The organism is Peribacillus sp. NPDC097198 (assembly GCF_044762055.1).
In the GTDB taxonomy this organism is placed as follows: domain Bacteria; phylum Bacillota; class Bacilli; order Bacillales; family DSM-1321; genus Peribacillus.
In genome coordinates this window covers 285,940-343,610 of sequence record NZ_JBIWDO010000005.1, presented here as the reverse complement: position 1 = coordinate 343,610, position 57,671 = coordinate 285,940, and the positions used below count along the sequence as shown (strand labels likewise).

At 38.6% G+C, this 57,671-nt stretch carries 61 protein-coding genes and 2 pseudogenes (1 of these 63 running past the window's edge); 17 read left to right on the top strand and 46 right to left on the bottom strand.

The features are described from left to right. Positions 1-3: 3 nt before the first annotated feature. Together ACIQXQ_RS11755 and ACIQXQ_RS11750 are read right to left on the bottom strand one after the other, a co-directional pair. Positions 4-270, bottom strand: coding sequence for a PTS sugar transporter subunit IIB (locus ACIQXQ_RS11755; protein ID WP_402957611.1), 267 nt, complete (start codon positions 268-270; stop codon positions 4-6). Then, positions 267-2,333 carry a BglG family transcription antiterminator gene (locus tag ACIQXQ_RS11750; protein WP_402957609.1) on the bottom strand — a complete coding sequence of 689 codons (2,067 nt, stop codon included), beginning with the start codon at positions 2,331-2,333 and terminating at the stop codon, positions 267-269. Before ACIQXQ_RS11750 ends, ACIQXQ_RS11755 begins: the two co-directional genes overlap by 4 nt. Positions 2,334-2,645: 312 nt before the next feature. On the opposite strand from ACIQXQ_RS11750, the gene ACIQXQ_RS11745 reads away from it, so the two are divergent. The 3 genes from ACIQXQ_RS11745 (at position 2,646) to ACIQXQ_RS11735 (ending at position 3,952) form a co-directional block, all read left to right on the top strand. Next, the gene (locus tag ACIQXQ_RS11745; protein WP_402957607.1) at positions 2,646-2,960 is read left to right on the top strand and encodes an ArsR/SmtB family transcription factor; all 315 of its coding nucleotides are present in this window, start codon (positions 2,646-2,648) and stop codon (positions 2,958-2,960) included. Positions 2,961-3,039: 79 nt separating this feature from the next. Then, the gene (locus tag ACIQXQ_RS11740) at positions 3,040-3,468 is read left to right on the top strand and encodes a DMT family transporter (RefSeq protein ID WP_402957605.1); all 429 of its coding nucleotides are present in this window, start codon (positions 3,040-3,042) and stop codon (positions 3,466-3,468) included. 13 nt (positions 3,469-3,481) lie between these two features. Beyond that, a complete protein-coding gene (locus ACIQXQ_RS11735) occupies positions 3,482-3,952 on the top strand; it encodes a DMT family transporter (protein WP_402957603.1) in 471 nt (156 codons plus the stop codon). A gap of 224 nt (positions 3,953-4,176) precedes the next feature. On the opposite strand, the gene ACIQXQ_RS11730 is transcribed toward ACIQXQ_RS11735, so the two are convergent. The 14 genes from ACIQXQ_RS11730 to ACIQXQ_RS11665 all read right to left on the bottom strand — a co-directional run bounded on the left by ACIQXQ_RS11730 (position 4,177) and on the right by ACIQXQ_RS11665 (position 17,187). Beyond that, complete coding sequence (locus tag ACIQXQ_RS11730; protein ID WP_402957601.1) at positions 4,177-4,542, bottom strand: DUF4181 domain-containing protein; 366 nt, start codon at positions 4,540-4,542, stop codon at positions 4,177-4,179. A gap of 53 nt (positions 4,543-4,595) precedes the next feature. Next, positions 4,596-4,775, bottom strand: coding sequence for a DUF4083 family protein (locus ACIQXQ_RS11725; protein ID WP_402957599.1), 180 nt, complete (start codon positions 4,773-4,775; stop codon positions 4,596-4,598). 104 nt (positions 4,776-4,879) lie between these two features. Then, positions 4,880-5,377 carry a GNAT family N-acetyltransferase gene (locus ACIQXQ_RS11720; RefSeq protein ID WP_402957597.1) on the bottom strand — a complete coding sequence of 166 codons (498 nt, stop codon included), beginning with the start codon at positions 5,375-5,377 and terminating at the stop codon, positions 4,880-4,882. 923 nt (positions 5,378-6,300) lie between these two features. Next, positions 6,301-7,275, bottom strand: coding sequence for a C39 family peptidase (locus ACIQXQ_RS11715; protein ID WP_402957595.1), 975 nt, complete (start codon positions 7,273-7,275; stop codon positions 6,301-6,303). A 153-nt stretch (positions 7,276-7,428) separates the two neighbouring features. Then, positions 7,429-9,861 (bottom strand): heavy metal translocating P-type ATPase, encoded by a 2,433-nt coding sequence (locus tag ACIQXQ_RS11710; protein ID WP_402957593.1) that lies wholly within the window; start codon positions 9,859-9,861, stop codon positions 7,429-7,431. A 97-nt stretch (positions 9,862-9,958) separates the two neighbouring features. Continuing rightward, entirely contained in the window at positions 9,959-10,165 is a 207-nt protein-coding gene (gene copZ / locus ACIQXQ_RS11705) for a copper chaperone CopZ (RefSeq protein ID WP_402873508.1), read from the bottom strand. A 12-nt stretch (positions 10,166-10,177) separates the two neighbouring features. After that, positions 10,178-10,510 (bottom strand): metal-sensitive transcriptional regulator, encoded by a 333-nt coding sequence (locus ACIQXQ_RS11700; RefSeq protein WP_402873505.1) that lies wholly within the window; start codon positions 10,508-10,510, stop codon positions 10,178-10,180. A gap of 136 nt (positions 10,511-10,646) precedes the next feature. After that, positions 10,647-11,876, bottom strand: coding sequence for an MFS transporter (locus ACIQXQ_RS11695; protein ID WP_402957591.1), 1,230 nt, complete (start codon positions 11,874-11,876; stop codon positions 10,647-10,649). A 314-nt stretch (positions 11,877-12,190) separates the two neighbouring features. Continuing rightward, positions 12,191-12,616: a GNAT family N-acetyltransferase gene (locus ACIQXQ_RS11690; RefSeq protein ID WP_402957589.1), complete on the bottom strand. Its 426-nt coding sequence runs from the start codon at positions 12,614-12,616 to the stop codon at positions 12,191-12,193. A gap of 113 nt (positions 12,617-12,729) precedes the next feature. Next, on the bottom strand, positions 12,730-13,233 hold the full coding sequence (locus tag ACIQXQ_RS11685; RefSeq protein WP_402957586.1) for a hypothetical protein: 504 nt from the start codon (positions 13,231-13,233) through the stop codon (positions 12,730-12,732). A gap of 72 nt (positions 13,234-13,305) precedes the next feature. Continuing rightward, positions 13,306-13,482, bottom strand: a complete 177-nt coding sequence (locus tag ACIQXQ_RS11680) for a hypothetical protein (RefSeq protein ID WP_402957582.1) — start codon at positions 13,480-13,482, stop codon at positions 13,306-13,308. Between the two features lie 171 nt (positions 13,483-13,653). Next, positions 13,654-14,895, bottom strand: a complete 1,242-nt coding sequence (locus tag ACIQXQ_RS11675) for an MFS transporter (RefSeq protein ID WP_402957580.1) — start codon at positions 14,893-14,895, stop codon at positions 13,654-13,656. 46 nt (positions 14,896-14,941) lie between these two features. Beyond that, the gene (locus ACIQXQ_RS11670; RefSeq protein ID WP_402957578.1) at positions 14,942-15,790 is read right to left on the bottom strand and encodes an LpxL/LpxP family acyltransferase; all 849 of its coding nucleotides are present in this window, start codon (positions 15,788-15,790) and stop codon (positions 14,942-14,944) included. Beyond that, entirely contained in the window at positions 15,769-17,187 is a 1,419-nt protein-coding gene (locus ACIQXQ_RS11665) for a radical SAM protein (RefSeq protein WP_402957576.1), read from the bottom strand. The genes ACIQXQ_RS11670 and ACIQXQ_RS11665 overlap by 22 nt, the downstream gene beginning before the upstream one ends. Positions 17,188-17,900: 713 nt before the next feature. On the opposite strand from ACIQXQ_RS11665, the gene ACIQXQ_RS11660 reads away from it, so the two are divergent. From ACIQXQ_RS11660 to nagE, 3 genes are read left to right on the top strand one after another with little or no spacing between them, the layout of a single operon-like run. Further along, on the top strand, positions 17,901-18,398 hold the full coding sequence (locus ACIQXQ_RS11660) for a PTS sugar transporter subunit IIA (RefSeq protein WP_402957574.1): 498 nt from the start codon (positions 17,901-17,903) through the stop codon (positions 18,396-18,398). Positions 18,399-18,436: 38 nt separating this feature from the next. Beyond that, positions 18,437-19,276: a PRD domain-containing protein gene (locus ACIQXQ_RS11655; protein WP_402957572.1), complete on the top strand. Its 840-nt coding sequence runs from the start codon at positions 18,437-18,439 to the stop codon at positions 19,274-19,276. A 53-nt stretch (positions 19,277-19,329) separates the two neighbouring features. Next, positions 19,330-20,778, top strand: coding sequence for an N-acetylglucosamine-specific PTS transporter subunit IIBC (gene nagE / locus ACIQXQ_RS11650; protein WP_402957570.1), 1,449 nt, complete (start codon positions 19,330-19,332; stop codon positions 20,776-20,778). A gap of 84 nt (positions 20,779-20,862) precedes the next feature. On the opposite strand, the gene ACIQXQ_RS11645 is transcribed toward nagE, so the two are convergent. Next, positions 20,863-21,429: a cysteine hydrolase family protein gene (locus ACIQXQ_RS11645; RefSeq protein WP_402957568.1), complete on the bottom strand. Its 567-nt coding sequence runs from the start codon at positions 21,427-21,429 to the stop codon at positions 20,863-20,865. A 229-nt stretch (positions 21,430-21,658) separates the two neighbouring features. On the opposite strand from ACIQXQ_RS11645, the gene ACIQXQ_RS11640 reads away from it, so the two are divergent. After that, positions 21,659-23,050, top strand: coding sequence for a M28 family peptidase (locus ACIQXQ_RS11640; RefSeq protein WP_402957566.1), 1,392 nt, complete (start codon positions 21,659-21,661; stop codon positions 23,048-23,050). Between the two features lie 943 nt (positions 23,051-23,993). Here ACIQXQ_RS11640 and ACIQXQ_RS11635 read toward each other — a convergent pair. Then, on the bottom strand, positions 23,994-24,443 hold the full coding sequence (locus ACIQXQ_RS11635; RefSeq protein WP_402957564.1) for a hypothetical protein: 450 nt from the start codon (positions 24,441-24,443) through the stop codon (positions 23,994-23,996). A 194-nt stretch (positions 24,444-24,637) separates the two neighbouring features. Here ACIQXQ_RS11635 and ACIQXQ_RS11630 point away from each other — a divergent pair, with 194 nt between their 5' ends. The 3 genes from ACIQXQ_RS11630 to ACIQXQ_RS11620 are packed head-to-tail and all read left to right on the top strand — an operon-like array spanning position 24,638 to position 26,863. Then, positions 24,638-25,180 carry a sigma-70 family RNA polymerase sigma factor gene (locus ACIQXQ_RS11630; protein ID WP_402957562.1) on the top strand — a complete coding sequence of 181 codons (543 nt, stop codon included), beginning with the start codon at positions 24,638-24,640 and terminating at the stop codon, positions 25,178-25,180. Next, positions 25,170-25,589 carry a PadR family transcriptional regulator gene (locus tag ACIQXQ_RS11625; RefSeq protein WP_402957559.1) on the top strand — a complete coding sequence of 140 codons (420 nt, stop codon included), beginning with the start codon at positions 25,170-25,172 and terminating at the stop codon, positions 25,587-25,589. Before ACIQXQ_RS11630 ends, ACIQXQ_RS11625 begins: the two co-directional genes overlap by 11 nt. After that, the gene (locus ACIQXQ_RS11620) at positions 25,586-26,863 is read left to right on the top strand and encodes an FtsW/RodA/SpoVE family cell cycle protein (RefSeq protein ID WP_402957556.1); all 1,278 of its coding nucleotides are present in this window, start codon (positions 25,586-25,588) and stop codon (positions 26,861-26,863) included. The genes ACIQXQ_RS11625 and ACIQXQ_RS11620 overlap by 4 nt, the downstream gene beginning before the upstream one ends. 57 nt (positions 26,864-26,920) lie before the next feature. On the opposite strand, the gene ACIQXQ_RS11615 is transcribed toward ACIQXQ_RS11620, so the two are convergent. Next, positions 26,921-27,232: a hypothetical protein gene (locus tag ACIQXQ_RS11615; RefSeq protein ID WP_402957554.1), complete on the bottom strand. Its 312-nt coding sequence runs from the start codon at positions 27,230-27,232 to the stop codon at positions 26,921-26,923. A 151-nt stretch (positions 27,233-27,383) separates the two neighbouring features. Between ACIQXQ_RS11615 and ACIQXQ_RS11610 the strand changes: the two genes are divergently transcribed. Beyond that, on the top strand, positions 27,384-27,794 hold the full coding sequence (locus tag ACIQXQ_RS11610; protein WP_402957552.1) for a hypothetical protein: 411 nt from the start codon (positions 27,384-27,386) through the stop codon (positions 27,792-27,794). 649 nt (positions 27,795-28,443) lie between these two features. Here ACIQXQ_RS11610 and ACIQXQ_RS11605 read toward each other — a convergent pair. The 4 genes from ACIQXQ_RS11605 to ACIQXQ_RS11590 form a co-directional block, all read right to left on the bottom strand. Continuing rightward, positions 28,444-28,713 carry a CPCC family cysteine-rich protein gene (locus ACIQXQ_RS11605; protein WP_402957550.1) on the bottom strand — a complete coding sequence of 90 codons (270 nt, stop codon included), beginning with the start codon at positions 28,711-28,713 and terminating at the stop codon, positions 28,444-28,446. Positions 28,714-28,766: 53 nt separating this feature from the next. Next, positions 28,767-28,919, bottom strand: a complete 153-nt coding sequence (locus tag ACIQXQ_RS11600; protein WP_402957548.1) for a hypothetical protein — start codon at positions 28,917-28,919, stop codon at positions 28,767-28,769. Between the two features lie 105 nt (positions 28,920-29,024). Beyond that, positions 29,025-29,546, bottom strand: coding sequence for a GNAT family N-acetyltransferase (locus tag ACIQXQ_RS11595; RefSeq protein WP_402957546.1), 522 nt, complete (start codon positions 29,544-29,546; stop codon positions 29,025-29,027). A gap of 66 nt (positions 29,547-29,612) precedes the next feature. After that, on the bottom strand, positions 29,613-30,176 hold the full coding sequence (locus ACIQXQ_RS11590; protein WP_402957544.1) for a group-specific protein: 564 nt from the start codon (positions 30,174-30,176) through the stop codon (positions 29,613-29,615). 321 nt (positions 30,177-30,497) lie between these two features. Between ACIQXQ_RS11590 and ACIQXQ_RS11585 the strand changes: the two genes are divergently transcribed. Beyond that, on the top strand, positions 30,498-30,923 hold the full coding sequence (locus ACIQXQ_RS11585; RefSeq protein WP_402873451.1) for a type 1 periplasmic-binding domain-containing protein: 426 nt from the start codon (positions 30,498-30,500) through the stop codon (positions 30,921-30,923). 102 nt (positions 30,924-31,025) lie between these two features. Here ACIQXQ_RS11585 and ACIQXQ_RS11580 read toward each other — a convergent pair. The 9 genes and pseudogenes from ACIQXQ_RS11580 to ACIQXQ_RS11540 form a co-directional block, all read right to left on the bottom strand. Beyond that, positions 31,026-31,573 (bottom strand): annotated as a pseudogene (locus tag ACIQXQ_RS11580) (IS1595 family transposase); the annotation flags it as partial. 92 nt (positions 31,574-31,665) lie between these two features. After that, a complete protein-coding gene (locus ACIQXQ_RS11575) occupies positions 31,666-31,986 on the bottom strand; it encodes a hypothetical protein (RefSeq protein ID WP_402957542.1) in 321 nt (106 codons plus the stop codon). A 401-nt stretch (positions 31,987-32,387) separates the two neighbouring features. Then, positions 32,388-32,843 (bottom strand): GNAT family N-acetyltransferase, encoded by a 456-nt coding sequence (locus ACIQXQ_RS11570; RefSeq protein ID WP_402873445.1) that lies wholly within the window; start codon positions 32,841-32,843, stop codon positions 32,388-32,390. 252 nt (positions 32,844-33,095) lie between these two features. After that, positions 33,096-33,347, bottom strand: a complete 252-nt coding sequence (locus ACIQXQ_RS11565) for a hypothetical protein (RefSeq protein ID WP_402957540.1) — start codon at positions 33,345-33,347, stop codon at positions 33,096-33,098. Positions 33,348-33,883: 536 nt separating this feature from the next. Continuing rightward, positions 33,884-34,825 (bottom strand): aldo/keto reductase, encoded by a 942-nt coding sequence (locus ACIQXQ_RS11560; RefSeq protein WP_402957685.1) that lies wholly within the window; start codon positions 34,823-34,825, stop codon positions 33,884-33,886. Between the two features lie 560 nt (positions 34,826-35,385). Beyond that, positions 35,386-35,823, bottom strand: coding sequence for a GNAT family N-acetyltransferase (locus ACIQXQ_RS11555; RefSeq protein ID WP_402957538.1), 438 nt, complete (start codon positions 35,821-35,823; stop codon positions 35,386-35,388). A gap of 51 nt (positions 35,824-35,874) precedes the next feature. After that, positions 35,875-36,123, bottom strand: a pseudogene (locus ACIQXQ_RS11550) (IS1595 family transposase); the annotation flags it as partial. A 406-nt stretch (positions 36,124-36,529) separates the two neighbouring features. Continuing rightward, positions 36,530-37,384: an alpha/beta fold hydrolase gene (locus tag ACIQXQ_RS11545; protein ID WP_402957536.1), complete on the bottom strand. Its 855-nt coding sequence runs from the start codon at positions 37,382-37,384 to the stop codon at positions 36,530-36,532. Positions 37,385-37,791: 407 nt separating this feature from the next. After that, positions 37,792-38,559: an SDR family NAD(P)-dependent oxidoreductase gene (locus tag ACIQXQ_RS11540; protein ID WP_402957533.1), complete on the bottom strand. Its 768-nt coding sequence runs from the start codon at positions 38,557-38,559 to the stop codon at positions 37,792-37,794. A 191-nt stretch (positions 38,560-38,750) separates the two neighbouring features. Between ACIQXQ_RS11540 and ACIQXQ_RS11535 the strand changes: the two genes are divergently transcribed. Then, the gene (locus ACIQXQ_RS11535; RefSeq protein WP_402957531.1) at positions 38,751-39,344 is read left to right on the top strand and encodes a TetR/AcrR family transcriptional regulator; all 594 of its coding nucleotides are present in this window, start codon (positions 38,751-38,753) and stop codon (positions 39,342-39,344) included. Between the two features lie 226 nt (positions 39,345-39,570). Here the strand turns inward: ACIQXQ_RS11535 and ACIQXQ_RS11530 are convergent, their stop codons facing one another. After that, entirely contained in the window at positions 39,571-39,960 is a 390-nt protein-coding gene (locus ACIQXQ_RS11530) for a YhfM domain-containing protein (RefSeq protein WP_402957529.1), read from the bottom strand. A gap of 168 nt (positions 39,961-40,128) precedes the next feature. After that, complete coding sequence (locus ACIQXQ_RS11525; protein ID WP_402957527.1) at positions 40,129-40,341, bottom strand: hypothetical protein; 213 nt, start codon at positions 40,339-40,341, stop codon at positions 40,129-40,131. A 516-nt stretch (positions 40,342-40,857) separates the two neighbouring features. Between ACIQXQ_RS11525 and ACIQXQ_RS11520 the strand changes: the two genes are divergently transcribed. Continuing rightward, positions 40,858-41,868 (top strand): AraC family transcriptional regulator, encoded by a 1,011-nt coding sequence (locus tag ACIQXQ_RS11520; protein ID WP_402957525.1) that lies wholly within the window; start codon positions 40,858-40,860, stop codon positions 41,866-41,868. Positions 41,869-41,919: 51 nt separating this feature from the next. After that, on the top strand, positions 41,920-42,714 hold the full coding sequence (locus ACIQXQ_RS11515) for an SDR family NAD(P)-dependent oxidoreductase (protein ID WP_402957523.1): 795 nt from the start codon (positions 41,920-41,922) through the stop codon (positions 42,712-42,714). 126 nt (positions 42,715-42,840) lie between these two features. Here the strand turns inward: ACIQXQ_RS11515 and ACIQXQ_RS11510 are convergent, their stop codons facing one another. The 6 genes from ACIQXQ_RS11510 to ACIQXQ_RS11485 form a co-directional block, all read right to left on the bottom strand. Beyond that, on the bottom strand, positions 42,841-43,332 hold the full coding sequence (locus ACIQXQ_RS11510; RefSeq protein ID WP_402957521.1) for a DUF2975 domain-containing protein: 492 nt from the start codon (positions 43,330-43,332) through the stop codon (positions 42,841-42,843). A 177-nt stretch (positions 43,333-43,509) separates the two neighbouring features. Further along, positions 43,510-43,968, bottom strand: coding sequence for a GNAT family N-acetyltransferase (locus ACIQXQ_RS11505; RefSeq protein ID WP_402873426.1), 459 nt, complete (start codon positions 43,966-43,968; stop codon positions 43,510-43,512). Positions 43,969-44,563: 595 nt separating this feature from the next. Further along, positions 44,564-45,349, bottom strand: a complete 786-nt coding sequence (locus tag ACIQXQ_RS11500) for a DUF4839 domain-containing protein (RefSeq protein WP_402873423.1) — start codon at positions 45,347-45,349, stop codon at positions 44,564-44,566. Positions 45,350-45,778: 429 nt separating this feature from the next. Further along, a complete protein-coding gene (gucD, locus tag ACIQXQ_RS11495; RefSeq protein ID WP_402957519.1) occupies positions 45,779-47,245 on the bottom strand; it encodes an alpha-ketoglutaric semialdehyde dehydrogenase GucD in 1,467 nt (488 codons plus the stop codon). A 115-nt stretch (positions 47,246-47,360) separates the two neighbouring features. Then, positions 47,361-48,254 carry a fumarylacetoacetate hydrolase family protein gene (locus tag ACIQXQ_RS11490; RefSeq protein ID WP_402957517.1) on the bottom strand — a complete coding sequence of 298 codons (894 nt, stop codon included), beginning with the start codon at positions 48,252-48,254 and terminating at the stop codon, positions 47,361-47,363. Positions 48,255-48,327: 73 nt separating this feature from the next. Further along, the gene (locus tag ACIQXQ_RS11485) at positions 48,328-49,095 is read right to left on the bottom strand and encodes an IclR family transcriptional regulator (RefSeq protein ID WP_402957513.1); all 768 of its coding nucleotides are present in this window, start codon (positions 49,093-49,095) and stop codon (positions 48,328-48,330) included. 479 nt (positions 49,096-49,574) lie between these two features. On the opposite strand from ACIQXQ_RS11485, the gene ACIQXQ_RS11480 reads away from it, so the two are divergent. Beyond that, positions 49,575-51,563, top strand: a complete 1,989-nt coding sequence (locus ACIQXQ_RS11480; protein WP_402957511.1) for a YjhG/YagF family D-xylonate dehydratase — start codon at positions 49,575-49,577, stop codon at positions 51,561-51,563. A gap of 196 nt (positions 51,564-51,759) precedes the next feature. Continuing rightward, the gene (locus ACIQXQ_RS11475) at positions 51,760-53,202 is read left to right on the top strand and encodes a GntP family permease (RefSeq protein ID WP_402957509.1); all 1,443 of its coding nucleotides are present in this window, start codon (positions 51,760-51,762) and stop codon (positions 53,200-53,202) included. Positions 53,203-53,299: 97 nt separating this feature from the next. On the opposite strand, the gene ACIQXQ_RS11470 is transcribed toward ACIQXQ_RS11475, so the two are convergent. The 6 genes from ACIQXQ_RS11470 to ACIQXQ_RS11445 all read right to left on the bottom strand — a co-directional run. Next, entirely contained in the window at positions 53,300-53,815 is a 516-nt protein-coding gene (locus ACIQXQ_RS11470; protein WP_402957507.1) for a cupin domain-containing protein, read from the bottom strand. Between the two features lie 85 nt (positions 53,816-53,900). Continuing rightward, positions 53,901-54,758, bottom strand: coding sequence for a DUF6843 domain-containing protein (locus ACIQXQ_RS11465; RefSeq protein ID WP_402957505.1), 858 nt, complete (start codon positions 54,756-54,758; stop codon positions 53,901-53,903). 38 nt (positions 54,759-54,796) lie between these two features. After that, positions 54,797-55,303 (bottom strand): hypothetical protein, encoded by a 507-nt coding sequence (locus tag ACIQXQ_RS11460; RefSeq protein ID WP_402957503.1) that lies wholly within the window; start codon positions 55,301-55,303, stop codon positions 54,797-54,799. Between the two features lie 160 nt (positions 55,304-55,463). Beyond that, positions 55,464-56,231 (bottom strand): hypothetical protein, encoded by a 768-nt coding sequence (locus ACIQXQ_RS11455; RefSeq protein ID WP_402957501.1) that lies wholly within the window; start codon positions 56,229-56,231, stop codon positions 55,464-55,466. Next, complete coding sequence (locus ACIQXQ_RS11450) at positions 56,221-57,069, bottom strand: hypothetical protein (RefSeq protein ID WP_402957499.1); 849 nt, start codon at positions 57,067-57,069, stop codon at positions 56,221-56,223. The genes ACIQXQ_RS11455 and ACIQXQ_RS11450 overlap by 11 nt, the downstream gene beginning before the upstream one ends. A 1-nt stretch (position 57,070) precedes the next feature. Further along, a protein-coding gene (locus ACIQXQ_RS11445; protein ID WP_402957497.1) for a hypothetical protein crosses the window boundary here: on the bottom strand, positions 57,071-57,671 show its 3' portion. Its footprint extends 1,313 nt past the window's final position; 601 of the gene's 1,914 nt are visible here — the last part of the coding sequence; the start codon falls outside the window, past its right edge — the gene reads right to left on this strand; its stop codon occupies positions 57,071-57,073.

The following is a 57,671-nucleotide window of genomic DNA, read 5'->3' as shown; positions in this document are numbered from 1 at the left end:
TAGTTAGACAAGTGATTCCAATTTGGATGTAATTTCAGGAATGCTCATCATATTTTCCAATGTAACAATCGTACGGGTTCCATCATCCAGTTGGCCGACAATATCTGCTGCCCCTAGGAATATATCCGCTTGGACCGATTTAGCGGATGTGAGATCCGTATGGTCTACCTCAGCCGTTTTCCCCATTTGTGTTAAAGCCTTTTTCACATTCATCTCCATAATGAAACTACTGCCCAATCCATTCCCGCAAACTACCATGATTTTCTTCATTCTGTTTCCTCCTTAGAATATGTATGTACGTAATCCATAAGTATGGATGGATCCGTTGTCTCTAAAATCGCTTCAATATTAGCTCGTTCATTCAGTAATTGAGTCAGCTGAATTAATGCCCGTAAATGTGAATCGTTATCTACCGCAGCCAAAACAATGATCAACCTAACGGGTTTATCGGGTGCAAATTCCACCGGTTCATCCAATTTCAATAGACTCATAGATAATGAGCGAACACCTTGCTCAGGACGCGCATGAGGGATGGCCACGTCAGGCGTGATCACCACATAGGGACCATTCGTTTCGATTCCTTCAATCATTGCATCCACATATCTCTCTTCGACCGTTCCTAAATCAACAAGAGGCTGGGCTGCAACTCGAATCGCTTCTCTCCACTCTGTAACACGCGGCAGGATTTGAATCGTTTGTAGGTTGAGTAGTTCATCTAACACTGGTTTCTCCGCCTCCTTTAAGGAATATTTATTGACCTTGGGTGCATCTATGTACATCAGGGATTCAAGGGCCTTTTCAAGTTGATCAGGTTCATGGATGGTTGCATATTTTGAAATGACTTTTAACAGAGCGGAACCATCAACATTTTGTGTCGTATACCCATACAATTCCTGCATGACTTGCAGGCGCAGCTTATGTTTGTCCTGCCTCTCCAAAATGGGCGGGACCACAAATAACGGAACTTTGGTTCTCATATGTACCGTTGAAAAAACGAGATCGTACGCTAATGGATACTCGGACGCATTCCGAACAGATAATACATCCAAAAACAATATATCCGGAAATAATTCCTTCAATGTGTAGATGAGAATATTGCTGATGCCAATCCCATTCGGACAAACAACGATGGCTCTTTTGCGGTCATCCAAAGTAGTCCCTTGTCTTCGCAACCAGCCTCCAAAATAAATCGTAAAGTATGCCACTTCCTCTTCAGGTACCGGACGCCCAATCTCTTTCTCTAGTACCCATAATGATTTATTGGTCAGGTGATGCAGTTCAGGATAGACCTTTTGGACCTTTTCCGTCATCGGATTCATGGATGAAAGCCCGTATCTTAGACGATGATAGGCCGGTTTAAAATGAACGTACAATTGCTGGCATAGCTGGTCTTTATCATGTAAATGAACAAAGGCCAATTTTTCGAACTCTTTTACAATCTCCTGCAAAAGCGTTTCAATCACTTCATCCTCCTTGAGCGGAGATATATCCTTTGTCCGGTTCATGCTTAGCAGATGGAGGGTTACATATAAATTTTCCGTTTCGCTCCAAACCGATTCGAACGCATCGGTTTTCGTCATTTGCTCAACCGCTTTAAATTCATCTGTTGTCACAAAAGGTAGCCAACTCTGATTTACTTGCAATTCTTCCCCTTTTCCAATGAGCTGATCTGTACATAGAAATAAATAGGTCAATTCATGCAGCCGCTCATCCGTAAAGGTGATCCCCAATTCACGTTCAATCTGCTCCAGCTGATACCGGATGGATTGAATGTTTGGTTGTTGATTTCCCCAAATACACTCAATAATCAGATTATTATCCGGGCGATTAAGGACATCATGTACCAGTTGTTCAATCATGTATCGCTTGACTCTGCTTTCTCCCTTTATCACATAACCCTCTTGCTTGGAGTAGTGAATCTTAAGGTTAACTTCTTGCGCTTTCTCCTTGAGCTGCTTCAGATCCTTTAATACGGTATTACGTGATAGCCCCGTGATTGATTGAAAATGATAGACAGATAACGCTTCAGGACTAAGTAAAATCATGAGATAGAACAATTTCTCTCTATCTGTCTCAGAAAATACATAATTACGTTTGGTTAGTTTTACGTTCAATTCTTCCTCTTGAACTTTGTCAGGAAGGGAATATCCTAATTCTTTTTGATAGAGAATGGCTGGATACCCGTGATAGTGAAGCCAATCATTCACTTTGCCAAAAGCATATTGAATTTGTCTTCTCGTCAGACCAGTTTGCTCTTCAATATCTTTCATTTTTAAAATGGGTGAATGCTGTAATATTTTTATTAGGTTTGCGCTTCTTTCATCTAAAAACATCGGCTCTCCCTCTCCCTAATTCCACGATACCTTACTTTTCATTTGATATATATGGTTTCTCAGTCCGATTGTTGTCCACATGCCTGCACAAAAATATATTGTACAAATGATGTGCACCTTGGTTTTTGAATCAGTGTACCACATCTCGTTCCTTTTTTAGGAACAAAAATAAAACCTCGATCCTTAGGGATGAGGCTCGTTTCCTATTTTCGCTATATCACTTGTTCGTTAATGAAGGTACGCTTCATTACCTGTACTCTCTTTATTTCCTCAAGTTGACATATCGAGAAATCTAGATATATAATTACGTCCATGAATCCTATTGATGTATTCAAGGCGTTATCTAACGAAACAAGGCTTCACATCCTTAAGTGGTTAAAGGAACCAGAGAAGCACTTTCCAAAACAAGGCGCTCACCTACCAAAGGGGGTAAGTTATAAAGGTGGAGTATGTGTTGGGGATATTCAAGAAAAAGCCAAAGTTTCTCAATCTACGGTTTCTAGCTACTTAAACATGATGCAAAAAGCTGGGCTACTTGAATCGATTCGTCATGGACAATGGACATACTATAGGCGCAATGAAGAATTTATTCAACAATTAGCTAAGTATTTTAGAACGGAGATCTAATTTATCTTGATTTCTGTTTTCCACCTATTTATATCTATTTTTCTAGATATATAAATATATTAAAAAGGAGAAACTTTCTATGCGCTTTATATCTTATATACTAGCTCTGTTGGCTGGAGCAGCACTTAGCTTTGAAGGAGCTATCTATGCTGAATTGGGAAAAACAATTGGACAAATAGAAACAAGTTTTTATAACTTCTTCATGGGCTCCATTATCATGGGGCTATTGTGGCTATTTTTTGGAAAAGGACGGATTTCCTATACATTTGAAGCACCTAAATGGTCATTACTTGGTGGTGTCCTGGGTGTTGTTTATTTAACCTCCATTGTTATAAGTGTCCCATACGTCGGTGTTGGTATTACAATGGTTGCTGTCATCATCGGACAATTAGTCATGAGTATGGTGATTGAACATTTTGAGTGGCTAGGCAGTAAAAAGACTAGAATTAATAAAGAAAAGATACTGGCAGTTATTTCAATGATTATTGCACTTATATTAATCAACTAGGAGGTACACAATTATGGGGTTATTCATGATTTTATTTACATTTTTAGGCGGCATCACATTAAGCGCTCAATCATCTATAAATGGCACATTTAGTCGAAAAGCTGGAACCATTGAAACAACATTTTTGACCTTTCTCACTGGAACCATGTTTCTTACGATTTTCATCATATTTTTTGGCAGGGGAAATGTGCTTGCACTTCTAGAAGCACCAAAATGGCAGTTAAGTGCAGCATTTTTAGGCACCATGTATTTACTTCTGACTGTCATGGCCGTTCCTAGAATTGGGGTTATCGCAACCAATATTGCTGGAATAACGGGTCAACTTGTAATTGGTGTAATTATTGATCATTTTGGATGGTTCAATAGCTTAGTCATAGAATTAGATATGAAACGTGTCTTCGCATTACTATTTATGGTCATTTCCCTTTATTTTATCTATAAAGGGAATAAACGCTCGAGAGAAGAATCAAAAACAGCCTATTGATAGTCATACAGTAAATGCAATGATAGCAGCCAAATTGTTTACAGGCATGGTCTTAGGTGTTGCAATAGGTCTCATAAAAAAGTTTTTAAATTGTACTATGAAGAAGATTACTTGTTTTTTATTAAGAAAACAAATGATCTTCTTTATTTTTATTCGTTAAAGTAGCCTGCCCAGATATAAGAAAAAGGATTGCCGTAGTGACTTATTTCATAATATCTAGATGGTTAAATAAATTTATCTATTCCATACATGATAACTAAAGCAAATACTAGGTAAGTAAGTGTAATTACATATTGTTTGGAAGGTTTCAGGTACTTCCACTCCAGAAATGATTGAAAACCAATTAATACGTTCAAGAAAAGAACCCAATACCACTGAAGTATATTTTCGTACTCTAGTACCATGGGAAGTGCACATATAAAAATGAATAGGATGATACCTCTTCCCCATCGGTCAAGATTCTTACCAGGAGTTTCCGATATGCTTTCTTTCTTTTCTACACCAAGCCATTTCGTTAGATATTTATTTATAAAGTAGGCACCAATAAAAACAAGGAAGAAAACCACTAAAAATGACACGAAGAATCTCATAAAAACACAACCCTTTTCAATCCACTCAATCTATTATTCGATTGGCTCACACCTTACTCTCTTTTTTCCTTTTCAAGCAACTCGATGACTTTATCAAGTTTTTGTTCTATGGAATTGGAATGGCGAGATCTTCTAACGAGGGTCCAGACAAAAAAGCAAATGGCAAAAATCACCCCAAACAGTACAATAAACATAATGAGTTGAAATAGGATATCACCGACATTAACGCTCAAATAAATCCACCTTTTCCTTTTTTATCAATCATAACATATAATTTCATTGAATCTATGTATGCTGTTTTTGCCATGATCTCCTTCACTCCCGCCCTCCAAGCAGGTTATAAAAGTTTTGACATATAGTACTCATTATAGGATTTGCCTTGTATGACAAGTGAGTTTCTTTTCGTTCCTTCTATTTCAAAACCAAACTTCTTGTATAGTGCTACACCTGCCTCATTTTGAGTCACTGTCGTTAATTCCAATCGCGAAATATCGTGATGTGAAGCCCACTTAATCACATTTTGGAACAAACTAGTACCTATTCCTTTTCCTCTACACTCCTCTAAGATGCCGATAACAAGATAAGCTGAATGATTTGTTCTCTTCACGCTACCGCCAATGGCCATCAAATAACCGACCAGTTTCCCTTCGTCTTCTGCCACAAAAATGGTTGAATTTTGTTGTTTTTCGATCGCTTCTAATTGCTTTCGTTGTTTTTCAGGAGTCGCTTTTCTTTCTCCTGGTTCCATTAGCATAAATTCAGATGTATGTTCAACATCTTTTACTAGATTGATAAAGTCCCCGGCATCATCGACCCTTATTTCCCTTATTACCATACTAATAATCCCCTCTCATTTCCTAATAAATCATACTTGCTTGCTGTGGAAGCCTCCGAAAAAAACGGCACTTAATAATCCATACTCAATAATGAAGATAGGCCTACCGCATACCGATTCTTACGAGAAACGATTAATAAAACCATTTCTTAACAAGTTCCTATACCCTAATTTTAACATTTTTTATTTAGATTACATATCAACCATATACAAAGACGTTCATCCAACCTTCCATACATATAAAAAAGAAACCATAAAAATTTACGGTTTCTTCATCCTTGAATCCTATCTACTAGTTAGAAACATTAAATTGCTGCTAAACTTGGTACAAAAAAAGTTGCCTATGTCGACAGCCTGTGGATCTACAAAAACGCATTGAAAATTTCTTTAACAAAAAAAATCACTATAAATATCGCACCAATGATACAAAAAATTGACCAAATGATACTACTTATAAGCTTTATAATGCTAAAATCTTTTTTTTTACTTTTTCCCAACTCATTCAACTCATTTTCTATGTATTTAGCATGCTGTATAGGTATCCAAAAGATAGGGTGGAGTTAGAATAACCAACGAAATGTTATAATTAAACCTAAAATTCCACAGGAAAAGGTAATGAGCTTTATCCCGACTTCGTCAATAATCTTTGATAGTCTTTCAATCTTTTCAGAAATAATTTGCAAGTTTTTCGGCAATTTTTCAAGAAAGTCTACTAGCTTTTGATACATTTGATCCCCTTTTATTGTTATTTTATTTTTACGCTAAATAATTATACTACAATAGTATGGACATTTGTAGGGAAGTTACCAAAATAGAACAATGAATCGTTTCTTTCACTAAGACTAATGGAAACTCACAAATAGAATAACTAAAAAAGCGGCAACATCCATTGAACTGGATCTTGCCGCTTGGGTCGTATCTGCTTATTTCTTGTCTACGACAAGATAAGGTTGTAATTGGAATGGTTTTGGTGCGATGTTGCGATCATTCCATTGGCCAAACCAACGCTCTAATGGATAGAAGTAATAGCCATCTTGCGCGTGATCAGATGTATCATATGGGTCAGCGAAGATCAGTGTATCATCGCCAATGCCCGGTGTGCCGTTATTGTCATATCCGATAATCGATTGCCAATGGCCATCCCAGTCGCCCCATTCCACCATGATTGGACGATCGTTCTTCAAATGATTCGTCAGCCATTTCACGAAATAGCTATCTTTCGCATCTTCTACAAACGCTTCTGTCGTTTCACTGTTTTCGGAAGCATACAGGCTGTTCCACGTGAAGGTTGCTGGCAGGTTGCCCACGTTATTCTCCGTGACTTCTTTACTTGATTGAATCAAGTCTGTGGCATTGTATTCTTCGCGATAGCTTGATTCGACCACTTCAAATCCTTTTAAGTTCTTGAAAAAGTCATAGAGTTGGGAAACATTCGAACCATATTCCGGGAAGTTATTCGCGGTTCCTGGCAACGCGTCTTTAACATCCAAGTCCGTCATCGACTTCATTTGCTTCGCGATATCCATCTCTGTTAGATCCGTGTACCCAAAATGATTCGCGACCATTAAAGCCGTGGCAGGTCCACAAGACCATTCCGTCGTTTGTTGCATCGTTTGATAGTTTTCAATCAGAATTAACCGATCATCTGACTTCATATTATAGAAGTCAGGTGCTTTATAGTAACGAGAATCCGCATGGTCTCCCTTAGAAGCATAGGCATCCGCTCCACCCGTTTTATCGTAATCTTTTCCTTTGATGGTAGCTGCAGCATCCGTTTCAGCTGACACTTTTGTATCTACTTCCTTCGTAACTTCTGTTTCCTTTGAGTCCGTGTCTTCTGAGCACGCCGATAATAATAGCATGGAGGATGCTAAAGCTGCCGTTAGAATTCTTTTCATGTGTCCCCATCCTTTTCCTGTTTTTTTCACAAGATTTGATTATAGTGGATGGAATTGTCATCGTCAAGGAGTTTACTAGTTAACTAAATTCTCGCACAATCAAGAGCCTTGCTACACGTTATGGTAGCAAGGCTCTTTTTTCATTTAATTAGCTTACTTTTCTAGTTTGACCCTTTGGAGACGTAATGCATTCAAGACTACCGATACTGAACTGAATGCCATGGCAGCGCCTGCTACCCATGGTGCCAGAAGCCCCATGGCTGCAATTGGAATCCCAATCACATTATAGGCAAATGCCCAGAACAGATTCTGTTTAATATTACGCATCGTTTTGCGACTCATGAGTATGGCATCCGCTATACTGTTCAAGTCCCCCCGAATTAATGTAATGTCGGCGGCTTCCATGGCAACGTCCGTACCGGTTCCTATTGCCATGCCAATATCCGCTATGGCAAGGGCGGGTGCGTCATTGATGCCATCCCCTACCATGGCAACCTTCTTCCCTTGTTGCTGCAACATCTTCACTTCTTCCGCTTTCCCTTCTGGAAGCACTTCGGCAATGACGGCGTCAACGCCTACCTCTTTACCAATCGCCTGTGCGGTGCGCTCGTTATCGCCTGTCATCATCATAACTTTGATTCCCATACCTTGTAAGCGTGATATAGCTTCTTTGGATGTTTCCTTAATGGTATCGGCCACGGCCACTAGGCCTGCATACTGTCCGTTAATGGCCGCTAACATGGCTGTTTTCCCATCAGCTTCCAGTTTCTCCATCGTTGGAAGGATTGGTTGAATATCGATACCGTATTGTTTCATTAGTTTCCGCGTACCAACGAGGACACCTTGGCCTGAAACCGTTGCCTGTACCCCATGACCCGGTATCGCTTCAAAGAACTGGACATCGCCGAGTTCGATGCCTTTATCCTGAATGCCTTGCACGATTGCTTCTGCCAAGGGATGTTCGGATTGCTTTTCGGCAGCGCCAATCAATGATAGGAACTTCTTCTCATCCTGGTCAGTTGCCACATGAACATCCGTTAATACAGGTTTACCATGTGTGACGGTCCCTGTTTTATCCACAACCACCGTATCAATGCCTTGTGTCTGTTCTAAATGCTCGCCACCTTTAAATAAAATGCCGAATTCAGCTGCACGACCTGAACCCGCCATGATGGAAGTTGGCGTGGCTAATCCTAAAGCACATGGACAGGCAATCACAAGGACGGCAATCAACACTTCAAGTGCAGCCGTGAAATTCCCCGGATCCACCAGGATCAACCAGGCTAAGAACGTAAGAATGGCAATGCCGATGACAATCGGTACGAACACGCCTGAAATCTTATCTGCCAATCGTTGGATCGGCGCTTTTGTACCTTGCGCATCTTCTACTACCTTAATGATCTGGGCTAATGCCGTATCCCGGCCTACTTTTGTCGTTTTCATTTTAATGAAGCCATTTTTGTTGAGGGTGGAGCCATATAGCAGGTCACCACTAGCCTTATCCACCGGCAGGCTTTCACCCGTCAGCATGGATTCATCGACAGCCGTCGTTCCTTCGATTACCTCTCCATCGACTGGGATCTTCTCACCCGGTTTCACCAGGATAATATCACCCATCATCACTTCTTCTAGCGGGATTTCTTGTTCCACACCTTCTCGAATGACCATGGCTGTTTTCGCTTGCAGCCCCATTAATTTCTTGATGGCCTCGGATGACCGGCCTTTTGCTTTTGCCTCGAATAACTTACCTAACAGGATAAGGGTAATTAACACGGCACTTGTTTCAAAATATAGATGCGGACCATGATGCGCACCCATTGTAACGATGGCTTGGTATACACTGTAAAAATAAGCCGCTGACGTACCCATCACCACGAGTACATCCATATTGGCACTACCGTTACGAAGTGATTTATAAGCACCTACATAAAACTGTTTACCGATGATAAATTGGACAGGCGTTGCAAAGATCATTTGAACCCAGGGATTCATTAAAAAATCCGGTACATATAGAAAGGATGTAAAAGAAAAATGCCCAAACATTGTCCATAATAAAGGCAAGGATAGGATGGCAGAAATGATGAATTTCAGTTTCTGCTCTTTAATGGCCTTTTCACGGTAATCCACTTGTTCTTTTCCGTCTTGCTTTTGATGGGCACCATACCCAAGCTTTTCTACCTTTGCAATGATGTCCGCAGCCGTCACTTCAGATGGATTGAATTCCACCGTCGTTTTTTCAAGCGCTAAGTTGACGTTGGCAAATGATACACCATCCATTTTATTTAGGCCCTTTTCAATCCGCGTCGCACACGCTGCACACGTCATGCCCGTGATGGCGAATTCCTTTTTTTGCTTCACGACTCCAAACCCAAGCGCTTCAATCTTCTTTTCAAAGTCTTCTTCACTCAGTTTGGAAGGATCGTATGTTATCGTGGACTTTTCAAGGGCTAAATTGACCGAAGCTTGTTCGACCCCGTCCATTTTATTTAACCCTTTTTCAATGCGGTTCGCACACGCTGCACACGTCATCCCTGAAATTTGAAGATTGGATTCTTTCGCCGCTTTATCCTTAGATGCGGTTGCCATCTCATTCACCTCCACTATACCCAATAGGGGTATATTCTTTCGAAAGAATTAGAGTACCAGTGTGGCACTCTTCATCTTTTCATTATGGTACCCAAAATCATTCTACTTCGTAGCCTTGATCATCAATGGTTTCCTTGATGGTATCCAGGGTTACTTTTTCCTTATCATACGATACAGTAACTTGACCAGCTTCTAGCTGAACTTTTACTTGATCGACACCTTCTAATTTTCCTACACTACCTTCCACTGCTTTTACACAATGTCCGCAAGACATCCCGCTTACTTGTAAGGTTACATTTTCCATAGTATCTACTCCTTATTTTTTCATTAGTCTTTGGATTGTCACGAGGACTTCATCGAGTACTTCCAAATCCCCTTCTTGAATACGATCCACCACACACTCTTTCATATGTGTTTCAAGAAGCATCTTGGCCACACCATTTAAGGCGGATTGCGCAGCAGCTATCTGAGTAATCACGTCGTCACAGTATGTGTCTTTTTCGATTAACCCTTTTATGCCGCGAATTTGGCCTTCCACCCGATTCAGTCTTGTAACAAGATTTTTCTTTGTTGACTCGGAATGATGGCTTTTCCGCTCAGTTGTACTCGAACAACAAGTATCTGTTTCTTTATTCAGGTCGAATTCCATTTGTCGCCCCCTCACTCATATACCCCTATACCCTATATCAAAACCATATCATACCCCTCCACCCTATGTAAAGTTGGATGACATTTTACGAAAAAAAGCCAACAGAACTAAGTTGGCTTCATCAATCAATCAATCATCATTCTTCAAAGCTAGGTCCATCGATAGGGAGCGTTACTTGCTTTCTACAGATCATAAGGTACACGAATGAAATACATAAGGAAACCGAAGCGACCATAAATACAACGACGATGCTGTATCGCTGGCCCAGCATGCCCATCAAGAGAGTGGAGATCGCGAAAGTTAACATGATGAGAGAACTTTGGACGGCATATACCTTAGCCAAAAGCCTTTCCCTGACTACACGTTGGATGATCGTATGAATGGAAATCATCCGCAGTTCTTCGAATAGACCATAAGTGCCAATGAACAAAAGGGCAAGGAAGGGATTCACATTCACTCCAAATAAAAGGGTCAGCAGAAAGACCATGAACCCTCCACCCAACAGCACCTTCTGGATATTCTTATGAATGAAGGCGGACCGTCTATATGCAAGTATGCCCGCCAGAAATAATCCTAGTAATAAAGAGGCGTTGATATAGCCCCACCACTCCGTTCCTACTCCCAGCCGTTTATCTATAAACGGATAAAGAATCGAGGATACCCAGACCGGACTAGCAATCGAACCAAAAAACAGGGTGAAGTGAAGGGCACGTAATCTCTTATCTCCTGCGATCAACCTCCACCCTTCAAACATGGAAGCCCTTGTGCTCTCCTTCCCTTCACGTTCAGATCGTTGCTGTTCCTTGACCCTAACGAATGCCAGCAAGAAAGTGGATAGCCCATACAAACAGCACGTCAACAGGAACAGTCCGTGAGCATGCAAAAGTGCTGCCAAAATGCCACCTGCAGCCCATCCTCCCATCTGAATGAATGTCTGGATAGAAGACATGAGGCTATTTGCTTTTAATAAGGACTCTTCCGGAACAAGTTGAGGAATCAAGGCACTACTCGCTGGATTAGCGAACCCATCCAAAAACATGATGAAGAAAATAAGGATATACACCGCTTCCATTGAGTCTTTCGAGAAAAGCGATGATACATATAGGGTCAGCACAAGTAAGAGACACGTTTTAACGAACTGGGAATGAAATAAAATCTTTTTCAACGGGTATCGATCGATGAGCAGTGGTGCGAATAAACCTCCTACAAACCCACCAAGCATATTTATGACAGGAACCAACGAAACATAAAATAACGAATGGGTGACAGCGTAAACACTTGTTATCAGCGCAACAATATAAAAAACATCCCCAGCATTCGCTAACGATTGCCCTGCCACCAATACAGTAAATGATTTATTCTTCAATGCAAACAACCCCTCTTTATTCATTTTTCTAAGAGAATAAAGAGGTACTTACATGCGTTTCACTCCTTTGCAACCGGTTAGATCTACTTCATTTCACTTTGGATTTGTATCAATATGGAATACTAAGAAATCTAATAAGGAAGAGAGGGGTGTTTGCATTATTTGTAGTGGAAATATATGTATGAATATAACATGAAAATGTCTAGTTTAGAAGATGAAAATCCTAGGTTCTACAAGAAAAAGAGCTGCGAAAGCAACTCCCTTTTTTAAGTAAAGCATCCTTAGTTGAAAAACCTTAAAGCCCAAAGAAAGAATTACTTGATCATCTTAATAAAGTATTTTGGTGATTCAATGTAGCCTTGGCGGGAATAAAATCGATGTGCATCGATTCTTCTTGAATGACAATGAACCTCAAGTCTGTCACAGTTTCGCTTTTTATCTAACTCAGTACAAAATTCTTCAATCTCTTGTCCAATTCCCTTACCTCTACTTGTTAGATCTACTGCAAAATAACTGATTCTAGCAAAATCTCCTATTAACGCTATTTGGGGTATGTAATGCATGGAAATAAAAGCAATGACTCTTTCATTATCCTCATACACCAATAATTCCTCATCAGGATGTATGGTAAGCCTTTCTATTTTATCTTTAATGAAGGTCTCGGTATCTAAATAATCCAACTGGCCTAGTAAATCCGATATTGCCTTCCAATCTTTTATATTTGCTCTTCTGATCCCCACTTACCTTCACTCCCTAGGAAAATGTATATAGTATATTCATCACCTTTATTGAACTATCCTGCCCCATTAGCTCATAAGAAAAAAGAGCTGCGAAAGCAACTCTCTTTATGGTGTCAATCTTCCCACTCATAATCTGAATTAAATTCACCCGGCTCTATATCTGCTTTTTTATATGTAACGTGCTTTTCATTCGGCAACGTGACCGTTATTTCGGTATGATCTTTATTCAATTCTAGTGTCAGAAAAGATGTCTTGTTTGATTTCTTGTTAAATAGTATGCCGGTTAGTTTTGTTCCAGTAGATTCCGCTAACTGGAAATGCTTTATCGTCTTATCTTTCCCCGTTTTATTGAATTTTTCTACTAAGTATTTGGATCTTTTCTTGCCGTCGTAACCATCACTTTTAATCAGTATATAAGATTCATCGTTCATCCAGCCACCATATATATGATACTTGGGTGCTTCGTACGAGGGTACATCCTCTTTTTGTGTTGAATCTTGTACCTCTGTTTTCTGCTCTACATCTACCTTTTCATTTTTCATGGCTTGTTCGTTATCGCATGCAGCAAGACTCCCAATAACCAAAAGGCCTACGGAGATTTTTTTGGCAGTAAGCAAAAGCCAGACCTCCTAAAAGATGAACGTAAAATTTCGATTCTTCATAATAAATCCACCCGTTAGAGTTTTAAATCAACTTATTTCCTTATGACTTCTTTCATTTTGAAGATAAATCTTTTTAAGCGTTGTATTTATATTATTCAAAGCAATAAGAATAATCCCCAACATAACAAAGGTTACTATTTCCCCTGTAAACCAAGATACTATGCCTAAAACTCCAGCATAAAGAATGTATAACCAATTACTCATTTTCCATATCCTCCTAACTCTATATAAATAAACCTAACTAATTTTACCATATATATTTGGACGAATTTCTTTATTAGTTAATATAAGGAATTAGTAGTATTCTTAGGCAATCTTCCACGAATCGAAACATAGTAAAAAGCAATGAGGGAGTTCCCTCATTGCTCCGTTTCTTTACCCTAATGTTTGTTTTGTCATCATGACTTCTTGGCTTATTAATTTCTTTTGCTTGTTGATTCGATACCAGCCCATCACAACAGCTATGATCGATATAGAGCAAGAAATAGCAAGAACATAACTTCCATTGAGTTTTAAGAGAAATACACCAGCAATGAAAACCCCTATGGGTTGTGCCAATGTCGCTCCAGCTGTCAGAAAACCCATGGCACTGCCCATGATGTTTTGGGGAATAGCCTGCTGCAATTCAGTTTGGAAGATTATTGTGACGGGAGCCGCTAAAAGTCCGAATACTCCAAACAACACAATACTCATGATAGTGGAATCCACTACAAAACCGGCAATCGTGCCCACGACTCCAGATAAAACATACAATACGATCGACATTTCAAAATTCATTTGTTTGATTTTATACGTAATGGTTGCTCCCAGGAGAGTCCCGATCCCAATGGCTGTAAAGCAGAGTCCCAAAGCCGCTGAACCATTCACCTTAATTTCCGAGTATAAAGTGGGGAGTAAGACATCCATGATCATAACGAATGCCATATTCGTAAACACCGCTGCCGTGATAGCCGAAAAGATCCACTTCTGTCTTTTTAAAATCGAGAATGTTACCTTAATTGGTGTTTGTATACGATTGGTATCTTGATTATTGGCATCTTTCAGTACCGCCCTGTACCTAAGAATCACATAGCAAACAACAGATAGAAGAATCAGGATGATCGACGTTAGCATCGCCACCGTAAATCCCCCTATTACCAAAAGACCACCAGCAATTGCCGTACCTAATAAGTTTGCGATTTGGGTGATGGCCGTTATGACACTATTGACCGATTTTAATTCTTCTGGCGGAGTTAACAATGGGATTAACGTTCTTTCAAGCGGTGTTAATATGGCGGAGGCCACACCCATGAAAAGAAGAACCAGGCAATAAATCCAGTAACCGAAGCCACTTGGTACTACTTCCATTAGTCCAATCGCGAATAATGCACATAACGTGAATAAATGCCAAACGCTAGCCCATAACCCTAAGGATATTTTATTGAATCGATCAATGAGTATGCCGCTTACCGCTGCCAATAATATCCCGGGTATATAACGAAATGCCATTAATGAACTAAACACCAAGGGCGAATGAGTGATGTTAATAAAGAACCAAGCTAACGTGAGGAAGACAATACTGGATTGTAAAGATTGTATGCCAAGAGCCACAATAATGAGGTGTATGTTTCGCTTCACTCTTTTTCTCCTTATGATTTGTCATTGGATCATCTGGATTTTCAAGTTAATGATTGGTAACAGTATGTTCTTCTTTGACCAACATATCTTCTATAAGTTTCCAACCGAACCATTGTGTAGGGTCATTATAAACTAACTCTTCTATCCATTTAAATAAAGGTTCAATTATACTGCCCTTATTGGAATAGGTTAATAAAGGTCCCATTACTAATTCATATTTGTTTGAATTGCATTGAATGGCAACTGGCAGAACATTCGCATTGCATAGTCTACTCAAATGTTCAACTCCCAGGGGTACATGAACCTTTTCCCCTAATAACTCCAATTTATATAATTCCTTATCATTCGAAGAACTGATTTCCGGATAAATTAAAGGGTAATTGCCGATTTTAAATCCTTTTACTAATTTTCGAAGTATCCATATATCAGGAACAGGCAAGAAATTCACCTTATCATTCGGTAAAATTTTTTTTATGCTTTTTCCTACTTCATGCCCTTCAGATCCTCCAGTGGCTAAAATATATGAGCTATCACCAATTAATTGACTTAATATTGTAGGAACCAACATATGTACTCCGAAATGCGGAATGGCTAAAATACACGGAGCTTTCAGAGCATCTTCTAATTCATCTGGTATTGTTAAAAAGGAAGCGTCTAGACCATTTGATCTCAACAGACTTAATAAATTTGCCCAATGCATGGGCCTTTCCGCAAGGAATTTCTTAAAGTTATAAATTCTTCTTTCATCTTGTGAAACAAAAGAGGATAACAAGTTAGGAGTACTCCACTCCTCCGGCCGGGAGCAAAATTCTAAAAGATCCTCTTTATTCAGTGTTAATAATTCATCTATATTTTCCGCTAAGTCTTGAAAACCTAAATTTTTGATTTTTCCCATATTTCTTCACCTACCTTATAGCATTCTGGCATAGCACCGTAAGCATCGAATAAAGTTCTCTTTGCATAACATCTACAAGTTTGCATCCTACAATTACCATTAAAAATACAGCCCTGGCATGCTTTTAATTCCTCTATCTCCCATCCACCTCTATAAAAATCCCACTTTGTACTATTCCATATGGAAATTAAATCTGTCTCCTTTACATTCCCTATAATTTGAGATCGATCACCAATAGATTCCGTACATGGATAAACGCTTCCGTCTGCACCAATTGCTAGTAAAAACATACCTTGAGGGCCTACGTTAGCAGGTAAACTGAAAAGATTATCTGTGTTCTTTTTACCTGGATAATAATACGCTTGAAATTCAATTTTTATATTTGGAAATTCTTTTGCCACTTTTAACACTTCTTCTTCAAAATACTCGAGTTGTGAAAGGGTAAATAGAAAATTTTCCGGATTTCCACCAGCTCGACCTGAAACAGAAGCGGGGTGAAAACTGATTCCATTAGCACCATTGGCCGCACATGTTTCAATCACTTTTCTAACAACTCCGTTTTCAACACTTTCAGGAACTAAAACCGACTCTACAATCACATAGAAACGATCATTTGAAAATCTTTTTAAAGTATTAATGACTTTGTGAAATTGGCCGTTTCCACGTATTTTATCGTGATAGACTTCATCCCCATCTAAAGAGAGATGGATTTGTAACCCTCTTCCCTTTCTATCTTTTAATCTAAGTAATGAATCATAAACTTTTTGGGTGACTCGGTGACCATTTGTGAAAAACTCAAAGAAACATCGTAACGTGCCAGCGTGATCAATTAACTCACATATATCCCTTCTGGTAGTGGTTTCCCCTCCAGAAAAGGCCAATTCAATGATTCCCAAATTATCTAGGTCTGTAAATAGTTTTTTCATTTCTTCTGTATTTAAATTATCAATGGTATCAAAAAAAGGGGAAGATTCTCGTAAACAATGAGTACACATCAAATTGCATCTCATTGTACTCGTAACGTTAACTTTTGTAGGAAATGTCATTGGTGTATATTTGGAAGTTTTCGGAGGTGAAATACTGAGATGTTTAAGAGGCCGTTCAGAGGAAATATATTGATCTGTTAAAAAAAGGGTACCCCCATCTATCAATTCCTTTATAAATTCGTCAAATTCTACACGATCAGGCAACTCATTCCATGCTACTGCTTTCTCATGGTAATAATTCCAGGCATCATCCATCGTTCGAGAAGTTGTGAGATAGGTAAGTAGTTCAAAGGTAGCTGCTGAAATAAATTCTGTATGCCTAGTTCGAGCGGTGTAAAAAAAACGTGCATTAGATTCCAAATAGCCATGTTCATTTCTTAAAATGACATCATCATGTAAAACTATATACATTTTCACCAACCCCTTCAAATAAATTGGGATGACGGGCCTTCGACAGGCCCATCATCCTTTTTTAGTTACAAAATTATTTACTCGTTGGTGCAGTTGGCTTTTGACAACCGCAGTTGTTAAATGATGGTAGAGTTCCGTCGATAAGTGAGTCGTGCTTCTTCATAATCGATTACCTCCTTTGCAATTTATTGGAATTATCATACTATTCAAAATATATGATTGTAAACCACTATTTCCTTATCAAATTAATATTGGTAGAAAAGTAGCAAATCAATCTCCTTATACTTACAGATCAAAATAACTATCTCTCTTGATCTATTGAATTTGGAGCTAGGATAGTTAAATTAAGGATATTTTAGGTCTCCAGCATATATACTTCGAATAAAATGGCACACTCTTCCTAACATCGAGATCGATCTAATTCCCTAGAAAGCGCTATTTGGATATCCATACGTGTTCTATAATAACAGCAGTCGTAAACTATTTCGAATCTTCAAAAATATCATTCCTAGCATATTGTGTTTTTTCATAACTAATGGTATTTTATAAGTAATATTCCATATTGATCACATGTTACTGATTCGTTCAGGCAGGGTGGTACGGTTAAGAGAATTTCCGATTCTTTTAATTGGTTACTTCCGTGCCTTTTTTGTGTTCATTTAAAGTGAAATGTTAGAAAATCATCAAAAAATTAGGAATAAGGAGATTCTAAAATGTTTTCAAAATTATTTAAGAAAACCCCAAAAACACCGCAGCTTATTTATGCACCTATAAGTGGAGAAATTCTTTCCATAGAAGAAGTACCAGATCCAGTTTTCAGTCAAAAAATGATGGGGGAAGGAATGGCTATTGTTCCGATTGATGGAAATGTGTCATCACCAGTGGCTGGAAAGGTTGTACAGATAGCTCCTACAAAGCACGCCATTGGCATAGTAGCTGATGATGGAACGGAAATATTGATACATGTTGGTCTTGAAACAGTTGCTCTAAACGGCGAGGGATTTGATGTAAAGGTAAACGTGGGAGATTCCATAACTGTCGGGCAATTATTACTGACCTATCATTTACAGCATATTAAAGAACATGCAAAAAGCGACATGTTGATTATGGTTATTACAAACAGTCAAACGAATACAACTAAATATGAAATGCCTTTGGATAAAGTTGCAAGAATGGGTGAAACGGTCGTGATTAAGGTGACGAATACGTAAACGTTTCCTATGCCACATGTTTGAGGAGGAATGTTCAAGTGAAAATTAAAAAAATCTTGAATAATAACGCGGTAGTGGTTGAAGACGGGCAAACCGAGAAAATAGCCATCGGTACAGGCATCGCCTTTAACAAGCGAAGAAATGATCTTGTCAAAACACAAGAAGTTGAAAAGCTTTTTGTTATAGAGGAAACGGATAAGTTCCAGCAGCTTATAATGAGAATCCCTGAAAAACATTTCGAAATATCGGAAGAAATTATTTCCTATGCAGAAGAAAAGTTAGCTGTGAAATTAAGTGAACATATCCATATTGTTTTAACAGACCATTTGTCCTTTGCGATTGAAAGAGAACAGGAAGGAATTCATTTACAGAACAAGCTCCTTCAAGAAATTAAAGTACTCTACAAACCTGAATTTGAAATTGGTATGTGGGCAATTCAGCACATTGCAAAGAGGTTTCACATTGAAATGCCCATAGATGAAGCTGGCTATATTGCCCTTCATATCCATACAGCTAAACCACAAAATGGAGATATGAAGGAAACCGTAAGACAGACTGCCATTATCAGTGATCTTATCCAAACAATCACTGAATACTTGGATATTACGATACATCATGATGATATTTCTTACCAACGATTAATAACACATCTTCGTCATTCCATCTCTAGAGTAAAGCATTTTGAACTTCATACCATGGATGAGGAAATGCTAGAGATGATAAAAAAGAAGTTTCCGGTTTCCTATCAATGCGCTAAGGAAGTATTTCAAGTATTAATGAACACTTATGAAATGGAACTTCCGGAATGTGAACTTGGCTACATCACTCTCCATATAGAGAGATTAAAGCAGCGTTGGAGAATAACAGAGAAAATATAAAGAATGATAGCATCATATTATTCAATTTAAAAAATTGATAGGGGGTATTTTACATGATGAAATATCTACAGAAAATTGGTCGCTCATTGATGTTACCAGTAGCAGTATTGCCAGCTGCAGCCATTTTGATGGGGATCGGTTATTGGATAGATCCTGCCGGTTGGGGAGCTGATAATCCGATAGCTGCGTTCTTCATTAAAGCTGGGTCTTCCATTATTGACAACATGTCCATCTTATTTGCAGTCGGAGTAGCTCTAGGTATGTCTAAACACAAAGACGGATCAGCCGCATTGAGCGGGTTAGTCGCCTACTTAGTCGTTACCACTTTGCTTTCGATAGATTCAGTGGCTATGCTACAAGGCATTGATGCAGATAATGTAAACCCAGCCTTTGAGAAAATAGAAAATCAATTTGTTGGGATTCTCTCCGGAATCGTAGCTTCGATCATGTACAATCGGTTTAGTCACGTACAATTGCCAGCTGCCTTATCCTTCTTTAGTGGAAAACGTTTGGTGCCAATCATGACAGCGGTTTCAATGTTGCTGGTTTCCGTGATATTATTCTTTGCATGGCCAGTCATCTTTACAGGATTGGTATCTTTCGGTACAGCGATTAGTAAGTTAGATTTTGTGGGTGCAGGATTATATGGATTCTTCAATAGACTTTTAATTCCAACAGGACTGCATCATGCATTAAACTCCGTGTTTTGGTTTGATGTAGCTGGAATTAATGATATCGGAAATTTCTGGGCAGGAACGGGAACAAAGGGAACTACAGGGATGTATCAAGCAGGGTTCTTCCCAATCATGATGTTCGGTTTACCGGCTGCAGCTTTAGCCATGTATCATACTGCAAAAACGAAAAGAAAAAAACAAGCGGCATCGTTAATGTTAGCAGCAGGATTTGCTTCATTCTTTACAGGGGTTACAGAACCACTTGAATTTTCATTTATGTTTTTAGCTCCGGCTCTTTATGTAGTTCATGCAGCCTTAACAGGTATTTCATTAGCCATTGCAGCATTTTTCCATTGGACAGCAGGATTTGGTTTTAGTGCGGGACTAGTCGATTTCGTTTTAAGTTCAAGACTACCATTGGCTAATCAGCCATATATGTTACTACTTCAAGGTCTTTTCTTTGCCGTTATTTATTATGTATTATTCCGTTTCTTGATTACAAAGTTCAACTTAGCAACTCCTGGTAGGGAAGCAGATACAGATGAGGATATTGAAGTAGATGGTAGCCATTCACCAGTAGGAAATAAATTCGCTGTCATGGCAGCCAAAATTTATGAAGGTCTAGGCGGGGACGCTAATGTGACGTCTATTGATAATTGTGTAACACGCTTAAGAATTGAAGTCAAAAACATGGATGCGGTTGACCAAGATAAGATTAAATCAACAGGAGTACCAGGAATCAATATTGTCGGGCCACAAAGCATTCAAGTAATTGTTGGAACGCAAGTACAATTCGTAGCGGATGAAATGGAAAAGATCCGAAATTGAAAGAATGACTGATAAAAAGCTGTGGATCCGTTATAGGTCCACAGCTTTTTGGTTGTTTCTTTTATGGCCATTTCATTATCATTCTTAAATGGATGATCGGTATTCACTATGAACAGGGTTAAATAAATCTTCAGTAGATTGTCTAACAAGGGAAAAGTTATCTACATTATAGTGACCATGGAGGGTCTCGTTGTGATGGAGGATGATTTGTTTGGCAGATAGGATTTTCGAGTCAGTCGTGGAGTGTCCATCCCCCACTAACGTGACATCATACTGATTGATCGTTGCTGTTCGTACGGCCGTATCAATACAATGCTCGGTCTTACATCCCATTATCACAAGGTGTTCCACATGATTTTCCCGTAAATGTTCGTTCAACGGTGTACCATAAAATGAATTAGTGGCCGCTTTGTCCAAGATGGTAGCCGTTGATGGAACGTTAATATCTCTATGTATCTGAAATCCAGGTCCTTCGCCATTTGCCACATCTAGATCCCTGATGAAAACAACGGGAATCCTTTCGTTTAACGCTTTTTCAATGACGCTATTGATGGTTTGGATGATTCTATCTTTCTCAAAAACCCCTTGTTCCTCTGAATTCCCTTCCATTAAATCCTGTTGTGCATCAATGATCAATAAGGTTTGTTTCAATCCTTTCCCTCCTAAATCTATTACCTACTAAAAAGCATTTCCTCTAGTCCCTTATCTTTTCGGCAAAAGATAGATGGATACCTTTTTCCCTACCCTGATTTTCCTAGCTATCAGGATAAAAGTAGGGGTCGGATACCGACTGATTGTTGGATTTTACAGACTAACGACTCATTTACAAACTATTCAGTAAATTACATAATTAGGGATAATATGACGAAGGTGGGATTTTATGTATAGAAAATCATTAACAGTTCTATTGGCTACGGGGATGGTTCTATCATCTGGTACAGCATTGGCACAACCAAACGGAAACGGGGCACCAAATGCCCAGTCCAGCACAGCTTTTGATAACAAAGTGATTAAAAAAATCAGTGCGGACAATATGTATAACACGATTGCCTATCTATCAGAGGAACCGAGGGCTGCTGGTACAGAAGGCGAAATCCGTGCAGTCAAATACATAGAAAGTCAGTTTAAGAGTCTAGGTTTTGAAACAAAGATTCAGCCTTTTCCCATCTATGATACGGTGCAAACTGTAAAAGTGAAACTTGGTGACAGCGATTTAGGAGGAACACCGCGTGCCTTTAGCGGCAGTATCAGCGGGAATGTCACTGCTGAACTTGTTTATGTTGGAAAAGCAAAACCAGAGGAGATTGGCGATGTATCCGGGAAAATTGCCCTAATCGAACGTGGGGACATTAACTTTGTTGATAAGGTTCAGAATGTCCTAAATAAGGGTGCGGTTGGCGTCTTGATGTACAACAACTCCCCTTCAGGAAATAACTTTGGACAAGTATCAACAGGGCAAAACATACCTGCTGTCGCCATTACCCAAGCCCAAGGAGTAGAGTTAGTCGAACAACTTAAAACTAAACCGATCACGACCACTCTGGAAGTGGGAAAAGTCGAAAGAATCGAAAAGACATCCTACAATGTCATCGCTTCCTTAAAGCCAAAACCAAATAAGGATAATGGTCAAATCATTACGGTTGGAGCCCACCATGATTCTGTCCCAGGCGGCCCTGGTGCAAACGACGATGCTTCGGGTGTATCGGCTGTGCTGGAACTGGCAAGGATCCTGGCCAAAACGCCAATTGACACGGAAATTCGCTTCATGACGTTTGGAGCAGAGGAAAGAGGGCTCGTTGGATCTTCCTTCTATGCGAATTCCCTTCCCAAGTCGGATGTTGACCGCATGGTGGCTCACTTCCAAATGGATATGATAGGTGGACGTGATGCTGGCGCGGATAATCCAGCAGGTGGTTTAATCATGTATACCATTGATGGAAATAAGAACCTTGTGACGGACCTGGGTGCATCAGCAGGAGCAAGAACGATGGATGTGGCAATTCCTTTTGGACAGCTAGGTAGGAGTGACCACCAACCATTCCATGAGCTTGGCATTCCATCAGCCTTGTTCATCCACTCCCCTGTAGAGCCTTGGTATCACCAGCCTACAGACACACTGGATAAGATTTCAAAAGAAAAATTACAGCAAGCAGCCGAAATTGTCGGTGCCAGTGTGTATCAAATTGCCCGTCCGGAAACGCCGGCATTAAAAAATGCACGGGTGGCTCCTGTCACGGTGGACTATGACTTTGAGGACCGTCCTGTAGACTAAGTACTGCATTGTACAGGAGATTACGAGAGTAATATTGGGGCTTTAAAATCAGGAGAGCAGCTGTAAATTATACAGTTGCTCTCTTTTTTTATGGGCTATTTTTAAGTCCCTTAGTTGATGTAAAGAAGATAAAAGGGATAGCAACGATCTCCTCTATAACGTACTATGATTTTTATATCTTCAACTAACGCACCCATTAGTAAAAAATGAACCTTTCTTCAATATGAAGAAACAGTTTTATTCTTTCCTTTTCAATTTTCCGAATAAACCTATTGCAATAGCTGTGCCAATGCCGACAGCAAACCAAGTAGCGAAACTCAATTCAATCCCTCCTTTTAAACTTAAATGGTTCCATATCGTATTTTTACGAACTAGATACTAAAGTTTCACTATCCTGCCCCGTTAGTTTAAATTAGAAACATCACAAAACAGTGTATTATTTCTTTTAAACAATGTTTATATCAGGCTATGTTTAAGGTTGATTGAAAAAACGCAAAGGATTTGGTTATATATGTTAAAATAAAATAATGATGTTATAATTTCCACTTAAATTCTAAGAGCAGAAGGGAATGAATTTAATATGGATATAACTTTCACTTCATTTTTAGTTATTTTAATAATAATTTCAATTGTAATAAATATTTATTTATACATTCAGCTTAAAAGATATCAGGTAAATGACAGGGCTCATAAAGCTACGTGGCAAGAGGTTATGGGACTTCATAATCCAGTAAACCTATTAGTGTGGTTCTTTTTAACTGTGGCTTTATTTTTGGGGACGATAGTAATAATAGTCGAAGTATTCACCCTATAAAATTATCAGGTGTGTATTGCTTATTGAGAGTACGTCCTCAATATGTTCTTCCACTAACCTGCCCCGTTAGTTGCATAAAGAAAGAGCTGTGTTAAAAATAGTCTCACTCTTCACACCAGTTCTTACAAGTCATTTAATACACTTGATCATCTGCCTGATTGCTCCTAAATGATACGCAGCATGGGCCAATGCCCCTAAGAGAATGGTGGTTGTAGAAGAATTGAAGTCTCGTTCCTGACTGATGTATTCCGTCATCTTCATGTATTCATGATGAAGCCCATTCTTTATTTCCTCCCATTCACCGCTTGTCACTGCTCCGATTTCCCAACTTTCATCCCAATTGAAATCCTGCTCCTTGCCCTCCAACGATTGGTTATTCGCCCATAGGTGGTAACGTGTGTGATCCGTATGAGCCGCGATCGTCACGCCTTCTATTAGTACCGAAGCCTCCTCAGAGCTTAATGGATCAATGGTGCCGAACAATCCACTCCTTGGCTTCGATTCAGTAAACCAACTCGAATTGCCTTCCGGGCCCTCAAATGTTTCACTTAATATGGTCTTCATTCCTGCCATGTCCAAATTGTAACCCCTCCTACACTATTTTTACTTAATAGTATTCAACAATCGGATTTACAGAATACTTCATTGTAAATCAATCAATATTTCTTATTTTCAACTATACCATCACAAATAATGGGATAATTTTATAAAAATAGAAAACCTTCTTATACGTACTATCGTCTATATATCTAGGAAAGGAAGTGTGAACTGTTTTGGAGGAGTTTGTGTTGAAATGGTCTCGATTGAAAGATAATGAAGCCTTATTTGATGAAATGATGTCCCTTTATGGGCAGGATATTCTGCAATTGGTCTATTCCTATGTAAAAGATCCTGTTGTTGCAGAGGACCTGACACAGGAGATTTTCATTAAGTCTTATAAAGCTTTGCCTACATATAACCAACAATCTAATTTACGGACCTGGCTTTGGAAAATTGCTATTAACCACTGTAAGGATTATCGAAAAAGCTGGTACTTCCGAAACGTTTCGACTGCGGATAAGGAGCAGGAATGGTCTTCTACCGACAATGTGGAAGAAGAGGTCATTCAACAGGATGAAGATAAAAAGCTTGCTGATGCAGTCATGTCCCTGCCCATTCAATATCGCGAGCTGATTTACCTTCATTATTTTCAAGAAATGAAGCTCAAGGAGATCTCTGAAATTACCGGGGTCAAACTCGGCACTGTGAAGACCCGTATGCGCCAGGCGAAGAAAAGGCTAAAAACCTATTGGGAGGACTCCACCTATGGAAGATAAATTAACACGTTTGAAATCGGCTATGAATAAGCATACATTTCCTGAATTGAAGTTTACGGAAAACCATAAAAGATCCATCCATTCATCTATCAAAAAGCAGGATGCGAGCCAGGAAGACATCATGATTGCCATTTTCAGATCATTGGATGAGGAGAAAAGTGGATATCAGATTAATGAAGTACTCTACCAGAAAGGTATTCGGAACTTTGAAGGGAATGAAGGCTCCTTGTATGCCACCTTGCATGAGCTTGAGAAGGAATGCTGGCTTCAGACTTTTTGGGAAACGGACGAAAGGAAACTCTATTCCTTGGATGAACGTGCGAAAAAGTGGCTAAAGAAAAAGGAATCGAAAAGTGGTTCTGCCTCAGCTCTTTGGAGGACAGCTTTTGAAGGAGGAAGAAACGATTGAGAAGCAATCAATTCTTAGATGAGGTTTCGTCGTATATCCGATCAAAAGAAGCCAAAAAATATATAGAAGCTGAATTAAAGAACCATTTGCATCAATCCAAAACCGAATGGATCAAAAAAGGTTATCAAGAGGACGAAGCAGAGGAAATGGCTGTTAGGAATATGGGTAACCCCTCTGACATTGGACTGAAGATGGACAAGCTGCACAGACCAAAAATCGATTGGAAGCTAATGAGCATGTTTCTGTTCATGTCCGCTACGGGTCTGTTTTTATTATCCTTCTTATTTAAGGATGGTCATACCTTTTCCGTGCTGAAGCAGGTATATTCTGTAACAGGAAGTGTCATTTTGGCCTGCCTCCTACTTTTTTTCGATTACCGGAAATTACAAAGATGGGGTTGGGTTTTCTTTACGATAGGATGTCTGATTCTTGTTCAGTTTCAATATTCCCATGTATATGTGTTCGGGCGTCCTCAAATGAATATTATGGGTTTAATGTCGGTAGATTCTCTTATAGCTCTGCCAATATTCCTACTTGGCTGGGGCGGAATGCTACAATCAAAGAAGATGAATGTTTATTTGGCTGCCTTTTTATACATTTGTTCGGTCTATTTGTTTATGAATACAGTCAACGTGCAGGCGGTGGGGCTTTACTCATTGATGGTTGCTGTAATGGTCTGGCGAAGCGGCCTAAGTAAAAAGAAACTCCTTATCACGGCTGGGGTCCTGTTTACTGCATGTGTTTCCCTTATACTAGTCTCGATATCCTTGAAAGATATAAAGACCTATCAATTTCAACGACTTACTGCCTTCGTTACGCCTGAAAAATTCAGTGAGACATCAGGGTATACCTATTTGAAACTAGAAAGGCTAATTGAGGATGCCGGATGGTTTGGTCATTTTGGTTCCCTTGGAGCGTTTGATTTTTCTAATGAAATGATGACGGATTTTATCTTTGTCACCATTACCTATAATCTTGGCTGGGTTGGGGCCTTGCTCATAGGTCTCTTATTTTTATGGATGATTTGGCGAATTTCTCGTATATTCCAAACTGTGAAAGACCCTTTTGGGAAAATGCTTGTTTCCGGCTGTTTTGCCATATTCACTGCACAAGTAACCATCAGCATCGGAATGTCTCTTGGCTTATTACCGATCATAAGCCTATCCCTTCCATTTATGAGCTATGGTGCATTATCTGCCATGATTAACGCCTTCTTGTTCGGTTTAATTTTAAGTGTGTATCACAAAAAAAACTTCATACAGATAAAGGCATGAAGTTTTGGAACCTTAATCAACGATTATAGTAGCGTAAATGTGGGGAGCCGTCTTTGATTATATTACATTAATCTTTTTCAATAATTCAAATCTGCCAATGGTTTTATATTGTTCCTTAATAAATGCAGTTACTTCAAATAAATACGGAGACAGTTTATTAATATAAATCTTAAATTCATTGAAAGTAGTATCAGAAACATTTTTACCTTCATAAAGTTTCATATACAAACACCACCAATCATAATGGATTGGGACTGGATAACCTAGTTTGGTTAAAAGTATTTCTATGTCGTCTAAAAAAAGCAATTCGGGTAATAAACCTGTTGGTTCAACAATATATAATTGTTCTTTTGTCTCTATTTTATTCAATTCTTCAACAGCATTTAATATCTAGGGCAGAAAATCAAATGGATCAAAACAATGCGGGATATTTGTAAACTCACTCTTATATTTTTGATTACTCTATCATTAATGATAGCAATTTCATCACTTTTTTCTACCGTTATTAGTGCAGAAGAAGTTGATTCAGAAGAAGTTGGAGAAATTAGCTGAACAACTCGAGTTTATTTATGAAGAAGCCAGCATAAAAGATGAAAATGGCAATATAATAGGCTTTGATTTTGAAGGATCTGCAACAGGCGCAAATAACATTACAATTGGTGAAAATTCATCAAACACAGGTATAACTACAATGGCAGTACCAAACAAAAATAAAATTGATGCCTGTGTTCAAAAAAAGATAAAAAATGCCTTTATGGAAACACTTACCCTTACTACTATAAATACTCTTCTGACCTTAGCAAAAGACAAAAAGTATAAAACTTTAGCTAAAAAATTATTGGCTCTTGGTATTAAAGGAAATGCACCTGCGATTGCACTTCAATTATTGTATTATAATGGTACATGTGTATACAAATATAATGATTGGTAAGCAGTAAAAAAGGGAACCATTTAATGGCTCCCTTTTTTACTGCTATTAGATTTTATAACTGGCAAAGCATTATACACACTAATTGCGAAATAATAGAGTAATATCATATTTAAAACATCACTTATAGGAACAGGGGTATCATCAAGTTTAAAGACGGAAAATAATACAAATATTACCACAAAAATTATTGGGAATATGATGTATTGACTGATAAAGTTTTTTATAAACATAGTATTTATACCATCGTTTTCTTTATTTACTAAAAAACAAATCATCATATGAATACCATTCATGGGAATAATTAGTTTTCTAACTCTAAATTACGTTACTATAAGATCCTAATAAATTCAACACTCTACCTTGTTTTTATCGAAGTTCTTTCTGATTTTCCCAAAGGTAATAGGTTATTGGAACTAAGGTAAATCCATCTTACTTATACTCAAAAATCCCCTCAAAATTTTCAGGCATAACCTGATGCATAACATTTTTTTCCAAAATGCTAAGTTATCGAGAGAAACCCTGAAGAATTATGGGTTTCTTTTTATGTAATTAAGTGAAGTAAAGCCCCAGCTCGTATTAATTTCGCTACTGAATAATTCACAATTGATTAAGATACCCCTATAAACATATAAGCAATAGCAATCTAAAACTATAAGCTAAACGGTTTCCAATTAGGATCTTTTATATCTTTGTCATTTGGCTTTCTTACAAACTCACTAAAGCGTTTCTCGGATACCCCAAATTCAGTGAAGTTATTTTGTGCTTGTCTTAATGACACTTCATTAGCCCCACCTTCATAATCAGGTTTTCGAAATTGAAGGCCGTCATCTTCCCAAAAGCATATTTTACAAATTTCATATGTATCGGTTGGTTCTTCATCTAATGTTTTATACCCACAGCAAGGACAAGTATATTTCATACAATCCACCTCGATAGTTTTTATGAATTTCACCATATTTTGGACTAACCCCTTCACCAAATATTCTTGACTATGCGAATCATCATTCTTGGTATAAGCATGATGATGTACCCAGCCACTTCACATATAATGGAGGCACTTAGCTCCTCTAAGATATCTTTAAAAAAGCCTTTCAGCCTATCTCTTTTCCTTTTTTTAAATTTCATCTTCTAACTCCTACTAACTCTACAATTGAAATTAATTATAATAAACGAATGTACTTAGTTTTCCTATCACTCTATTTTTTGGAAGATTTGATTCAACTAAAATGGTCAGAACTTAGATAAGACTTGGTTAAGGTTATTCCACTCGTATATCAGAAGATTCATCTCAGCACCTGCGATTGTTATTTTTTCTGATTTAAGTAGGCTTGCATCATAATACTCATAGAAATAACGGGTATTATTATCTTCCAATACTTCAACAAATACTCTATTGAAACCAAGTGCTTGAAATTGAAGAAAAAGCTGTTTCAATAGTTGCTTTCCAATCCCTTTTCCTTGATACTCTTCAAGGAGATAAATAGAAGTTAAATCACCAGATTCAGTGACAGTATTCTTTTCTTTTTTACCGCAATCGGCAAAGCCTACGATTTCTCCTTCATTATTTTCTGCTACAAAGACATAATTTCCTTCTTTAGAAATATTACGGATCCACAAGTCAGTCCGCTGATCATATGATAATTTCTTTAAAAATTCATCTGGAATGATGTTTTTATAAGTAGATCTCCAACTATCAACGTGTACCTTCGCAATATCTATCACATCTGCTAATGTTGCTCTTCTTATAACCATTGAATTCACCTCTTATGAAAATATAAAGATCAAAGTATATATTTCATTTCCTCACCAAAAGGCGATTCATTTTAATTGGTTCCAAGATATAATCTCCACATTATTTATTTCAACCTCTCCCAGACTTAATAAATGGGGAATGTATGGAAAGAGACCAAATCTGTTACCCTTTTCATTTTCAGTTTTGTAATATTCTACTGATGCAGCGGGTATTTCTTTAAGTTCTCTATAAGTCTCAATGTTCAATAGCTTAATTTCATCTTCTTCAATATCTTCCGCTGGACCTTTATATTTCTCTTTTGTGTACAGATATATAGCATTCCTATTATGTGTTAGTCTTTCAATGGGGATTTTAAAAAAATTTTGTTCTTCTTTAGTTTTTATTCCTAAGCTTGCGAGAGCTTCATAAACAAAGTAAGGATGTAGAGGTAGAAAATGAAGGACATCATTCCATAAACAATTAAGTTTTGGAATTTGTTTTGTTAGCAATTTTGGTCTCTCAGGGTGATCCAAATACTTTCTCCTATATTTCTCATACAAATGAGGAAAGGTTTTACCTAATGCATGTAATGGTATAAGTTTGTCGCCAATCATCTCTTTAGGAACCATATGATATATATATTCTTGCATTGTGCACCTCCACTTTTAATTACACTTCAACAAAAGACCCATATTCTCCTCCTAATTTAAACAATCGATTCTGCCACATTCGTTACACAAAGAAAAAAGGAGCTGATGATCAGCTCCTCAGGCTGTCGACAAAGTCGATTAGACAGCCCCTTCTTCTATTCCTATTCTTCTATTCTAATAGAGATGGTCTTTGTTCTTGGCTCTTTTCTAAATGATTGTTGCTAATGGATAACAAAGGGATTGGAAAATTTTCCAGAAACAATAGTATAATAGTTCTTGGTAGGATAATTATTGCAGTAATTGAATTTGGAGGTGATGAGAATGAATTGCAAATTAATATTTACAATCTTGACATCTATTTTCATAACTTTAGCATTAACAGGCTGTCAATCCGAAAAGGAAAATGGAATGTTGATGGTTGATGTCAGCGATATAAAAGAAATCGCTATTTCCAAATCGACTGCTTTTGGAAAACTTAACAATGAATTCTTTGTAACTTTTGAAGACTCGAAAGAATTGGATACTTTAAAAAACGCCTTCATAACTGCTAAACAAGAGAAGGACAAGCTGGAAGGTGTGAATTATGATTTACTCATTACAGACTATAAAGGCGACAATTGGTTGTTACAATGTTATTTAGGCGAAGAGGGAGAACAAAGTGCATTTTTCTATATCGGTCACGAAGACAGAGTATATTTCACATCCAAAGAAATAACGCAGGAATTGAGAGAAATTATAAAGCAATAAATCTCAGAAAGACAGACCATCGTGAATATAACTTTGAAATTTGTAAGAAATGCGATATGTTTTGCACTCTAAAAGTAAAGTTATCGCCATAGAGGGAGTGTTTTACACACTTTTTCTAATACTTTCAACGGTTGTATAGTTCACACGTTTACAGGAAGCTATAGCAAATTCTTCACACGTTCTTGAAAAGGCATTTTCTTATTAAGTTCAAGGTAACGATGCCAGAAAAGGTAATTATCAAGATATTTAGTGGCTACTCCTTGAAATCTATCCATCCATTTTTTTAAGCGTTTATGATACCCATTAACGTGTTGAATATGGTAAATGCCCTTATTTTTGTACTGTTTTTTACTAACGTTGATTGCTTCGTGTTGCAACTTTTTCATTGTTGCAAACTTCTTATAGTTTGTGGCTGTATCAGTGCATAACAAAGCAGAGGAGTCTATATGTTTTCCTAACACCGAGTCTAATTCAATAGCCGTTATACGTCCTAATCCTGCTGTTTGAGAAAGAATTTGACCATTTCTATCGTGTGCAACTACTACACAAATTTGTTCTTTGGAAATTCCCCGTTTTTTAGCGACACCACCCCGTTTACGAGGTTTCCTGTGATGGATATGTTTTTTGCCTTTGTCACTCTCCAAACCAAACCATTGCCATTAGGAACACTCCGATTCAGTCTTTTATTCTACTATACAGTATGTCCTTCTTAGCAACAATCTATACGAAAACAGCCTTGTTCTTAATTCACCTCTTTGGTTTCCACTTCTTCTCCCGTACTATAACCACTAACCCAATACCCTTTTTCATCGCCATAATTAACATATACATTGTATTTTTCCAATGTAGTTTTGTCATAACCATTTACGCTGACAGTGCCTCCGCCTATAGCAGATGTAAATTCGATACTTTCAGGTTCAAATACTATATCTTTTTCTTCTTTTAAATAATTAATAGCTGCTTCATTTGCTTTTTCTGTGATTTCTTTTTTATCTTCTCCGCAACCGGTCATTAAAAATACCACTCCCAAAACTAAAAGTAATTTAATTACAATTTTATGCAAGCCATCCCCTCGTTTTCTTTGCGTCCATATCAAAGCATTGTTAAAATTTATTATAGTTTAAAATTTGGGAGTGAATACTAATTAAAAGAATATCAACAGCTTTTTGAAAAAGGGGTTTGTCTACACTCTGAAAGGCATTCAAAGGATACTTTTACTTTTTATTCAATTGATCAATCAAGAATAACCCCTTCACCAAATGTTCTTGATTAGACGAATCATCATTCTTGATGCCTTCTTAACTAAAGCCCCCGTTAGTATAAGTACATTAATTCACAAACTTAGTCGCTCTAGCATACATAATTCATTTCCTTCATTTCAGAAATGCTGCCCGTTTGTCCAATAAGAGCTTTAAAAGAGCGTTAATCCTTCTTCTTGGATCAACGCCCCCAAATGAAAATTAACTAAAGAGCCATTACGTAAATTTGACAAGGATTCCACTCATCCCAAAGGGTAGGCAAACATTCAAATTCTTTAAACCCAAGATTCTTATAGAAGGCTATTGTTCTATCATAATTTTCATAGCACCCTTCTTTTACTGTTTTTACTTGCATATATAAGTAACCTTGTTCCTTAGAATACTCATAACAATATTGGAATAGTTGCTTACCTATTTTTTTCCTATGAAATTCTTTTAGCACTCCCATAACATATATTTCAACAGTATAGGGGCTTGTCTCTTTCAATACAGCAAACCCTCTTGTTTTTTCATCTTCAATATCGGCCCAAAAAGGCATATCCTTGCTGTAACGTATATATTCGTCCGTGCTTTCTGGGAGTCCAAACCAATCTGGTAGATCACACAATATATTTCTTGCTATTTTTTCTTTGTGTTCTTTATCATTGATAAGACATATCATAAAATTCCCCCTGTTTTATCCTCACTACTTCCTAATTTACCCCAGTCGATTCTTCACACCGTAACTCCTTAATTAACAGAAAATTAACATTCCATTATTTATTACAAAAAAAAGTGGAAAATTACGCAAAGTTTATTTCCTTTAATTACCTAAAAAACACCACTAACCTGCCCCTTTTCTACAATAAGAAGTTCAACAGAAAAGGGCATTAATCCTTCTAAGATCAATGCCCTATTAGCACAATAAGTAAAATCATTTTGCTTCATTTAGGATTTTTTCAATTCGGTCAAGTTGTTTTTTAATCTCCTGTATATCTGTTTCTTCCCTTTTGAATTTTTGTTCAGCTATTTTGCCATTAGCTAGATAACGATTAGCAATCTTTACGACATATACAATGAAGACAATGAGTACAACTAGTACCGCTAAAAGAACAAATGGTAGAACAGCTGTAAAAACCTCTACAAACGCTGATGTCTCCACCTCTGGCTCGATGGTTTTCTCCACTTAGTTATCACTCCTTTAAATAGTATAGTTCTGCATTGTTTTGAGCTATCCTGCCCCGTTAGTTGAAGTGTAACATTTCACAAGCAAAACAATCTTACGAAAAATCAACCCTTACCTTTAACATAGCTTTTTTATTAAAGGATATTGCGATGTTGCAACGGATCCTGCATCATTCTCACCCTTCTGTCACTTTGCGTTATATCGGCGTTACCGAAGAAGAAACGAATAACGTGTTGAAAAAATTCAGTGTCTTTCGTTAAGATTTACTAGGTTCAGCAAACACATTTTTTTGCCGAGAGTGAAAAAAACTGTGAATTAACACGTAAAGCAAAAAACCTGTAAACAAAATAACGTCATTAAGATAGTTGGAATAATGACGATATTATTCTTTTTCACGATGATCCTATTATCAATACTTCGGAGCTGCCTCTACAGTAATTGGGACTCACCTTGAACTTGATTGTAAAAATCAAAAAAACTCCTATATAGGAGTTTTTTTGATACTCATTGTTAGCGTGTGAATGGCTACTGTAAATTTAGAAACGCCCACCGGCAGCGAGGCCTTTTGGAGAGATACGTTCAATTTCTTCGAAATCCCCTGGAGTAAGTTGAACCTGTAGAGCGCCAAGATTCTCCTTCACCCGGTCTATTCGCGTTGTACCAGGGATTGGCGCAATGAAGTCTCCTTGGGCGAGCAGCCACGCCAATGCAAGTTGAGCAGATGTACACATTTTTTTTGAAGCCATCTCTTCTATCAGCCCTGCGACTTCCACATTTTTAATGAAATTATCGCCTTGGAACCGCTCATAATTTCGCCTATAATCATCCTCAGCCAAATCCTCAAACTTTTTAATTTGTCCTGTCAGGAACCCCCGTCCCAGTGGGCTATAAGGTACAAAACCAATTCCTAATTCTTTGAGAACCGGAAGTACTTCATCTTCCACTTCTCTACTCCATAAAGAATACTCCGTTTCCACTGCCGTAATGGGATGAACGGTGTGCGCACGACGGATGATATCAGCAGGTGCTTCAGAAAGACCGATAAAGCGAATTTTCCCCTCCTTAACCAAGTCGGCCATCGTTCCAATCGTTTCTTCAATAGGGGTATTCGGATCGTAGCGGTGTTGATAATAAAGGTCAATGTAATCCAATCCGAGATGGTATAAGCTAGCATCCACGGATTTTTTAATATACGCCGGATCACCTTTGGGCCCCTGGGTATGTGTTATACCAAATTTCGTGGCGATCACCGCTTTATCCCTTCTATCCTTAAGCGCCCGACCTACCAACTTCTCGTTTTCTCCGAATCGTTGCTGTGCAAATTCACCATAAATATCAGCTGTGTCAAACATGGTGACACCGCTATCCAGCGCTTCCTGAATCACGCGAACCGATTCCTCATTATTCGGCATCATCATGGTTCCAAGACCTAATGCTGAAACCTCTAACCCCTCGCGTCCAAGCGTCCTTTTTTGTATAGCTTCCGACCTCATCTATTCTACCTCCTAGAAATAATATTGATGGCATTCATTTTTTGGGATTCCACTTGCCCAACCTCTTATTTAGACTTATCCGAAGCTGGTATTGAAGCCGCAGCCTTAGATGAAGCAGGACGCGTCAATCAATTGTATGATTGAATAGAATATTTATTCCAAGGTATGATCCGAAGAAATGGACATCATATTATGTTGCCAACTCGTGACTGGAATGATTAACTCTGTCATACAAGGCTATTTAGCAGGAAAATATTCTCTTGATGAATATCAAATTCAGCAGACTCTTGAAGCTTGCTGGAAAGCAATTAAGATTTAGTGAAAGACAATTTAGGTAGTAATTCCAAAACAAGTGCCTAGAAAGTGATTCTCAAGATCTATTTCATAACAAGTGGTCCAGCGCCAGATTTTCCTGCTGAAAACCACAGAGGATGTTATTCCAAGGCCCTGTTAAATTTTAATGTTGATTTTTCAAAAATATGTAGGGAACAAGTTAGATTGGTTCCCTAATTTGTAATAAGTCAGTGTATTTGTAAACGGTTGTTTTAAATGGACATACTCATTGTAATGGTTCTATTTTTGAATCCCATATTTTCATATAATTTAATGGCTTGATTACCAGCATATACACTTAAACGAACCTCTGAATATCCATCCTGTTTAAGATGTTCCATACCTGATTCTATCAAACGTTTTGAAATTCCATTTCCTCTAAATTCTTCTAACACAAATAATTCATAAATAAAACCATATTTCTTTTCAGTAAATTGGTCTTTACTTGTTCCTAAAAGAATCCATCCCAGTAGATTATCGTCTTCAGAAGCTATTAAATAGTAGCTTCCTTTCTGCAATAGCGGTTCAATAAGTTGTTTGATTTTTTCACCCGATGGTTCTACCTCCCCTAATGTACCATCGAATAAGGCTTGTGGCGAAAGCGATAAAATCCTTTTATATTCTGAATCGTTTGGTTTTCTTATTTCCATAAATTGAGTTCTCCTCTCCCAATTTAAGTCGAATGCCCGTTAATGCCTGTTTTAAGCAATGAACTTAGATAAACGAAGACTACTATAAGTTTCTGTCATTTCAAATACAAATGATGTTAAAAGAACCTCTTTAATATGTTGCTTAGTGCTTTCGTTACTGCGACTATCAATAAACAAGAACCAAGCAAGGTAATTGGCAAGATATTTTGTAGCTATACCTTTAAAACGGTCAATCCATTTCTTTATCCGAGAATGAAAGCTTTTGACATTTTGAATGTGATATAAGCCCTTTATGACATAAAATTGGCAGTAAATCTATAAGGAGATGCAACCATTCCTGAATATGTGACTGATATTTATAGAATATTTAATCAAAATCAGATTTTAAAGATAAAGAAAATTTAATGCAAATAAACAACTAGTTAACATAAACCAACTTATCGGGATATCGAAGATTCATGAGGTCGTTAACAAAGACCACTTTTTGAACCTTTAAGATGTCTCCTTATAGAACTAAAGCACCTGTTAATTTAAGACATCACTTCACAAACTTAGTTGTTTTTTGATTGATTAGTCATCACAGGAATGCTGCCCCGTTTGTGGAATAACAGAAAAAGAGCTGATTTGAAGTACGGCTCTTGATATGGAAGTAAAGCACCCGTTAGTCATTAAGCAAAATAAATAATTTGGCTCCTAACTTAATTTGCTATAAATTTTTTAGGAATTGTTGAATTAGCTCACCGATCTCTTTAGTATGTGTTTCGAGAGCAAAATGCCCAGTATCAAGTAAATGGACTTCCGCAGATGGAATATCACGCTTATAAGCTTCAGCTCCAGCGGGGAGAAAAGCAGGATCATTTTTACCCCATACCGCTAACAGTTTAGGTTGATACTTTCGGAAATAAGCTTGAAAGTCAGGATAAAGATCCACATTTGTTCTATAATCAAGAATCAAGTCCAGTTGGATTTCTTCAGCTTCCGGGCGTGACATGTAAGCAATATCCAAGGAATAGCCGTCTGGTGATACAAGGCTAGCATCAGCTCCATGCAGATACTGAAAGTTACGAATGGTCTCAGGGCTCAAGGAAGCGCGGCATGCCTCGCGATTTTCAGGTGTTGGAGAGTGCCAATACGTCTCCCAAGGTCCCCATGCGTCACTAAAACCCTCACTATAAGCGTTACCATTCTGACTAATAATTGCTTGAACTCTTTGCGGGTGAGCCATAGCCAAACGATAACCAACAGGTGCACCGTAATCAAACACATAAAGAACATACTGATTTAGACCTAAAGCTTCAGTAAAACCTTCAATAACTTGATAAAGGCTGTGAAATGTATAGTTAAATTGACTGCGTGGAGGAGTGATTGTATGACCGAATCCAGCGAGATCAGGGGCAATAACACGGTAGTTTTCTGCCAATTTGGGAATCAGATCGCGAAACATATGACTTGAAGATGGAAAGCCGTGTAATAATAAAATCACTTGACCATCCATAGGGCCGGCTTCTCGATAAAAAACTTCAACATCTCCAACTTTTTGCTGATGATAACTAGTCTTCATTTTTTCATCTCCTTCTGTATCTATTGCTGGTATTGCGGTAATTGGTTTTGAACTAAGGTTATCGTATATATTAAAAATATATATTTGACTCGCGAATAAATTGAATATCTACTATTTCAAATTGAAATAAGGAAGGGTAGAAAGATGTTGATAGATTCTTTAGAAGGACGTTTTTTTAGGCGTTTATTGCCTTACATGAAGAAAAAAGGTTCAGTCGAGTAGCCGAACAGTATCCACTCATATCCAACAATTGGAGAAAATTTGCGGTCAAAAAACTGTTTCATCGATATCAGATATGCAGAAGGTAACCTTACATCGGGTTGTGTTCACAATATCAAGATTTATAAAAGCGGCTGAACAGGATAAATCTAAGTCAACCGATTTTTAATCCTTATCGACTTCCACCGTTATGCTCCATACCCACCATCGACATCGAAGACAGTACCGGTAACATAAGACGCCTCAGGGCTAGCTAAGAATTGGATGCCTGCTGCAACTTCTTCTGCATCTGCAAAACGTTTGATTGCTAAGGTTGAAATTATTGCAGGTTTGGCTTCGGCATATGGCGCTGCCATATCCGTTTCCATGCCGCCTGCCTGAATGACGTTTACGGTAATGTTTCGTGGCGCCAAATCCCTTGCAGCACCTTTGGAGTAGCCAACAACAGCAGCTTTGGTCGCTGCGTAGTCGGCCAGACCTGGATGACCTGTTCGAGAAGCAACACCAGAGCCGACGGTAATGATTCGGCCGCCGTCTTCCATGACTTTTACAGCTGCGCGAATGAGGGCGATAACCCCTGTAACATTGACCGCATATTGATGATCCAGAGCAGCAATATCAATATCCGGGCTATCAATTGGGATTCCTTGATAAGCAACTGCCGCGTTATTAACAAGAATATCTAAGCGTCCCATCGTTTCAACAATACGCTGAATCAATTCATCAGCTTTATGGGCATCAGCTTGGTTAGATTGAATGGCAAATGCTCGAACCCCTTTAGCTTCTGCTTCACGTACCACAGCATTCGCTTTATCATTCGAACTCGATGAGACATAAGTAATGACAACATTGGCTCCTTGCTCAGCCAGTGCCAGAGCAGTTACAGCGCCTAGACCACGCGAACCGCCTGTTACCAAGGCAACTTTTCCTGCAAGTTTATTTAATGTATTTTTCAATTTCATCTCTCCTCTCGGATTAAAATATTCACAATACCATTCGGTATAGTGAATTCCTATTCACCTTACTTCCAAAATGTGTAAAAGTCAAGCGTAAAACATCATGTATTGTTTAAGACGTTTATTTTATGAGTCAAATCATGTACACTAAACGTTATCTATAGTTAGTTTTAATGTGGGGAGATGTTTAAATGCCAAGGGGGAATTTTCGCGCATTCGATACAGATGCAGCTTTGGACCGAGCTTTGAAAGTGTTCTGGGAAAGAGGGTATGAAGGTTCTTCTCTCACAGTGTTGACTAAAGCTTTAGGCATCAGTCGGCCTAGTTTATATGCTGCCTACGGCAATAAAGAACAATTATTTCAAAAAGTATTAGATCGTTATGAAGTTGGGCCGATGATGTTTCGGACTTATGCCATGCAAGAGCCGAATGCCCGTGCAGTTGCCGAGCACCTGCTCTATGGAACGATTGAGAATATAACCAATGAGGACACACCTAGTGGTTGTCTTTTCGTGCAAGCTGCCCTATCTTGCGGAGAAGAATCCGAAGATATACGTCAGGAATTAAATATGCGCAGGGCCTCGACGGAACAAGCACTCAGCAGACGATTCGCACAAGCTGTTGACGACGGCGACTTGCCATCCCATACGGACCCAGATCGTCTAGCGAGATACGTAACGACTGTCCAGCATGGGCTTTGTGTGCAAGCCACCGGTGGAGCCACTCGCGAAGAACTGCTGGAAGTAGTCGATATGGCAATGATGGCTTGGCCAAAGAATTCTTAAATATGATGCACAAAACCTCCTTTTATTGGTTATTACCAACCAACCCCCAACAGAACCGGAATTCATCGGTTAAATTGGGGGTCTTGCTTTGTATGGCCTTTACCTTTTAAATAAATATATTCCACTTTTTATTATCCATTTCCTTCTTCTACTAATCTGCCCCGTTAACGGAATAACAAAAAAAAGAGCTGAGTAATTAGCTCTTGATATTGAAGTAAAGCCCCCGTTAGTTCAACAAGAGTTCTAATATTTTTTGCGTTTGTTTATCATTTATTTCGTAATAACCATTCTTATTACTACTTAGAAGAGTCTTGTTCTTACCAAATTCTTCGAAGACGTCAATAACCTCCGTAGATTTATCTTTGTAGGTTAGTTGAATCTTGTATCTTGGTTCAGTTGCAATTTTGTACTCAGCATTTAGGTGATTTGCTCTATTCAAGATACCTCTAATAGTAGCTATCTTTCCTTTATCAGTTGTAGTTTTTCCATCTTCAAATGCTTCATCATATTTTTGTATTGTCATACTTTCAATTTTCGAAAACCCATTATAAAACATATTAAATCCTATAACGAATATAAAAACTACCATTATCAATATCAATATCTTTTTTTTCATATTACTCCCCCCTCTTTAGAATTAACCTCAACGTTATATTCTATCGTCTTCTACAACTAACCTGCCCGATAGTTCCATAACAAAAAGCTACATTAAATATTGGTCCGATCTTCAGCTAACGCACCCGTCAGTTCAACAAGGATTAAAGTTTTTATGAAACCCTTCAATTTAGGTTAAAAACCCGTAAATATTAGCAAGAAAAGCTAATAATCCGGAAACAATAAATAAAGTTTTAACTAACCAATAATTAAAAATATGAGGTAAAGGGGTGATTGTTATCAAAAATTCTAGACCTTCATCTTGGTTTTGGTAATTTTTCTTTGTTAAATAAAATATCCCTGCCCATATTAACGTAATGCCAGTAACTAAAACTACTGTCATCCCAATAAATTTCCCCACCCTGCATATCCCATAAAGTAATTATATTTGAAAATAAACTAACTTATTTAACTAACTTATTTGGAGTAAAGCCCCCGTTAGTTGAATAAAGTTTATTAATTCACCGTAAACCTATCTTCGTTCATAATGATTTTTACAAGGTCCTCTAAATCAGCATCATTATATCAACTATCAACCTATCTGGAAATCATTCGAATGTATAAAATCAAGTAACATTTTACAAACGAAACCACCTCACGAAAAATAACCCTAGACGGTAACATAGCTTTTAAAAAGATAATTGTGATGTACTTCGCTTGAATAAACCTGTTTCGATAGTTGGCTTGCATGGAACCACGCATCGCCAATTGGCGCAATCGGCAAGTAACTTGTCTCCCTTTACTAGTTACAGAAAGACATGGGGCAGGTAATATATAACTGTCCCACCAATTAGATAGATTATAATCACAATCAAAACTAGTGAATGTTTACATAGATAAAAGAAAGAAGGCTCATGGTATGACATCTCATACTCGAATTAAAATCCCGGCAGGATTTTGGGAAGGATTACGCCAACTAGGAATAACCGCCAACGACGTAGTTCAACAAGCACAACTGCCCCTCACCATTCTTACTGCACCAGTTGTCCCCACCGCCCAATACTTAGCAATCTGGCAGGCTTATTCCGATATCATGGATGACACTGCCAAGGGGATCATCAAGCTTGCGACCGTCTTCGAACCTGCGCAATATCCGCCGTCCGTCTTAGCAACGTATCACGCTCGTGACTACCGCGACGCTCTCAAACGAATGGCTCGATACAAACAACTTTGCCCCCCCGAAATTTTGCGCATAAACGAGGAAGATGAACACTGCACAATTGAACTGGATTGGTTGAATACCGAGCAATCCGGCCCGCCCTTGCTAGTTGGGATTACGCTGGCATTTCTTCTGGAGCTAGGGCGTCGGGGAACAGGCCAACCCTTGATGGCAAGTTCTGTAGAATTCTCGCAGCCGATGGGCGATGTTCAGGCACTTGAAGCTTACTTCGGTTGCCCGATACAGATCGGTGCAAATGGTAATCGGCTGACGCTACATCGAAGAGACCTGGACCGTCCCTTTGTCTCGTACAACGCAGATTTGTTGGAAATCCTGACACCCGTTCTGGACCGATCGTTGGGTGAGCATCAACGTATCATCCCCATTACAGAGATAGTTAAGTGGATCATTAAGCGTAGTCTAACAGGAGGGCGCCCCGACATACAGACGATCGCGAGGGAGATGGGGATGAGCGATCGTACCTTACAGCGCCGGCTTACTGATGAGGGCAGGAGCTTCAAGCACCTCTTGGCAGAAGTCCGTCAAGAGCAGGCACGAGTGTATTTAACAGACATCTCGCTCGATATTAAAGAAGTCGCCTTCCTGATGGGATATGAAGACCAGAACTCGTTCTACCGCGCCTTCCGCCAATGGGAAGGTGTTACTCCCTCTCATTGGCGCGCTGAACATTTAGGTACACAGACTCGATAAATGGATGGGCCTTAATAGTGAGTTTTTTCATATAAAAAGGGGAAATGTATGATGGATATGGGATTAAACAACAAAACAGCTCTAGTTACTGGATCAACAAAGGGCATAGGTAAAGCAATTGCCATAGAACTGGCCAGAGAAGGCGTTAATGTACTAATCAACGGAAGAAATTTCGAAGATGTAGAACGTACTGTTAATGAAATCAAGTCGGATTTTCCAGATACCTTTCCTCGAAATGCTACAGCAGATATTGTGGATATTCAACAAAGAGAAGCTTTATTCAAGGAATATCCCACTATTGATATTTTGGTTAACAGTATGGGTATTTATGAAGTGATGGACTATGAGGACGTGGACGATGAAATATGGGAAAAATACTTCCGCACCAACGTTCTTGCTGCAAATGGGTTATCTAAATTCTATTTACCAAAAATGCTGAAAAATAACGATGGTCGCATTATCTTTATTGCGAGTGAAGAAGCCATTATGCCTTCTGGACAAATGCCACAGTATTGCATGACAAAATCAATGCTATTGTCCTTGTCAAAAAGCTTATCGAAATTAACAATTGAAACAGAAGTTACAGTAAATACAATTTTACCGGGGCCAACACTCTCTGAAAATGTGCAGCAAATCATTGACGGTATCTACCCTAATGAAGATATGACGTTTTCAGAAAAGGAGAAAGAATTCATGACTACAAACCTACCACAATCTGAAATACAGCGATTTATCAGGCCAAGTGAAATAGGCCGACTAACTGCATTTGTATGTAGTCCTTATGCATCCTCCTTTAAAGGTTCTCCAATCCGTATGGATGGGGGGATGGTACCGACTATTTTTTAACGCTTCCTTTCAATTTAGATTGGGGGATGCGGGGCAGAAGCATTCCAAAAGGTCTCCGGGCTGGCAGTCTCGACAGTTCTGTTACGCCATTTTCCTTTTAGCCAGCATCACATCCTGCCACATCACTCACCTCAGTAAGTCGTTCTCTGATTTTATCCCGACGGCCTCTTGTAGAAGTCTTTGAAGAACAGCCGCAAACGCCGCAATCACCATCGGCGCAAAAATCATCACCATTCCAACTAGGATAAGACCCGGTGCATCATCATTCTCCGCTAAGATAAAGACAAATGGTAAGCCGATTACATAAAGACCACTGATTATGAGGGCACAGTTTTTGATTTTCGTTAGAGCTCTAACAGATAACTCCGAGAAAGCCTGGTTCTTGTCAATATAACGCAAAAGGGTAAACGATTGATAAAGAGCGAAGTAGAATGGAATGACTGACAGATACATCACTACTAGAATTCCATATACCACATAGGCCAAGCCCCATCCTCGATCTGCTGCTTCATTGGCTTCATTCGCAATCTGAGGCAACACAAATAGGCACAAAGCAAGAACTGGAGTGCCAATGAAAATCACAGCCACCTTCAAAAAGAGTGTCGAACTTCGTTTCATAGAAAAGCACCTCATTTGTTTTAATGTCCATTGAACCTAACACGATTTTTATCGTAAAACAAAGGCAGAAACGTTGATTTAACAACATTTCTGCCTCTTGAAAATCCACTGGAATAAGATTATACAGCCCCTCTATACCTTTGATTACCTCTACTCATTATTACCCTTAAAAAAACGTTAAAGTTGTACAAGCATTTTAAAGTCTTTGTGTTTTCTTCCACCCGCTTCATATTCTATTACTTCTTTTCTTTCAAAACCAAATTGTTCATATAATGCAATTGCAATTTGATTATCGACAGAAGCACTTGTATAAAGTGGTACATGACCATATTTATTAATAAAAAACTCTATAAACCTTTGTATGACCATTTTCCCTATTCCTTTGTTTTGATCGTTCACATCAATCATAAATCTGCTCATTGACCATCCGTTAAGTTCATAATCAAAATCATATAAAATAAAACCAACCATTTTATTATCACAATAAACCCCTAATGGGTATAGATCTGGTTCATATGCACTTTGTACTAATGAAAAAATATTAGGGGCGACAAAGTTCTCCTGTTCTTTATGTAAGCGAAGTTCTATGCACTCGTTATAATTTGATTGATCAATTACCTTAAACTCAATATTCATCTGGACCTCCCAGGAATCTTTTTATTTTTTAGGCTATGTTAAAGGTAATGGTGATTTAATAATGCTCAAAAAAATGAGCAGGAAAATGTATCTCCAAGCTCATTTTATTTATTACAGGTATAAATCCCGATTCTTACTAAGCAAGGCTTTGATTGAAGTATTTTTTTATCTTAACTTTGAGTAGTAAATGTCTTTTTAAACCTTCTGTACTCGATAAAAAGCAATAATAAAAATCCGCATAACACACCAAAAGGAGCTGAATAGGTAACAGGCCCACCAATAAAGATAAAACTTGAAATAAATCCCGCTATAAATAATAACGCAAAAAATAATATTTCCCATTTTCCCTTTATAAAAAAGGCTCTAACATACATTGAATTCACCTACTGTCTTATTGTTTTTGGCTTTTTTATTCAACTAATCTGCCCCGTTATTTCTATAAGAAATACGGTATGTAAACAATGAAAAGAGATAACAATATTCATCTTCTTTTTTCAGAAGGTGAGTATCTATATCTTTAGATTTTTGTAAAGTGAATGCCAAAGTTGACTCAAATGATATCTTATTAACCTATAAAGCTACGTGTTAAAGATATTTATCTCATTTTGATAGAAACTGGTTTGAGTAGAAAAAGACCAGTATTTTCATCAAATTCTCCAACCGTAGCAATGATACGAATATTAAGACCTACTCCAAAAGGATCAGGGATATTATCTCCTGTAAGATGTAAATCATAATAATTAACATCTTTAAATTGGAATTGAGGTCCTGAGAAAGTTGTTGTACTATAATCTCCAGCAAAAATTAAATAATTAAATCTTGTTTCATTATTTCCGTGTTTACTCACATTAGCGGTATTCCCATCAAACTCAATGGTTCTTCCAGCATACTTCTGAGCAAATTCTTTAAAAAGAGGACTAGACTCGTCTTTTGTGCTAAGTATTTCCGCTAATTCTTTGTTGCTATCTACTGTTAAGATTTCTTCTTCCGTCTTTTCCGCACTTGAATTATCTTTTACCTCAGATTCTGCTACACTCTCAGTTTCTTCTTTTTTGAATGTGTGATACTTAATAATGACTTCTGTATCCGAAGATACCCATTCATCTGGAGAATAATCAACATCGCCACCAACAGATACTTCTTCAACCTCTTCATCTTTTGTTAGCCACCCTGTAATTAAATCCTCCAGTTTTTCTGTTTTAATATTCGTGAAACCTTGTTCTTCAAAATCATTAATAACATCTTGGTGATTTCTACCTTCTTGGATACTTGAACCTGACGGCGTTTTTGCTTCACCTTCATGTTCATTCGAATTTCCACCACATCCCGCTAATGCAATAACAAAAATACAGGCAATAAGAACACTAACTAATTTCTTCATTTTTGACTATCCTCCAATTAACATATTTATCGCCCATTTAAGATTGTATTAATTAACCTTTATATAAAAATAATGATGAATTTACATCAAAATGAAGCTATAAATGCAATTAACCAAACTAATAAAGTGGAGAGTTTGCTTACCACCAATTATTACAAACTTATAGAATTCAGACAATCCTTTATATTCCAGATAATGGACCAATTATTGAATGAAGGTCAAACAGCAGTCTTCAGCTATCCTGCCCCGTTAGTTGAAGTGTAACATTTCACAAGCAATACCACCTTACTAAAAATCAACCCTTACCTTTAACATAGACTAACGAAAAAAAGGCAAGCCCAAAAGTCATTGTCTGACTTTTGGGGCTTACCCTTTCTAAGAAATTATGAATTTCGAGGATCCATTCATTTAATCAGACCCTATTTTCATTCATGCCTTTACGAATACGGTCTTAATAGACGTGTAAAACTCTTTTGCCGCTTCCCCCTGCTCACGGGAATGGGAACTGGATTGTTTCATCCCCCCGAATGGGGCTTGAAGTTCAACTCCAGCTGATTCGGCGTTAATCCGTACGAGACCAGCATCCATTTCATTAATGAAGGAAAGCATGTGACCAATATTTTTGGTGAAAATAGAAGCACTTAGCCCAAACTTCACGTCGTTTGCAATGTGGACGGCTTCTTCCAACGTCTCCACTTTGATCAGGGCAAGCACGGGTCCGAAGATTTCCTCTTGAGCGATCGTCATGCTGTTACTAACGTTTTCGAAGACAGCGGGTTCCATAAAGAATCCATCGGCTAATTCCCCATCCTCTATACGTTTACCGCCGTGAATCAACGTTGCGCCTTCTTCGATTCCTTTCTTAACGTATGATAGTGCTGTATTAAGCTGATTCTCACTTGCACATGGACCCATCCATACATCTTCATTCAAGCCATTGCCAATTTTTATTTCCTTTATCTTCTCAATCAGTTTATTTTTAAACTCCTCATACACTTCACTTTGGACGATTACCCGGCTTGTGGCCGTACATTTCTGACCTGTGGAACGGAGACCTCCGCTAATCGTTGCTTCTACGGCCTGGGTTAAATCGGCGTCATTGGCCACGATGACAGGGTTCTTCCCGCCCATTTCCAACTGATATTTAGCACCACGCTTGAAAGCCCCCAGTCCAATCGATTTACCGACCGAATCAGACCCCGTGAATGTAACCGCATTAATATCCGGGTGATCGGTAATCGCCTGACCAATGACAGACCCCGGTCCTGTTACCATATTAATCGTCCCCACCGGAAGCCCCGCCTCATCAAAACATTCCATTACTTTGGCGGCGGTTACGGCCGCTTCTTGAGCCGGTTTCAGAATAACGGCATTTCCATAGATGAGTGCCGGTGCCATTTTCCAGATAGGGATGGCTACTGGGAAATTCCAAGGCGTGATCACACCTACAACTCCTAGGGGAACACGAGTCGTGAACATCAGGGCTTCGGAATCCGATGGAGGAATCACATCACCTATCTTCCTCATTCCCTCTCCTGCATAATAACGTAGGATTGCGACACCCCTAGCTGTTTCCCCTTTTGCTTCGGGGAACGTTTTTCCCATTTCACGCGTCATTGTTTCCGCAATTTCATCGATCCGTCGCTCGATTGCATTCGCGGCCTTATACAAAAACTCCCCACGGGCAGCACCGGATAGTTTCTTCCAATACACTTGGGCTTTTTTCGCAGCAAGCACAGCATCATCCAGATCTTCTTTCCCAGACTGCTGTACATACCCGACGACTTCATGACGATTGGCTGGATTGATACTCGTATCGACCTTTTGAATAGAAGCCGATACCCATTTACCATTGATATAGTTTAAATACGTTTTTTCATCCGTTTTTACGTTCATCATATATACCCCCATATTCCTTGTAATGGTTTAATCGTGAAATAAATTAATTGAATAGTTAATTATTGTTATTGCACAAGTGTTTTCTACAAAATCAGTACACCACCTGCTTTAATCAAACTAAAATGTTCTTCGGCAGCTTTACATTATTTTTCAAGACACCGATTCCAGAGACTTCAATTTCAATCCGGTCTCCATCCAATAAGGTAAAGTCATTTTCCGGAATGATGCACGTTCCCGTCAACAATACAGTGCCGTCAAAAATTTGATTGTCGCGAATGAGGAACGAGACTAGTTCATGGTATTTTCTTTTTAACTGGCTGGTATTCGCTTGTCCCTCTACTTTAAGCTCGTCATTCCGGTAGATTCTACAGGTGATGTCGAAATCATAAGGATCTTTCACGGACTCGGCAAGGAGGATGGCTGGCCCGATGGAACAGGAGTTTTTCCACATTTTCGCTTGTGGGAGATAAAGAGGGTTCTCTCCTTCAATGTCACGACAGCTCATGTCATTCCCAATCGTATATCCAAGAATGCCACCTTCCCGGTCGATGACAAGGCCCAATTCTGGCTCGGGGATCTGCCAATTGGAGTCACTGCGTAAATATACGTCCTTCCCTGGGCCAACTGTACGCGCGGCCGTGGACTTAAAGAAAATTTCCGGACGTTCCGCCTCATAGATCTTGTCATAGAAAGTAGTGGCATCAAGCCTTCCATCTGTCGCTTCATAGTTACGGGCATCGCGGCTACGCTCATATGTAACGCCAGACGCCCATACTTCTTCCGCTACAATGGGAACGAGTAATGATAAATCTTCTAATGGTTGTTGAATAGGCATTGATGTAGAAAGGAAATTTTCTATGAAAGAGAGTGGGGATACTTGTTGCTCGTTTGCCTGTTGGATTAGTTCAATCAAGCCTTCTTGAGGAAGGGGATATACTTCTCCCCCATTGGTAACAGCTGCTAGCGTTGCATTTGAGTGCTCATTGATATATCGGATAATCCGCATTAAATAGCCTCCTTTTGTTTTATAATATAAAACACAGTTTTTATATATAGACAAAAGAGAAGGGAACCACCTTCTATGAAATTGGTATCCCATTCCCCATTTGCTCTGATAATTCTAAGGCCGCCTGTTTCAGTTGTTCGATGAAAATGTCTAACTGAGAATCATTTATGCGACCAACGAGTGTAGAAAGACTAATCGCTGCAATAACCTTATTCTCATGATTTCGAATAGGCGCTGCAATACAACGAACGCCAGGCTCATTTTCCTGGTTATCGATGGCGTACCCTTGAGATCGAACTTGTTGAAGCTCACGCATGAATTTAGATTCCTCCGTAATGGTAAGCTCCGTTTGTTTTAAATAGACATATTCATGTAGAATTTTTTTAATTTCTTCCGGATCTTTAAAGGCGATTAACGCTTTACCAACAGCGGAGCAGTGAAGTGGAATTCGTTTTCCTATTTTTGAATAAAGAATAACAGCCATAGGGCCTTCCACTTTATCAATATATACCCCTTCTTTTCCGTCCAATATAACCAAGTGAGTTGTCTGTCCGGTTTTTGCCGATAAATCCATTAAGTATTTTTTTGATAAATCCCTGACGTCCAAGGACTGTATGACATAGTTCCCTCTTTCAAAAAGCTTCATTCCCAATCCATACTTCCCATTCTCAGGATTCTGGCTGATATAGCCATGATTTAAAAGCGTTTTCAATAAAGAATGGATGGTACTCTTGTGAAGTCCCATTTGATTACTGATATCTGTTATCTTCAATTCTGTTGTATGTTCGTCAAACAAATCGAGAATGCGAAGAGCGCGATCTACTGATTGAATAACAGGCATGATTGTCACCTACTTGTTTTAAATTATGAAACTCGGTTTTATAATGACGAAATTTTCTCATAATTCAATATAATACTAGATTTTTGGAAAAGTCAAGAAGCAATATTACTTACATGGAATTTTTTTCGTCCCATAAATAATTGGATTGAATCCATTTATGTACCTACATAAAATTATGATGATTCGGATTATTCTTCAGATGACCCCTCCTGGATTACGTCATTATTATCTAGGTAAAACTTCTTATAAATATACGGTTTTTTCCTACGAAAAAATTAATTGACTTTTCAGAAAATATATGATTACTTTAGATTACATCATAAGTTTTTTATAGATGAACGTTGTTTTATATTATAAAACAAAAGGAGGTTTCTCAGAGAACTTCGAAGATAAATATAGATTTATAGGGAATGAATACCGGAATATTGCGTGATTTACTTGCGATGAAAGCGAAAATCTAATTGCGGAGGTTTATATATATGTCATTTCAATCAATATTTGGCGATGAGGATGTCTCTCTTTACAAAATTCAAACGCATGCAAAAGGGGCAGATGGTTCACTCCCCCTTACTTCCGAAATGTTGTTAGAATCACCAAGTGGTGACCTTTTTGGATTATCTCAAAATGTTGGAATGGGATGGTCAGCTTCAAACCTCCTTGGAAAACAAGTCCTCATCCTCGGTACTCAAGGGGGAATTAGGGATCATGATGGTACGCCTATTGCATTAGGCTATCATACCGGCCATTGGGAAATAGGCCTATTAATGAAGGCGGCAGCCGAAGAGATTAGTAAACAAGGCGGCGTTCCCTTTGCAGGATTCGTAAGTGACCCATGTGATGGCCGTACTCAAGGAACGACCGGGATGTTTGATTCCCTTCCGTATCGAAACGATGCAGCCATCGTTTATCGAAGATTAATCCGATCATTGCCTACAGGTCGGGCAGTTATTGGAGTCGCTACATGTGATAAAGGTCTTCCAGCCATGATGGTCGCTTTAGCATCCATGCACGACTTGCCAACTGTCATCGTCCCTGGAGGTGTTACGCTCCCACCTACCAATGGAGAAGATGCAGGAAAGATCCAAACCATCGGGGCACGATACGCAAACAACGAAATCACGTTGCAAGAAGCTGCCGACCTCGGTTGCCGTGCGTGTGCAACACCAGGCGGTGGCTGTCAATTCCTTGGTACGGCTGGCACATCCCAAGTCGTGGCAGAGGCCCTTGGAATGGCCTTACCTCACTCGGCACTAGCCCCTTCAGGCCAACCAGTATGGGTGGAGATGGCAAAGCAATCAGCACGTGCAGCTTTAGAATTGGAGAAGAGAAAAATATCCACCAAGGATATTATTACGGATAAAGCAATCGAAAATGCGATGGTGATTCACGCAGCTTTCGGAGGTTCCACAAACTTATTACTTCATATTCCAGCCATTGCCCATGCAGCTAAATGCAAGTTACCAACTGTTGAAGATTGGACTCGAATCAATAAGAAAGTCCCCCGCCTAGTCGATGTACTGCCAAATGGTCCAACTGGCCATACAACCGTAAAGGTATTCCTGGCAGGTGGAGTCCCGGAAGTTATGCTTCATTTAAGAAAATTGGGTGTCTTGCATGAAGATGTACTAACAGTTACCGGCGAAACCCTTGGTGCAAACCTCGATTGGTGGGAACAATCAGAACGACGGGCCATGATGAAGAAACAACTGTTAGAAAATGATGGGATCAACCCTGATGACGTGATCATGGACCCAGCCATAGCAAAAGAAAAAGGGCTAACGTCTACCGTAACATTCCCGAAAGGAAATATTGCTCCTGAAGGATCCGTCATTAAATCCACTTCCATTGATCCATCCGTAGTGGGAGAAGATGGAGTATATCGCCATACAGGAAAAGCCAAAGTGTTCACTTCAGAAAAGTCCGCTATAAAAGCGATTAAAACAGGAGGCATACAAGCAGGAGATGTAATGGTCGTTATGGGCGGCGGTCCTTCAGGAACGGGGATGGAGGAAACCTATCAACTAACATCGGCCTTAAAACATCTGTCTTACGGAAAACATGTCTCCTTGATTACGGATGCGCGTTTTTCTGGTGTCTCTACAGGCGCATGCATTGGACACATTGGACCGGAGGCCTTGGCTGGGGGAGCAATAGGAAAATTGCGTGACGGAGATATCATTGAAATCATCGTCGATCGCAATCAATTAGCGGGTTCCGTCAATTTCGTCGGAACGGAGAATGAAAGACTTTCTTTAGAAGAGGCCACTACAGTCTTAGAAGCACGTGACCTTCACCCGGACCTTAGACCGGATCCCAAACTTCCAGATGATACTCGTTTATGGGCTGCACTTCAATCAGTGAGTGGAGGAACTTGGCGTGGGAATATCTATGATACAGATCGAATTATTGAAGTTCTACAAGCTGGAATAAAAGCATTGGGTGAAGAAAAAACGCTCGTTCAGAATTAATGTATTTCTGTTCAACTTTGGTACTTTTTAACACTCTCCCTATCTCCTAAGAAACTGGATGATGAAGTACGCTGACTTTTACAAAATGAAAGCGGTTACTATTTGACTGGTAAACAAAAGAGCATAGCCATCCTAGAGTCATTATTTTCGTAGTTTAAGCAAACTGAAAAATTTAATTATTTTATGGGGGTATAGTATGCCATTACTTATAGTAGCGTTTGGGATTATCCTGTTGCTCATTTTGATTACTGGATTCAAGTTAAATACATTCGTTTCATTGATTGTTGTCTCTTTTGTTGTCTCTTTAGCACTAGGGACGCCTTTAAAGGATATCGTGACAACCATTGAAGGTGGATTAGGCGGTACACTTGGCCATATTGCTTTAATCTTTGGGCTTGGAGCCATGCTCGGTCGATTAATTGCCGATGCAGGGGGAGCCCAGCGTATCGCCATGACCTTAATTAACAAATTTGGCGAAGATAAAATTCAATGGGCTGTTGTGGTTGCCTCTTTTATCGTCGGGATCGCCCTATTCTTTGAAGTGGGATTAGTATTATTGATTCCGATTGTATTCACCATGGCCAAAGAACTGAAAGTTTCGATTCTGCACCTAGGTATCCCCATGGCTGCAGCCTTATTAGCCACACATAGTTTCCTACCCCCACATCCAGGTCCAACCGTCATAGCTGGTGAATATGGTGCAGATATTGGATTGGTGTTACTTTACGGGATCATCGTCGCCATACCAACCGTCATCCTTGCAGGTCCCCTCTATACGAAGTTTGCTAAAAAAATTGTTCCAGATGCATTCAAGAAAACAGGTAATATCGCTTCTTTAGGCGAACAAAAAACATTCAAACTGGAAGAAACGCCTGGTTTCGGTATAAGTGTATTGACTGCCATGTTCCCTGTTTTATTAATGGCGATCGCTACCATCCTTGATATGGTTCAAAAATCAGTAGGGTTTGAGGATAATACATTAATAGAAATCGTTCGCCTGATCGGAAACGCTTCGACTGCCATGTTGTTATCTTTATTCCTTGCCTTCTATACGATGGGAATCGCAAGAAAGACTCCTATCAGGGATGTGATGGCTTCCTGTACCTCATCCATTGCAGCAATCGGGATGATGCTCTTGATCATTGGAGGCGGCGGTGCCTTCAAGCAAGTACTCATCACTGGGGGTGTAGGAGATTACGTGGCCGAATTATTTACAGGCAGTGCCATGTCACCGATCATCCTTGCCTGGTTAGTCGCTGCCATATTACGGGTTTCGTTAGGATCAGCCACAGTTGCCGCCATTTCCACTGCAGGATTAGTCATCCCCATCCTGGCTCAATACGATGTGAATCTAGCCTTGGTAACGCTCGCAACGGGAGCAGGCAGTTCCATTTGCTCACATGTGAATGACGCAGGATTTTGGATGATTAAAGAATACTTTGGACTAAGCATGAAAGAAACATTCTCAACATGGACCGTACTATCCACGATCACTTCTTTATCAGGATTAGGATTCATTTTATTATTAAACTCATCCCTGATTATCGCAGGAATCATCATCGTTCTCATTATAATAGGAGCCGTGTATTTCAGTATGACGGGCCGACCTAAAGATAAAGGAAACACAGTCGGAATATAAAAACGTAAAGAGTCTATATAGTGAAAAAAAGAAGTGGATATCCTACTAGAGTGTAGAGTATCCACTTCTCTTTTTTATCGTGTGTAAAACAGCTCAATCATTTAGGGATTTCTTCATAAGCCAACTTCATGATTACTTCCCTATGTTGAGGATATTTTGACAATAGCTCTTCTTGAGTGAACAGCTCAAAGTCCTGGAACTCAAAACCGGGCGAGACCATGCACCCAACTAATGAGAACGTATCTTCTTCTCTGACGGAAGAACCGAAGATAGAGTTTTTCGGGACCAAAACTTGTGGGACTTCCCCTTCGTCCAGGTTAATCCCCAGCTTACGTTCTTTGTAGTCCCCATTCTCATCAATCACATGAATCGTTAAAGGGCTTCCCGCATGGTAATACCATAGTTCATCGGATTTCAAACGATGTAGATGGGAAATGTCAGTCGAGCCCAATAGAAAGAAGATACTTGTATATAGCTTTCTCTTTCCTTCAAACTCCACTGATAACTCTTGATCTGAAGTCCGCTCCTCGGATTCAAATGTCCGTTTATAAAACCCACCCTCTGGATGTGGTTCCATCCCGAGCTTGGTCACATAATAGTTCGCATCGTTCATAGTAAATACCTCCCCAAAAATGCCCGCTCAATCGTAAGGACGGCACGTGATTTGATCATATATCAAACCGTACCTACATTTCAATCTAGTATGCAAGCTTATTCAATCCTTCTTCATCGATAATTTGATCTAATGAAATGCCACGGGGCATATCGGGTGGAACTCCATTTTCACCAAACGTATCACCACATTGTGTCTGTGTAACAAAAAAGTAGGAAGTGAAGTACTCGTAGTCATCTGTCTCTACGCCATCCGTACCTCCATGATTGATGCAACTATCGTCAATCTTTTCTTTATTACCTTCTGCATCCATATAATAATATTGATTATGTATAACGCCTTCACTTTCAGGAAGGGGGCTGAGTGTGTAGCCTTTATCATTAACTCGATACACATCAAAGTCTTCGCTTTTTTCAGGTCTTGGCGCATCCTCAACATCGTATACCACCCTCACTTCCCCCTCATACCCTTTTGGAATAAGATACAGTTCGTTTGTATGCTCTTCGAACAATGAATTCGGGGTTAACATCGATCCCCATGCAGCTAAAGAGAATAGAAGGGTGGTAGATAGTGCATTCATAAATATCATCCGATTGGCTGTCTTTAGCCCCCTCCCGTTTCCTCTCGCTCTCTGCCACTCTTCTGAAAGGAAGAAAAGCAAAGAGCAGACAACGGCATAGACTCCAAGTTCTCCTAATAAGAGGAAGGGTAGAAACCCAAACACCGAATAAATCAAAGAGGCGACAACAAAACGATACTTCCCAATCTTTTTCGTGACAAAATCCGATAAAAACGAAACTGGTAGCCCGTAGACGGCACATCCGATGAATGCATAGATCAATACGGGTATAACCATCCAAGGTTCCAATAGAAGAAAGAACCCGCTCAGAATAGCGCTGACAACTAGGACAGATTTGATTTTTCTACTGATTATTTCTTGCATGGCAATTCTCCTTTGGATGTAATCCTATTTCCATATATCTAATTGCCCTTAATCCACGAGGCGAAAAAATTCCAATCACGAACCGATCCATCATTATGTAAGATTTCTAGATATACCCCATCGCCTTTTCCAACCTGCCAAATGGCTTGTGCTGAATTAGGCTTATCCGTTATCCCCATGATTTTCATATAATGAAAGAATTGATCTTTACCTATGCAGTTATTTTCCGTAACATAAGCAACTAAGTACATATCAATACAATTGGCCCCGAAATATGTAGGTTCCCCATTTAAAATATGATCTCTTATCAGTTTGATTCGTTCATCACCTTCTACCGATAGTAAATCGGTCTTAATACCTTCAAGCTGATACGCCTTAAAACACCTTTTCTCCCACTGTTTTAATTTGGATACATCACCATTCACTTCTGTTAGTTTAGTAAGCATATTTTTCAAATTACAAACCGTCGGAATCACTTTTGAATGCAAACTTCTTCCCCGTAATGTACTTGGCAAATGAATTGTTTCTAATCGATTAGTTACCATTCTAAATTCCTCTTTTCTATACATCGAGTAATTTTTATACTTAACTTACTTTTACTGTAAGTATAACGATAGTTCCATATTTATTCGATAAAATTACCCATAAAAAAATCCACTTTACAGATAGTAAAATGGATTGGCATCTTATTAAAGCAATCTAATATCAAACTTCAACGGTTTCTTCTAATGAAGAAATATCATAGTAGGAGCTTAAATTTTCAAGAAAGAGCTCTTTTAAATCATCCTTTTCAATCATAGGTGACATAATGACTGGATAACTTTTATTGAATTCGAAAATGACACGTCGTCCTACACGCTCATCTTTTCCTAGATCATCTCGCCCGATAATTTTCGACTTCATTATTTTTGAGACTTGCAATTCATCAATGATGTCTAAAATATTTAATAAGAAACGGTCATTACGGAAAATTTCATATTTGATAATATAATTGTACATATCTAAGTTATCAATTAGCAATTCGTAATAACGTTGGCGTCCTGCTTTATCAGACACTGCATCGTTAATATATTGCACACCGAGAACACATTTATAAATATAACTTTCCCAGTTAAAATCCTTTAAAACGATGTTATTAAAATGATTGATGCCTTCTGAAATTTGTGGATATTGTCTTAGCAGATAATCCCGTTTCTTTACGGTGAGTAAAGAATGCCAAAATACTTCGTCAAAATGGAGATCACGATCGGTATTCAAATAGGAATGTGACAGGACTTCAAATGCTTCTAGAAACAATTCTTTTCGATCATTTTCGTTACGATGTGCCAAGTAAATCGGAAAATCTGGAGCTTCATCTATATAGACAACATCCTCCGAGAAATACTCATCTTTATATTTAACTTGATCGTCTAAAAAATCCTTATAAAACTGTTCGTTGTTTTTATAGCCTTTTTTGAGCAGTCTAATTTCCATTTGAACTTAGCCCCTTTACTGCTACTGTGAATTTCTCTAAGATTTTTTCCGAAATGACATAGATAACTTCATCAATCGTATCGATACTTATTTCACGAATCATTTTTTTCTTCATTAAATTATATAGTTTTAAGTCTAATTGATCGTCTGGAAGTTCAATTTCTTCTAAATCTACTTGCTCGTCATCGCCATTATTAACGATAAAACGTTGTAGAGCTTTTTGAAGCCCCATATAAATATATGGATTATTTAATGAATTGCTCATTGGCAAATTATTAAACTGTAATTCTTCGCTTTTGTAATGAATAATAATCGTTTCGTGGCCAAGTTCAATTTTGATATCACTCAATAAAGTTGGGTCCAATTTCTTTTCAAATAAATCTAATGGTTTATTGCTACGGCTATCGAATATTACAACATTTGAGAATCCCAAAGTTGAGTGCTTCCTCACCATGATGACATCTCTATATTGCTGATAAATTCCACTTAAATCATTGTTATCATTAAAGTGAATATTCTCTTTCGCTTGAAGATGTAGCTGTATCGATGTTCGTTTACTAACAGAAATACGTGACTTAGAAATCTCAACAAACGTGTCACTCGGACGTAGTTTATAGAATTTATTATCCTTGGATTGGATGACTAAAATGAGCTGGGCCTGTTCTTTTTCTAATAATCGGTTCATAAAGTCCGAATCAATATTGTATTTAATATTAAATCGATAGGTACTTGCATTTTCCTGTAAATCAACATCCAAAATAAATTGACTGCTTTCATAACTCGTTGATGTATTTGTTAATAATGGGTATGGGAAATTTGCATCCTTTTTATAAATCATGTTACACCTCTACATAATAAACAAATTTCAAGGCTTTATTGAAATTGTTTTTTAACTCTAATTTTAGTTTAGATACACCTTGGGTAATCGAAACGTCTTTAATGATATTATTTTCAACTTTACATTCGTTACCGGTCGTACCATCAATAACACGGCTGTAGTTGTTTAGTAGATTAAATTCGTCCGCATACTCAATTCCCATTCCATCAATAATGGCTAATGAAATATTACAGGTTACCTCTTTGTTAATTTCTTTACTGTCTGTAAAATCGAAATGGACTATTTCACTCGATCCAACAATTAGACGCTCAACAATTTCTGTATTAGCGATGTATTTATCACGTTCTGGTTCTATACCACTTTCATTATCTGCTGTCAGTTGACTTTTCACTTTCTTTACTGAGCTTTTCTTTTTCTCTGATCCGTCTTTCTTATTCGTTTTTGATTTTTTCTTCTTTTTCGGAATATCCGTTGTCATCTTCACAAGGGACTTCCCTTTTATTTTAACAGCCGACACCGTATCCGATAGATCCCGCTTAAATTGGTTTTCCATCACAAACAATATGTCTTTAGTATTCATGGGCCCATCTGTAGGGTTATTT

Excerpts from the sequence above, each read along its gene's own strand:
- ACIQXQ_RS11755 (WP_402957611.1), bottom strand. The coding sequence starts at position 270 with ATGAAGAAAATCATGGTAGTTTGCGGGAATGGATTGGGCAGTAGTTTC.
- ACIQXQ_RS11750 (WP_402957609.1), bottom strand. The coding sequence starts at position 2,333 with ATGTTTTTAGATGAAAGAAGCGCAAACCTAATAAAAATATTACAGCAT.
- ACIQXQ_RS11745 (WP_402957607.1), top strand. The coding sequence starts at position 2,646 with ATGAATCCTATTGATGTATTCAAGGCGTTATCTAACGAAACAAGGCTT.
- ACIQXQ_RS11740 (WP_402957605.1), top strand. The coding sequence starts at position 3,040 with ATGCGCTTTATATCTTATATACTAGCTCTGTTGGCTGGAGCAGCACTT.
- ACIQXQ_RS11735 (WP_402957603.1), top strand. The coding sequence starts at position 3,482 with ATGGGGTTATTCATGATTTTATTTACATTTTTAGGCGGCATCACATTA.
- ACIQXQ_RS11730 (WP_402957601.1), bottom strand. The coding sequence starts at position 4,542 with ATGAGATTCTTCGTGTCATTTTTAGTGGTTTTCTTCCTTGTTTTTATT.
- ACIQXQ_RS11720 (WP_402957597.1), bottom strand. The coding sequence starts at position 5,377 with ATGGTAATAAGGGAAATAAGGGTCGATGATGCCGGGGACTTTATCAAT.
- ACIQXQ_RS11715 (WP_402957595.1), bottom strand. The coding sequence starts at position 7,275 with ATGAAAAGAATTCTAACGGCAGCTTTAGCATCCTCCATGCTATTATTA.
- ACIQXQ_RS11710 (WP_402957593.1), bottom strand. The coding sequence starts at position 9,861 with ATGGCAACCGCATCTAAGGATAAAGCGGCGAAAGAATCCAATCTTCAA.
- copZ (WP_402873508.1), bottom strand. The coding sequence starts at position 10,165 with ATGGAAAATGTAACCTTACAAGTAAGCGGGATGTCTTGCGGACATTGT.
- ACIQXQ_RS11700 (WP_402873505.1), bottom strand. The coding sequence starts at position 10,510 with ATGGAATTCGACCTGAATAAAGAAACAGATACTTGTTGTTCGAGTACA.
- ACIQXQ_RS11680 (WP_402957582.1), bottom strand. The coding sequence starts at position 13,482 with ATGAGTAATTGGTTATACATTCTTTATGCTGGAGTTTTAGGCATAGTA.
- ACIQXQ_RS11670 (WP_402957578.1), bottom strand. The coding sequence starts at position 15,790 with ATGGGAAAAATCAAAAATTTAGGTTTTCAAGACTTAGCGGAAAATATA.
- ACIQXQ_RS11665 (WP_402957576.1), bottom strand. The coding sequence starts at position 17,187 with ATGTATATAGTTTTACATGATGATGTCATTTTAAGAAATGAACATGGC.
- ACIQXQ_RS11660 (WP_402957574.1), top strand. The coding sequence starts at position 17,901 with ATGTTTTCAAAATTATTTAAGAAAACCCCAAAAACACCGCAGCTTATT.
- nagE (WP_402957570.1), top strand. The coding sequence starts at position 19,330 with ATGATGAAATATCTACAGAAAATTGGTCGCTCATTGATGTTACCAGTA.
- ACIQXQ_RS11640 (WP_402957566.1), top strand. The coding sequence starts at position 21,659 with ATGTATAGAAAATCATTAACAGTTCTATTGGCTACGGGGATGGTTCTA.
- ACIQXQ_RS11625 (WP_402957559.1), top strand. The coding sequence starts at position 25,170 with ATGGAAGATAAATTAACACGTTTGAAATCGGCTATGAATAAGCATACA.
- ACIQXQ_RS11605 (WP_402957550.1), bottom strand. The coding sequence starts at position 28,713 with ATGAAATATACTTGTCCTTGCTGTGGGTATAAAACATTAGATGAAGAA.
- ACIQXQ_RS11600 (WP_402957548.1), bottom strand. The coding sequence starts at position 28,919 with ATGAAATTTAAAAAAAGGAAAAGAGATAGGCTGAAAGGCTTTTTTAAA.
- ACIQXQ_RS11595 (WP_402957546.1), bottom strand. The coding sequence starts at position 29,546 with ATGGTTATAAGAAGAGCAACATTAGCAGATGTGATAGATATTGCGAAG.
- ACIQXQ_RS11590 (WP_402957544.1), bottom strand. The coding sequence starts at position 30,176 with ATGCAAGAATATATATATCATATGGTTCCTAAAGAGATGATTGGCGAC.
- ACIQXQ_RS11585 (WP_402873451.1), top strand. The coding sequence starts at position 30,498 with ATGAATTGCAAATTAATATTTACAATCTTGACATCTATTTTCATAACT.
- ACIQXQ_RS11570 (WP_402873445.1), bottom strand. The coding sequence starts at position 32,843 with ATGATATGTCTTATCAATGATAAAGAACACAAAGAAAAAATAGCAAGA.
- ACIQXQ_RS11555 (WP_402957538.1), bottom strand. The coding sequence starts at position 35,823 with ATGGAAATAAGAAAACCAAACGATTCAGAATATAAAAGGATTTTATCG.
- ACIQXQ_RS11545 (WP_402957536.1), bottom strand. The coding sequence starts at position 37,384 with ATGAAGACTAGTTATCATCAGCAAAAAGTTGGAGATGTTGAAGTTTTT.
- ACIQXQ_RS11535 (WP_402957531.1), top strand. The coding sequence starts at position 38,751 with ATGCCAAGGGGGAATTTTCGCGCATTCGATACAGATGCAGCTTTGGAC.
- ACIQXQ_RS11530 (WP_402957529.1), bottom strand. The coding sequence starts at position 39,960 with ATGAAAAAAAAGATATTGATATTGATAATGGTAGTTTTTATATTCGTT.
- ACIQXQ_RS11525 (WP_402957527.1), bottom strand. The coding sequence starts at position 40,341 with ATGACAGTAGTTTTAGTTACTGGCATTACGTTAATATGGGCAGGGATA.
- ACIQXQ_RS11520 (WP_402957525.1), top strand. The coding sequence starts at position 40,858 with ATGACATCTCATACTCGAATTAAAATCCCGGCAGGATTTTGGGAAGGA.
- ACIQXQ_RS11515 (WP_402957523.1), top strand. The coding sequence starts at position 41,920 with ATGGATATGGGATTAAACAACAAAACAGCTCTAGTTACTGGATCAACA.
- ACIQXQ_RS11510 (WP_402957521.1), bottom strand. The coding sequence starts at position 43,332 with ATGAAACGAAGTTCGACACTCTTTTTGAAGGTGGCTGTGATTTTCATT.
- ACIQXQ_RS11505 (WP_402873426.1), bottom strand. The coding sequence starts at position 43,968 with ATGAATATTGAGTTTAAGGTAATTGATCAATCAAATTATAACGAGTGC.
- ACIQXQ_RS11500 (WP_402873423.1), bottom strand. The coding sequence starts at position 45,349 with ATGAAGAAATTAGTTAGTGTTCTTATTGCCTGTATTTTTGTTATTGCA.
- gucD (WP_402957519.1), bottom strand. The coding sequence starts at position 47,245 with ATGAACGTAAAAACGGATGAAAAAACGTATTTAAACTATATCAATGGT.
- ACIQXQ_RS11490 (WP_402957517.1), bottom strand. The coding sequence starts at position 48,254 with ATGCGGATTATCCGATATATCAATGAGCACTCAAATGCAACGCTAGCA.
- ACIQXQ_RS11485 (WP_402957513.1), bottom strand. The coding sequence starts at position 49,095 with ATGCCTGTTATTCAATCAGTAGATCGCGCTCTTCGCATTCTCGATTTG.
- ACIQXQ_RS11480 (WP_402957511.1), top strand. The coding sequence starts at position 49,575 with ATGTCATTTCAATCAATATTTGGCGATGAGGATGTCTCTCTTTACAAA.
- ACIQXQ_RS11475 (WP_402957509.1), top strand. The coding sequence starts at position 51,760 with ATGCCATTACTTATAGTAGCGTTTGGGATTATCCTGTTGCTCATTTTG.
- ACIQXQ_RS11470 (WP_402957507.1), bottom strand. The coding sequence starts at position 53,815 with ATGAACGATGCGAACTATTATGTGACCAAGCTCGGGATGGAACCACAT.
- ACIQXQ_RS11465 (WP_402957505.1), bottom strand. The coding sequence starts at position 54,758 with ATGCAAGAAATAATCAGTAGAAAAATCAAATCTGTCCTAGTTGTCAGC.
- ACIQXQ_RS11460 (WP_402957503.1), bottom strand. The coding sequence starts at position 55,303 with ATGGTAACTAATCGATTAGAAACAATTCATTTGCCAAGTACATTACGG.
- ACIQXQ_RS11455 (WP_402957501.1), bottom strand. The coding sequence starts at position 56,231 with ATGGAAATTAGACTGCTCAAAAAAGGCTATAAAAACAACGAACAGTTT.
- ACIQXQ_RS11450 (WP_402957499.1), bottom strand. The coding sequence starts at position 57,069 with ATGATTTATAAAAAGGATGCAAATTTCCCATACCCATTATTAACAAAT.